The organism is Candidatus Bathyarchaeia archaeon, from assembly GCA_035283685.1.
Lineage (GTDB): Archaea > Thermoproteota > Bathyarchaeia > Bathyarchaeales > Bathyarchaeaceae > DATETJ01.
This window is the reverse complement of sequence record DATETJ010000003.1, coordinates 1-56,903: the sequence shown is the minus strand read 5'-3', so window position 1 is coordinate 56,903 and position 56,903 is coordinate 1. Positions and strand designations below refer to the sequence as shown.

General features: G+C 45.9%; 61 protein-coding genes, 3 tRNA genes and 1 rRNA gene (1 of these 65 running past the window's edge). 26 read left to right on the top strand and 39 right to left on the bottom strand.

Annotated features, from left to right (window positions below; translation table 11 throughout):
- From VJ249_03785 to VJ249_03760, 6 genes are all read right to left on the bottom strand, one after another.
- Positions 1-1,559, bottom strand: partial view of a hypothetical protein gene (locus VJ249_03785; GenBank protein HKZ93687.1) — the 5' portion only. It extends 1,195 nt beyond the left edge of the window; the window shows 1,559 of its 2,754 coding nt (coding positions 1-1,559); it begins with the start codon at positions 1,557-1,559; the stop codon falls past the left edge of the window.
- An 8-nt stretch (positions 1,560-1,567) separates the two neighbouring features.
- Complete coding sequence (locus tag VJ249_03780) at positions 1,568-2,071, bottom strand: hypothetical protein (GenBank protein HKZ93686.1); 504 nt, start codon at positions 2,069-2,071, stop codon at positions 1,568-1,570.
- A gap of 4 nt (positions 2,072-2,075) precedes the next feature.
- On the bottom strand, positions 2,076-2,327 hold the full coding sequence (locus VJ249_03775) for a hypothetical protein (protein ID HKZ93685.1): 252 nt from the start codon (positions 2,325-2,327) through the stop codon (positions 2,076-2,078).
- A gap of 136 nt (positions 2,328-2,463) precedes the next feature.
- Positions 2,464-2,817 carry a hypothetical protein gene (locus VJ249_03770; GenBank protein ID HKZ93684.1) on the bottom strand — a complete coding sequence of 118 codons (354 nt, stop codon included), beginning with the start codon at positions 2,815-2,817 and terminating at the stop codon, positions 2,464-2,466.
- Positions 2,818-3,162: 345 nt separating this feature from the next.
- Positions 3,163-4,449, bottom strand: coding sequence for an ATP-binding protein (locus VJ249_03765; protein HKZ93683.1), 1,287 nt, complete (start codon positions 4,447-4,449; stop codon positions 3,163-3,165).
- A gap of 120 nt (positions 4,450-4,569) precedes the next feature.
- On the bottom strand, positions 4,570-5,124 hold the full coding sequence (locus tag VJ249_03760) for a hypothetical protein (protein ID HKZ93682.1): 555 nt from the start codon (positions 5,122-5,124) through the stop codon (positions 4,570-4,572).
- 700 nt (positions 5,125-5,824) lie between these two features.
- On the opposite strand from VJ249_03760, the gene VJ249_03755 reads away from it, so the two are divergent.
- Together VJ249_03755 and VJ249_03750 are read left to right on the top strand one after the other, a co-directional pair.
- The gene (locus tag VJ249_03755) at positions 5,825-6,817 is read left to right on the top strand and encodes a hypothetical protein (GenBank protein ID HKZ93681.1); all 993 of its coding nucleotides are present in this window, start codon (positions 5,825-5,827) and stop codon (positions 6,815-6,817) included.
- Between the two features lie 94 nt (positions 6,818-6,911).
- On the top strand, positions 6,912-7,439 hold the full coding sequence (locus VJ249_03750; protein ID HKZ93680.1) for a hypothetical protein: 528 nt from the start codon (positions 6,912-6,914) through the stop codon (positions 7,437-7,439).
- A 200-nt stretch (positions 7,440-7,639) separates the two neighbouring features.
- On the opposite strand, the gene VJ249_03745 is transcribed toward VJ249_03750, so the two are convergent.
- From VJ249_03745 to VJ249_03720, 6 genes are all read right to left on the bottom strand, one after another.
- Positions 7,640-9,127 carry a class I SAM-dependent DNA methyltransferase gene (locus tag VJ249_03745; GenBank protein ID HKZ93679.1) on the bottom strand — a complete coding sequence of 496 codons (1,488 nt, stop codon included), beginning with the start codon at positions 9,125-9,127 and terminating at the stop codon, positions 7,640-7,642.
- 5 nt (positions 9,128-9,132) lie between these two features.
- Complete coding sequence (locus VJ249_03740; GenBank protein ID HKZ93678.1) at positions 9,133-10,323, bottom strand: restriction endonuclease subunit S; 1,191 nt, start codon at positions 10,321-10,323, stop codon at positions 9,133-9,135.
- On the bottom strand, positions 10,320-10,619 hold the full coding sequence (locus VJ249_03735) for a hypothetical protein (protein ID HKZ93677.1): 300 nt from the start codon (positions 10,617-10,619) through the stop codon (positions 10,320-10,322). Before VJ249_03735 ends, VJ249_03740 begins: the two co-directional genes overlap by 4 nt.
- Before the next feature lie 136 nt (positions 10,620-10,755).
- Positions 10,756-13,467, bottom strand: coding sequence for a DEAD/DEAH box helicase family protein (locus tag VJ249_03730; protein HKZ93676.1), 2,712 nt, complete (start codon positions 13,465-13,467; stop codon positions 10,756-10,758).
- A 588-nt stretch (positions 13,468-14,055) separates the two neighbouring features.
- On the bottom strand, positions 14,056-14,454 hold the full coding sequence (locus VJ249_03725; GenBank protein HKZ93675.1) for a hypothetical protein: 399 nt from the start codon (positions 14,452-14,454) through the stop codon (positions 14,056-14,058).
- Between the two features lie 174 nt (positions 14,455-14,628).
- Complete coding sequence (locus VJ249_03720) at positions 14,629-15,810, bottom strand: tyrosine-type recombinase/integrase (GenBank protein HKZ93674.1); 1,182 nt, start codon at positions 15,808-15,810, stop codon at positions 14,629-14,631.
- A gap of 377 nt (positions 15,811-16,187) precedes the next feature.
- Here VJ249_03720 and VJ249_03715 point away from each other — a divergent pair, with 377 nt between their 5' ends.
- The 4 genes from VJ249_03715 to VJ249_03700 all read left to right on the top strand — a co-directional run bounded on the left by VJ249_03715 (position 16,188) and on the right by VJ249_03700 (position 19,234).
- Positions 16,188-16,526: a winged helix-turn-helix domain-containing protein gene (locus VJ249_03715; GenBank protein HKZ93673.1), complete on the top strand. Its 339-nt coding sequence runs from the start codon at positions 16,188-16,190 to the stop codon at positions 16,524-16,526.
- A 224-nt stretch (positions 16,527-16,750) separates the two neighbouring features.
- The gene (locus VJ249_03710; protein ID HKZ93672.1) at positions 16,751-17,707 is read left to right on the top strand and encodes an ABC transporter ATP-binding protein; all 957 of its coding nucleotides are present in this window, start codon (positions 16,751-16,753) and stop codon (positions 17,705-17,707) included.
- A complete protein-coding gene (locus tag VJ249_03705) occupies positions 17,700-18,461 on the top strand; it encodes a hypothetical protein (protein ID HKZ93671.1) in 762 nt (253 codons plus the stop codon). The genes VJ249_03710 and VJ249_03705 overlap by 8 nt, the downstream gene beginning before the upstream one ends.
- Complete coding sequence (locus VJ249_03700) at positions 18,458-19,234, top strand: ABC transporter permease (protein ID HKZ93670.1); 777 nt, start codon at positions 18,458-18,460, stop codon at positions 19,232-19,234. The genes VJ249_03705 and VJ249_03700 overlap by 4 nt, the downstream gene beginning before the upstream one ends.
- A 108-nt stretch (positions 19,235-19,342) precedes the next feature.
- Here VJ249_03700 and VJ249_03695 read toward each other — a convergent pair whose 3' ends face one another.
- A complete protein-coding gene (locus VJ249_03695; protein ID HKZ93669.1) occupies positions 19,343-19,819 on the bottom strand; it encodes a hypothetical protein in 477 nt (158 codons plus the stop codon).
- 374 nt (positions 19,820-20,193) lie between these two features.
- Here VJ249_03695 and VJ249_03690 point away from each other — a divergent pair, with 374 nt between their 5' ends.
- Positions 20,194-20,655 (top strand): DinB family protein, encoded by a 462-nt coding sequence (locus VJ249_03690; GenBank protein ID HKZ93668.1) that lies wholly within the window; start codon positions 20,194-20,196, stop codon positions 20,653-20,655.
- A 129-nt stretch (positions 20,656-20,784) separates the two neighbouring features.
- A complete protein-coding gene (locus VJ249_03685) occupies positions 20,785-21,987 on the top strand; it encodes an MFS transporter (GenBank protein HKZ93667.1) in 1,203 nt (400 codons plus the stop codon).
- 151 nt (positions 21,988-22,138) lie between these two features.
- Here the strand turns inward: VJ249_03685 and VJ249_03680 are convergent, their stop codons facing one another.
- Genes VJ249_03680 through thpR form a run of 3 tightly spaced genes read right to left on the bottom strand, consistent with a single transcriptional unit; the run spans position 22,139 to position 24,976 of the window.
- Entirely contained in the window at positions 22,139-22,912 is a 774-nt protein-coding gene (locus VJ249_03680; protein ID HKZ93666.1) for a DNA primase, read from the bottom strand.
- Positions 22,913-22,959: 47 nt separating this feature from the next.
- Positions 22,960-24,402 carry a CCA tRNA nucleotidyltransferase gene (gene cca / locus VJ249_03675; protein ID HKZ93665.1) on the bottom strand — a complete coding sequence of 481 codons (1,443 nt, stop codon included), beginning with the start codon at positions 24,400-24,402 and terminating at the stop codon, positions 22,960-22,962.
- 10 nt (positions 24,403-24,412) lie between these two features.
- Positions 24,413-24,976, bottom strand: coding sequence for an RNA 2',3'-cyclic phosphodiesterase (gene thpR / locus VJ249_03670; protein ID HKZ93664.1), 564 nt, complete (start codon positions 24,974-24,976; stop codon positions 24,413-24,415).
- A gap of 120 nt (positions 24,977-25,096) precedes the next feature.
- Here thpR and VJ249_03665 point away from each other — a divergent pair, with 120 nt between their 5' ends.
- The 4 genes from VJ249_03665 to VJ249_03650 all read left to right on the top strand — a co-directional run bounded on the left by VJ249_03665 (position 25,097) and on the right by VJ249_03650 (position 27,324).
- Positions 25,097-25,660 (top strand): AAA family ATPase, encoded by a 564-nt coding sequence (locus VJ249_03665; protein HKZ93663.1) that lies wholly within the window; start codon positions 25,097-25,099, stop codon positions 25,658-25,660.
- Positions 25,648-26,049 carry an RNA-binding domain-containing protein gene (locus VJ249_03660; protein HKZ93662.1) on the top strand — a complete coding sequence of 134 codons (402 nt, stop codon included), beginning with the start codon at positions 25,648-25,650 and terminating at the stop codon, positions 26,047-26,049. The genes VJ249_03665 and VJ249_03660 overlap by 13 nt, the downstream gene beginning before the upstream one ends.
- 110 nt (positions 26,050-26,159) lie before the next feature.
- Positions 26,160-26,465: a hypothetical protein gene (locus VJ249_03655; GenBank protein HKZ93661.1), complete on the top strand. Its 306-nt coding sequence runs from the start codon at positions 26,160-26,162 to the stop codon at positions 26,463-26,465.
- Positions 26,466-26,595: 130 nt separating this feature from the next.
- Entirely contained in the window at positions 26,596-27,324 is a 729-nt protein-coding gene (locus tag VJ249_03650) for a sugar phosphate isomerase/epimerase (protein ID HKZ93660.1), read from the top strand.
- Between the two features lie 6 nt (positions 27,325-27,330).
- On the opposite strand, the gene VJ249_03645 is transcribed toward VJ249_03650, so the two are convergent.
- From VJ249_03645 to trpS, 7 genes are all read right to left on the bottom strand, one after another.
- Positions 27,331-27,753 carry a toprim domain-containing protein gene (locus VJ249_03645; GenBank protein HKZ93659.1) on the bottom strand — a complete coding sequence of 141 codons (423 nt, stop codon included), beginning with the start codon at positions 27,751-27,753 and terminating at the stop codon, positions 27,331-27,333.
- A gap of 7 nt (positions 27,754-27,760) precedes the next feature.
- Entirely contained in the window at positions 27,761-28,846 is a 1,086-nt protein-coding gene (locus VJ249_03640; protein ID HKZ93658.1) for a tyrosine--tRNA ligase, read from the bottom strand.
- 368 nt (positions 28,847-29,214) lie between these two features.
- Positions 29,215-30,036, bottom strand: coding sequence for a DNA-formamidopyrimidine glycosylase family protein (locus VJ249_03635; protein HKZ93657.1), 822 nt, complete (start codon positions 30,034-30,036; stop codon positions 29,215-29,217).
- A gap of 36 nt (positions 30,037-30,072) precedes the next feature.
- A complete protein-coding gene (locus VJ249_03630) occupies positions 30,073-30,849 on the bottom strand; it encodes a class I SAM-dependent methyltransferase (GenBank protein HKZ93656.1) in 777 nt (258 codons plus the stop codon).
- Positions 30,815-32,470, bottom strand: a complete 1,656-nt coding sequence (gene pheT / locus VJ249_03625; protein ID HKZ93655.1) for a phenylalanine--tRNA ligase subunit beta — start codon at positions 32,468-32,470, stop codon at positions 30,815-30,817. The genes VJ249_03630 and pheT overlap by 35 nt, the downstream gene beginning before the upstream one ends.
- Positions 32,461-33,969 (bottom strand): phenylalanine--tRNA ligase subunit alpha, encoded by a 1,509-nt coding sequence (locus VJ249_03620; GenBank protein HKZ93654.1) that lies wholly within the window; start codon positions 33,967-33,969, stop codon positions 32,461-32,463. The genes pheT and VJ249_03620 overlap by 10 nt, the downstream gene beginning before the upstream one ends.
- Positions 33,970-34,185: 216 nt before the next feature.
- Positions 34,186-35,301: a tryptophan--tRNA ligase gene (trpS, locus tag VJ249_03615; protein ID HKZ93653.1), complete on the bottom strand. Its 1,116-nt coding sequence runs from the start codon at positions 35,299-35,301 to the stop codon at positions 34,186-34,188.
- Positions 35,302-35,547: 246 nt separating this feature from the next.
- Here trpS and VJ249_03610 point away from each other — a divergent pair, with 246 nt between their 5' ends.
- Complete coding sequence (locus VJ249_03610; protein ID HKZ93652.1) at positions 35,548-36,129, top strand: flavin reductase family protein; 582 nt, start codon at positions 35,548-35,550, stop codon at positions 36,127-36,129.
- Positions 36,130-36,187: 58 nt separating this feature from the next.
- Positions 36,188-37,090, top strand: a complete 903-nt coding sequence (gene map / locus VJ249_03605) for a type II methionyl aminopeptidase (GenBank protein ID HKZ93651.1) — start codon at positions 36,188-36,190, stop codon at positions 37,088-37,090.
- On the opposite strand, the gene VJ249_03600 is transcribed toward map, so the two are convergent.
- The 3 genes from VJ249_03600 to rrf form a co-directional block, all read right to left on the bottom strand.
- Entirely contained in the window at positions 37,087-37,506 is a 420-nt protein-coding gene (locus VJ249_03600; protein HKZ93650.1) for a hypothetical protein, read from the bottom strand. The genes map and VJ249_03600 overlap by 4 nt on opposite strands.
- Before the next feature lie 13 nt (positions 37,507-37,519).
- Positions 37,520-38,647 carry a DUF1512 domain-containing protein gene (locus tag VJ249_03595; protein HKZ93649.1) on the bottom strand — a complete coding sequence of 376 codons (1,128 nt, stop codon included), beginning with the start codon at positions 38,645-38,647 and terminating at the stop codon, positions 37,520-37,522.
- Between the two features lie 148 nt (positions 38,648-38,795).
- Positions 38,796-38,915: ribosomal RNA gene (rrf, locus tag VJ249_03590) — 5S ribosomal RNA — on the bottom strand.
- Between the two features lie 775 nt (positions 38,916-39,690).
- Here rrf and VJ249_03585 point away from each other — a divergent pair.
- The 6 genes from VJ249_03585 to rpiA all read left to right on the top strand — a co-directional run bounded on the left by VJ249_03585 (position 39,691) and on the right by rpiA (position 44,216).
- Positions 39,691-39,848: transfer RNA gene (locus tag VJ249_03585), tRNA-Trp, on the top strand.
- A gap of 101 nt (positions 39,849-39,949) precedes the next feature.
- On the top strand, positions 39,950-40,681 hold the full coding sequence (locus tag VJ249_03580; protein ID HKZ93648.1) for an ABC transporter ATP-binding protein: 732 nt from the start codon (positions 39,950-39,952) through the stop codon (positions 40,679-40,681).
- A complete protein-coding gene (locus VJ249_03575) occupies positions 40,674-41,969 on the top strand; it encodes an ABC transporter permease (protein HKZ93647.1) in 1,296 nt (431 codons plus the stop codon). The genes VJ249_03580 and VJ249_03575 overlap by 8 nt, the downstream gene beginning before the upstream one ends.
- Positions 41,970-41,971: 2 nt before the next feature.
- Positions 41,972-42,733, top strand: coding sequence for a methyltransferase domain-containing protein (locus VJ249_03570; GenBank protein HKZ93646.1), 762 nt, complete (start codon positions 41,972-41,974; stop codon positions 42,731-42,733).
- A 57-nt stretch (positions 42,734-42,790) separates the two neighbouring features.
- The gene (locus VJ249_03565; GenBank protein ID HKZ93645.1) at positions 42,791-43,519 is read left to right on the top strand and encodes a hypothetical protein; all 729 of its coding nucleotides are present in this window, start codon (positions 42,791-42,793) and stop codon (positions 43,517-43,519) included.
- Positions 43,503-44,216, top strand: coding sequence for a ribose-5-phosphate isomerase RpiA (gene rpiA, locus VJ249_03560; protein HKZ93644.1), 714 nt, complete (start codon positions 43,503-43,505; stop codon positions 44,214-44,216). Before VJ249_03565 ends, rpiA begins: the two co-directional genes overlap by 17 nt.
- A gap of 3 nt (positions 44,217-44,219) precedes the next feature.
- Here rpiA and VJ249_03555 read toward each other — a convergent pair whose 3' ends face one another.
- Positions 44,220-44,684, bottom strand: a complete 465-nt coding sequence (locus VJ249_03555) for a CBS domain-containing protein (GenBank protein ID HKZ93643.1) — start codon at positions 44,682-44,684, stop codon at positions 44,220-44,222.
- Between the two features lie 153 nt (positions 44,685-44,837).
- Between VJ249_03555 and VJ249_03550 the strand changes: the two genes are divergently transcribed.
- Positions 44,838-44,943 (top strand) — tRNA-Met (locus tag VJ249_03550).
- 63 nt (positions 44,944-45,006) lie between these two features.
- A tRNA-Thr gene (locus VJ249_03545) sits at positions 45,007-45,098 on the top strand.
- Between the two features lie 3 nt (positions 45,099-45,101).
- Here VJ249_03545 and VJ249_03540 read toward each other — a convergent pair.
- The 4 genes from VJ249_03540 to VJ249_03525 form a co-directional block, all read right to left on the bottom strand.
- Positions 45,102-45,800 carry an N-acyl homoserine lactonase family protein gene (locus VJ249_03540; GenBank protein HKZ93642.1) on the bottom strand — a complete coding sequence of 233 codons (699 nt, stop codon included), beginning with the start codon at positions 45,798-45,800 and terminating at the stop codon, positions 45,102-45,104.
- A 21-nt stretch (positions 45,801-45,821) separates the two neighbouring features.
- Positions 45,822-46,517, bottom strand: coding sequence for an HAD family hydrolase (locus tag VJ249_03535; GenBank protein ID HKZ93641.1), 696 nt, complete (start codon positions 46,515-46,517; stop codon positions 45,822-45,824).
- Between the two features lie 99 nt (positions 46,518-46,616).
- Complete coding sequence (locus VJ249_03530) at positions 46,617-47,042, bottom strand: Zn-ribbon domain-containing OB-fold protein (protein HKZ93640.1); 426 nt, start codon at positions 47,040-47,042, stop codon at positions 46,617-46,619.
- Positions 47,043-47,049: 7 nt separating this feature from the next.
- Positions 47,050-48,330, bottom strand: coding sequence for a thiolase domain-containing protein (locus VJ249_03525; protein ID HKZ93639.1), 1,281 nt, complete (start codon positions 48,328-48,330; stop codon positions 47,050-47,052).
- A 45-nt stretch (positions 48,331-48,375) separates the two neighbouring features.
- Between VJ249_03525 and VJ249_03520 the strand changes: the two genes are divergently transcribed.
- Complete coding sequence (locus VJ249_03520; protein HKZ93638.1) at positions 48,376-49,515, top strand: M20/M25/M40 family metallo-hydrolase; 1,140 nt, start codon at positions 48,376-48,378, stop codon at positions 49,513-49,515.
- A 386-nt stretch (positions 49,516-49,901) separates the two neighbouring features.
- Here the strand turns inward: VJ249_03520 and VJ249_03515 are convergent, their stop codons facing one another.
- The 4 genes from VJ249_03515 to VJ249_03500 form a co-directional block, all read right to left on the bottom strand.
- Positions 49,902-50,114: a hypothetical protein gene (locus VJ249_03515; GenBank protein HKZ93637.1), complete on the bottom strand. Its 213-nt coding sequence runs from the start codon at positions 50,112-50,114 to the stop codon at positions 49,902-49,904.
- Positions 50,115-50,318: 204 nt separating this feature from the next.
- Entirely contained in the window at positions 50,319-50,534 is a 216-nt protein-coding gene (locus tag VJ249_03510; GenBank protein ID HKZ93636.1) for a DUF2283 domain-containing protein, read from the bottom strand.
- Positions 50,535-50,622: 88 nt separating this feature from the next.
- Positions 50,623-50,811 (bottom strand): type II toxin-antitoxin system HicA family toxin, encoded by a 189-nt coding sequence (locus tag VJ249_03505; protein ID HKZ93635.1) that lies wholly within the window; start codon positions 50,809-50,811, stop codon positions 50,623-50,625.
- Positions 50,812-50,842: 31 nt separating this feature from the next.
- Positions 50,843-51,067: a type II toxin-antitoxin system HicB family antitoxin gene (locus VJ249_03500; protein HKZ93634.1), complete on the bottom strand. Its 225-nt coding sequence runs from the start codon at positions 51,065-51,067 to the stop codon at positions 50,843-50,845.
- 307 nt (positions 51,068-51,374) lie between these two features.
- Here VJ249_03500 and VJ249_03495 point away from each other — a divergent pair, with 307 nt between their 5' ends.
- Complete coding sequence (locus VJ249_03495) at positions 51,375-52,382, top strand: hypothetical protein (GenBank protein HKZ93633.1); 1,008 nt, start codon at positions 51,375-51,377, stop codon at positions 52,380-52,382.
- Positions 52,383-52,467: 85 nt separating this feature from the next.
- Here VJ249_03495 and VJ249_03490 read toward each other — a convergent pair whose 3' ends face one another.
- Positions 52,468-52,623, bottom strand: coding sequence for a hypothetical protein (locus tag VJ249_03490; protein HKZ93632.1), 156 nt, complete (start codon positions 52,621-52,623; stop codon positions 52,468-52,470).
- 265 nt (positions 52,624-52,888) lie between these two features.
- Between VJ249_03490 and VJ249_03485 the strand changes: the two genes are divergently transcribed.
- A complete protein-coding gene (locus VJ249_03485) occupies positions 52,889-53,836 on the top strand; it encodes a hypothetical protein (GenBank protein HKZ93631.1) in 948 nt (315 codons plus the stop codon).
- A 947-nt stretch (positions 53,837-54,783) separates the two neighbouring features.
- On the opposite strand, the gene VJ249_03480 is transcribed toward VJ249_03485, so the two are convergent.
- Positions 54,784-55,200, bottom strand: coding sequence for a hypothetical protein (locus VJ249_03480; protein HKZ93630.1), 417 nt, complete (start codon positions 55,198-55,200; stop codon positions 54,784-54,786).
- 302 nt (positions 55,201-55,502) lie between these two features.
- Here VJ249_03480 and VJ249_03475 point away from each other — a divergent pair, with 302 nt between their 5' ends.
- Entirely contained in the window at positions 55,503-55,763 is a 261-nt protein-coding gene (locus VJ249_03475; protein HKZ93629.1) for a hypothetical protein, read from the top strand.
- A gap of 107 nt (positions 55,764-55,870) precedes the next feature.
- On the opposite strand, the gene VJ249_03470 is transcribed toward VJ249_03475, so the two are convergent.
- Together VJ249_03470 and VJ249_03465 are read right to left on the bottom strand one after the other, a co-directional pair.
- Positions 55,871-56,230: a nitroreductase/quinone reductase family protein gene (locus VJ249_03470; protein HKZ93628.1), complete on the bottom strand. Its 360-nt coding sequence runs from the start codon at positions 56,228-56,230 to the stop codon at positions 55,871-55,873.
- Positions 56,231-56,491: 261 nt separating this feature from the next.
- Positions 56,492-56,903: GNAT family protein (locus tag VJ249_03465; GenBank protein ID HKZ93627.1), on the bottom strand; the 412-nt coding region annotated here is incomplete at its 5' end.

Below are 56,903 nucleotides of genomic sequence, written 5' to 3'. Positions count from 1 at the left end.
AGGTTCTGGACAAGCTCAACATACCGCGTTGGAAGCGAGAGAAGATCGAGTTGGCTAGGGTCGATGAGGAGCCGAATGATCCGTAACGCCCACGTCTTGCCGCTGCCTTGGGGTCCGAAAAGAATTATCACCACATGCGGGATGCCTGGAATAAGATTTGTGATGACAGCCACGACATAGAGAAGCTGGTCTCCTAAATGCTTGATGTTGGCATAGTCCAAGATGCTTCCTATATGCTTCAGCGATCCGTGTATTGGAATGGGGATTGGTTGCTGGTGGCTGTAGCGGCGGAAGAGGATAGGCGGGTGATTCACGACCTCCCAGCCTGCCCTAGTGACGTGGATTGCACGCCATTGATCATCGCAGAGATCTAGCCATATGCTTCCGTCTTCTCCTGGTGCTACTCGGTTGTAAAGCTGATGCTTCTCCCCATCGTTTGCCAAAGCTTCAAGGACGTTGAGAGCTGATGATAATGCCTCGCCGCTGGGCGCTTTCTCTCTGTCTCGCCAAAGAAGGCTACTCAGCCAGGTCTTCGTCTCCTTGCTTCGAAGCCTCATGGTGACCAGCGCCTCGCCCTTTCGGATCCGGATGTAGGGCTCTCGCCTCTCATCGTGAAACAGTGAGACACTTTCGGCTTGGGCAAGTTTGATCATAGCGTCTGCTTGGCTTTCTCTGCCCTCTTCGTCGCCCTTCGTGCCACCTCCAACGCCGGGCGTCTTGGGGCATTCAGGGAGACAATAACCCCAACTCTTGATAGAAACGCATGAAGCGGTCCTGGCAGGATTCGCGCTTGCCACTTGCGTCAAGCACTTGTCCCGGTCAAAGTCAGCCTGATGTCCAAAAAGCTCAACAACATCGACCTCAGACAAACCGAGCCGCTTGTATTCGCTGGCAATGGCCAGTCGCATCAAATGAGAAATGCGGCGATCCTTCTCTAGAGCCACTTCACAGCACATGCGCGCCTTGGTTTTCCGGCGCCTTTTCCTAGGTGCTGCGGTTTTTGTAGCCTCTCGCGATTTCCCAACACCGATGTGGTACAACCCGTCGTAAAACGTGCTCTCAAGGTCCTCTAAAACGGTCGGCTCATTGTCGTTCATACGAGTATAACCATTGCTGGGAGCCATGACGATGAGCTTGTCCTTCCCTAAAAGCTCGAGAGCTAGTGAATCGTGAAAACTGCTCACTGTGCCGGGCTGCTTTCTCGAATAGAAAACCCAGTGCTCGCCACCTGAAGGCGTCTTCTCAATCCTTGTGGCTAGAAGGTCTTTCAGGAACTTCTTTCCCAACTCCTTCGCATTCTCAGAAACATTCTTGACGTCGTAATCAATGGCACCCAGGTACAGTCCGTCAATCCTCTTGGCGCCACCTATTAGAGCAAAGCCGTCAGCTTGATTCCATGGCAGATTAATGAAATCATCACTTGACTGCTGAGAAGACTGAAGCTCTGCCCACTTGATTAGAGGCGTTTTTCCTTTGACCGGCACAATGTTCAAGCCGAGTCGCCAATACTCACTGGCAACCCCCTTGATATCTCGTTCAGCCTGCCGCTCTGTGTTCATGGCAATCCTCACTGTTTTTGCGTGGTTTTCTCGCTGGCCTTTTCAAGTGCCCACAAAACGGGAGCTGTAAGTTCATCTTTCATTTTGGCATCAACTTGACCCTCAAGGACAATGGCATAAAGGAAGCCCTCCTTTGCTTCAAGGCGATAGTTTATGCCGTGCTTTTGTTTGAGCGGCTGAAGAATTCTCGGTTCTAGAAAATTCTTGATCGGTTGAACGTCGACTTTGATTTGTAATGTCTGTACAGGAAGGATGGTAAGCCTATTCGATTCTTCAACAACCCTTGCGAGCAACCTGCTACCTTTGTACAACGCATTGAGCTCCTTCTTTGCGGCTTCCGTGAAGCCCTTAGCCTCTCCTACCTTAGCGAGCAACTCATCAATCGCATTCATCCTGAACTGGGCTGTGTCTCTGTCGATAATTAACACTGAAATCTCAAAATCTGATAGCTTCGAAACGTCAACTTGAGGCGTTTTTGCGTCTTTCTTGTCACCGGCTGCGTTTCGACTCACCTCTTTACCTCCTAGCCTCGTACCGAATTTTGTGGATGAACATCGGTGGATTTCCAAATCTAATGGTCCAGCCCTCGAGCTCGAGTTTGCCACCGTTGTTTTGGACCTCTCTTTTGAGGCATGGAACCAGGTCGGCAAATGTCCAGTACGCTGCAAACGCTGTGCCAACGCCAAACCTGGGGTGACTTAAGTGAGCCTCAAAATGTTTCGGGAACCGGCGCCAATCTCCGAAATGAAGTTCGTGCAGGCTAGTCATGGTCTTCTCCTTCAGGTTAACCGAAAATCTTTTTTGGAGAAAGAACAGAGAGAAGACCGCAGACCCCTAAAAGCTCTCTTGAGAACGGGAGGGTTGTCGTCTGTTGTGGGCGCCAGCGGGCGGCCCATTTTTTCTGTCAAGTTTTAGTTAGCCCTCTCTTTTCTTTTGAAGTCTCGTTTAGAGTTAAAATCAATCGTGACAGGTCTTCCGCTTTCGCTACCATGTTATATTCGTTGAACAAGTTCCAAATCTCCCCTTCAAGCATCTTCTGTGTTTGACTTTTCCTCTTCATCAGTCGAAGATTTGCCAAAATTACCTCAATGCTTGAAATAACTTCGCCCTGTTCCAAGTCCTGAGAAAAAATCACAGCCACAGAACCATTCGTCAAACAGTTGACCTTGCAGCCAAAAGCGCGCCGGACACGCGATGGGAAGTAAATCGTGCCGACCTTCTGAACATTCAATTCGAAGAGCTTAAACTCCGATTCCATGGATTCCATGTAAATGGAATATGGTCAAACAAATTAATGACGATATGGTTAGCAACTCCATGACAAAAATTGTGCTATGAGCTTCCATTTTTTGCTTTGGTTATAACAAAAACCAAAGCCTTCAGCCAAGACGTCCATGGGGCTTACACAATTGCCGAGTTCATTTTAAAACGCCACGATTTGCTGCGTTCATTGCAAAAATGAAAGCCTCTTTGTGCTGCTTTTCGCTCCCTAGCAAGTCCCTTTTAAAGGTAGCAATGGAGCCTTTAAGCTCGCCTTGAAGCTACTTCTTGATCCTTTAAGGAACGCTTTTCTCCCGTCCTCAGCCTAGGTTTTGACCCATTTTCACCAAGACGAAGGTCGCTGTTGCTTCTTCGCGTAGACATCGTCCAACTCGGTTCTCTTAATCTGTCTGTCCGAAGCTCCTCTTCTAATGAATATTCCCCTGTTGTTCAAAACGTAGGGCTTGTTTGTACCCTCAGGAATCTCCACGATAGTGACGGGTATTTCGTGTAGAACTTCTTGGTGAATCTGCACATCGATCGAAGGATCACAACTATCAGCTATCATGTCCACAATCTTGTCTTCAGCGTCTTCCTTGAAACCGCAGATCCGGCAATTGTCATCAACTCCAAGGAAAATGGATCCACCATACGTGTTGGCAAATGCTGCTACTGTTTCCAAGAACTCTCTGGAGTCGAGTTCTTTCTTGAACTCTACGTGTTCGTTTTCTCCTCTGCTGATCATGTCAAGAAGTCGTTCCTCGCTATCCTCTATTACTACCTGTTCTTCCCTTGACGGATATCTGTAGTCGAACTTCTTGCCATCTATGCTATCTCCCTCTTGGGCTGAGAGAATGTGAGCCTCAACGAGAAAGGGTTCTTCATCTGCCGTGAATACAGCTTGTCCGTTTTCTATGGGGATGTCATCTGAAGTATAGCTTCGGTCTATGCCCTTACAGTAGAACTTTGCTCGCAAGTCGGTCTGAGCGATACTTCCAGTCTCTACTTCCAGAGTTATTTTCTTCCCGGCGAGTCGCAAATACCTTATACGCGCTCGGTAATCTGGTACTCGAAACTCGATTTCGCTTTCTATGGTGTGCCAGTCTTCTGGAAGGTTCAACTCTAGGAGTGAGTCTACTGCCTCCACACCGCTTGGAAATAAAGGTAACCCTAATTTCGACAAGGAATCAGAAGGCATTGCTCCCTTTGCACTATCATCTATGCGAGCGTAGGCATAGAGCATCGGCCATTCGCTTGAAAATCGGCCATATCGGGTACGGCTTGAAAGAAACCTCACTTCGCCCATGGAAGCTTTTAAAGGAATCTCTGGATAGTCGCCAAACTTCAGTGTTTGCTTCTCGAAGATCGAGCTAGCAAGGTCAAGAGCAGCTTGTATCTTTTCCGTCTTCCTTATGAGGACGAACTCCCCATAGTCATATTTTGTCTCGTGTATCGGAGTCTCGCCTTTTCTTTGAAAATCTATTATTCCGAAGCATACTCGCCATTCATTTTCCTTGTTTTTGGACAGAGCTAGCCCTATGATAGCACTCTCGAAAGTCTCTTTGCGCTTATCTATGGCTTCAAGTATTTCTTGGAGTTTCTTTTGAGTTCGCTCATCAACAACTGTCATGAATCCACTCGCCAACGGACGTCCGCTACGCACTAATAAGGAGTGCAGAGATTTTAAGACCATCGTCAGCAGTAACTACGGAGCTAGCCTCGTAGTAAGGGTCTTTGAGAAAAAGAGAATCTAAAGCCAGACGTCAAAGCCGCGTGCAAAGTTCTTAAATTCATCGTGCATCATGGCGTAGGTGGCTCGGGTCTTGACAGCGGTTTTCATCGAGAGATCGACGTCGTACATTCCCTGGAGTTTTTCAAAAAAGGCAAGCTGCGATCTTGAGCCCCCATTATTTCTAAGCATTGACAATTGTGCTGTGGTTTTCTCTAATGCACTGAAATTCTTCACGAAATCACTGGTCCATGGCTGAAGCCAGGTTTGAACTGTCTTGCCTTCGACAATTAACTGGGCTCCTAGAACGAGTCTACTTGTCTGTCCATAGTGAGTGAGCGCACTTTTCATGATCGCGTTTAGTCCTGCTTTTCTATCCTGAACATAGATGACTTTGGTTCGCGCTTTCAAGCCGTCTTGGTGCTTTCTCGTGCCTCGGGCGCCGTTCTTCGGCTCTATTCTGACGTCGCCCTTTATTCCCGGCATGAGTCTGACTGGCCACAGCTCTCTTGAAACCGAACCCGTTTTTCGTGAAAGACTCACCGCGAACAGCGCAGCAATATTTTTCGGTTTCACATCCAGACACCAAGGAATATTTGTTATTTTTGGAATTTAAGGCTTAAGAGTCGAACGCGGCTTAATTTTCCATTGTTGTTAAATTTTATTAACAAATATGCTTTATTTTGGTGAAATAACTCTAAAAAAGGCTTAAATGCTCAGACAACTGATTTGATTGAAGTGAGGAGGTGACAAGATCAATGAATTGTCCCAAGTGCGGGAATAGCATTCCGTACCCAAACTGCCCACCAGCATCCAAGGGCTTTTGTCCGCACTGTGGCGGAGTCATTTCCAAGACAATCGTCAATAACGCTCCAACGTCAGAACCGGATTTTGGGGTGAAAATCGTAGAAAGAGGCACGGATCAACGTGGCTCTGCTCACAGAGGATAAACGCAACGATGCACGTCGCCCGCGCCGACCGAGGCTTCCGAGGGCAGGTTCGTCAAGCGCGTACTATTGTTTCAGTTACGCGTGCTTCAGTGGACTTAGCCTACATAATGAGCCAGTAGTCACATGGAAGCTACTCAGTATTGCACTCAGGTCGCTTCTTCCATCTCTTGACAAAATGAAGAATCAATTTTCCTTCTTTGTACTTTATCATCGCAACATCAAGGTCTCAGATATGGTTTTGCTCTTTGCCCAGAGACGTATTTGCACTTCAGAAAACTCTTTTATATAGTATCCATATAAGTCAAGTAAGAATTTTGGTGGCAGCTTTGAAAATAGAACCTCAGGATGAGGCAGCTATAATTAAAATGATCCTGAGGGATATTTTGAGGATTTTACATACAAGTTCTCAGCAAGATTTTTCTCAAAATAGAGTGAAACTGCAAAAAATAATTTTCATTGTTGCTGAGGAACTTGATATACCCCTAACAAGAAGCTGGTATCTCTATGGTGGGTATGTTCATAACGCAGATACTACAATCCCAATAAATGAGATGACCTTCTCATCAGAACCAACTTGCGACCAAATTAAGAACGCAGAGAAATTATTCGCTCCCGTACAATCGAAATATTCGAGAATCATGGATGAAACTGTTAGAAAGATCTTTTATACAAAGCTCAACACCTTTCTTGAGGAATTCTACCGAACAAGAGCACCTGAAAAGTATAAGCCGCTCTACTACAACAACCTCGCAATAGAAAGAAATTTCGAGTTAGTCAAGAAATTTGAACCCAAAACAAAAGGCATTATTCAACAGACACTTCTGAAATTCAGTCTAGAAACAAATGAATTTAGCCATTACAGACACTTCGCAAAAAACCTTTCTAGGTTAGTTCTTGAAATTGCTGATTCGTCAGATTTTTCATGTTTTTATGATTATACTAATCGATATATCGATTTGTTAGAGGATTATCTGGTTAAAGTGGATCTTGAGAGAGCATGGTTTTTGAATTGCTTGAAGCTCTTGAAGGACATGTATGAAAAAGCAGTCTGGAAACCCATTGCTCTTAAGATTTCATTGAAAACCTTAACAGGCGTATGCGCAGATAAAGTAAGAAAAAAACAAGAGGCTATTCTTTCAAATGCGGATTCATGGATTAGCAATTGCTTGGATAGCTTGTATGAGACGCTCGCAAAAAATGGGTTGCTGCTAACGCCTCATGAAAGGTCGCAATTTTTCAGAACAGTCTACGGGAAAGAAGAAGACTTTTTGGGGACAATTTCGAATGTCTGGAAATCCTACAAAAAACCCTGCAAGTAGGATTTGCTTTCTTGACACATGCGTCTATATCAATTATGGTGTGCACTTTGATTTTTTTCATAATGATTGCGTTCGCATTTTCAATGCATCTCACATGAGGCACACAAGCGAAAGTGTTATTTCAGAAATTGAGAATTTCAAGAGCTTTATGTCCGAATTTGGCAGAGACTTGAACATTGTGCTAAGCAGGAACAAAATAAAAGACCTTAGAAAATTCCGTGAAGCCATGTTTCAAGGGTATAATGAAAACCAAGGGATTTTCATTAAACAGTTCCTTGAAATCGTGATAACACGAAATGAAGAAGTTATTGTAAGTGAATATCGTGCAACCAGAAGAGAAGTAGAATCCAAAATAGGTGCTGTCTTGGAGACAAAAACGCAGAAACCTCTTATACCCATATCAAAAGATCAAGGCTTTATTGACTCGCTTGTCTGCATCGAAGACGAGGACGATAGACAAATTGTTGCTGATGCAGTTTTATGGGCAACTGGGTATGATAGTACGATATTCTGCACTTCTGATTCAGTTCATATTTTGACAAGTTCTCCCGCAATAAAGTCGACCATAAATAGTTACTATCATAAAAATTGTATAGATTTTAAACATGTCAGAGATATATGATTGCTTTCAATAATCCAGGTCGAAAGACTTGACAAAATCAGCAATTCGAGAATCTTTGCCAGGAAATAGTGAAAGCTGGGGTGACTGGGCAAATCGAGCCTTCGATGAAGCCAACAGGCGTAACAGCAGGACCAAGCCACAAACAAGAAAGTGCTTATTCCTTAAATCATAAGGTCAATGGGAAATGCGCCCGAGACTGCTCAAGAAATGGTTCGTAAGGTTTCAACAATCTTGTTTTCCAGCTCTAGAATTTTCTGTTTGATTACTTCAGGGTTTTCGTAGACAACTTCTTCGTACTCAAGTTCTCTGTATCTTGAAACGCTTAGGTCATAACCATTTTCCTTTATTTCTTCAATGGGAACAAAGAAGCAGCTGGCTTTTCTATCTTCGAATCGCTCGAGATCTCTTTTGCTGAATTTACTCAATATATCGGGAATATCGCCCTTTCCGTCTAGGAAAGTTCTCTTATCATCAAGACTGTAGCCGTCAGCTTTCATATCATAGAACCACACTCTCTTAGTGGGTTCTCCTTTTGTAAAGACTAGAACCGCCGTAGATACCCCTGCATAGGGTTTGAATACGCCTGAAGGCATTGATATGACTGCATCCATGCGACATTCCTCAAGTAATTTTCCCTTAATCTTTTTGTGTGCTCTAGAATTACCGAATAACACTCCGTCTGGCACAATAACTGCACATCTTCCGCCACCTGAGAGGATGTTGTACATCAGTTCAAGGAAAAGAATCTCTGTCTTCTTAGTTGTGATTGAAAATTCTCTACTAATCTCCGATTCGTTGATACTTCCCTTGAATGGTGGATTCGCCAAAACTACGTCATAGCGATTCTTTTCTTGGTTATATCTACTGGAAAGCGTGTTCTGTTCTCTTATGTTAGGTCTTTCAATTCCATGCATCATCATGTTCATAAGTGATATTCTTAGCATTGTCGTGTCAAAATCATATCCATAGAAAGTATGTTCTAACAGCAGATTCCACTGTCTTTTTTCCAGTTTATCTCCTTTAGACCCGTATTCGTTTCCTAACTCATCTGTTTTGATGAATTCCTTTGAAGTGTTATTTCTCAGGATATGTTCATAAGCAACAATCAAGAAACCCGCAGTTCCACAAGCAGGATCGCAAATACTATCGCCGATCTCTGGATCTACTAGGGAAACCATCATCTTTATTATGTGTCTCGGTGTTCTGAACTGCCCGTTTTTTCCGGCGGTTTTCAATTCTGAAAGTAGATATTCGTATAGATCTCCTTTTGCATCCCTGTTTTGTTCCTTGATATGCATATCATTGATTATTTTCACAGCTTCAATAAGAAGGGAAGGCGTTGGGATAGTGAACACAGCATGTTTCATATATTGAGCATATAGGGAGTCTTCTCCACCAAGTGTTCTAAGGAATGGAAACACTTTGTCTCTAACATGGTCTAAGATTTGGTTAGAAGGAAGATTCGTCCATTCCGACCACCTGCAATCATCATTAACCTTGAAGACGGATTCATAATGCTCTCCGCTTAGTTGAGCATTTTGTTCCCTGCCGATATCTTCATCTTCCAGTCTCCTCATGAAAATCAGATACGACATCTGAGTAATGGCAACAAGAGGATCCGATATTCCTCCGCTCCAAAATTTATCCCATAATTGGTTTATTTTCGATTTCAGTTCTGTATCTAGCATGCTAACTAACCTCTAAACACTTTTTGCACCAAAGCATTGAATAGGTTATCAATCTGTTTTTGTGATTTTCTTTGATGAGCTCTCATTTGTTCAACTTGGTTGGCTGTGGAAGCAAACTTGTTCTGAAGCTCAACAGGGGGCAAATACATACTGAATTTCTTCAAGAGAGTTGGACTGATATTTGACTGGTTTACGGCCTTTCTACAGCGTATAGAGAATAGTTGCTTGAAGAATCGGGTATTCAGCAAGTGTGTAAAGAATACAGGGTTTATGTTCTCTCTTAGTTTCAGCTTCACAAGATAAGACGCCAGGACTGCGTCAAGATCCATATCCCAACATGCAGTTTTGCCAACTAGTTCAGTGGAATTTGTCCTATTGAAAATTACATCATCCTTGTGGAGTTTTAGTTTCTCGAATTCTTCCCTTGGTAGTTCTACATAAGAGTGATTTGAAAGATCAAGACGACCATCATATGTAATGTTGCCCATTCCAACAACTGGATAACCTCTTCCATCTGAATTAGATTTGACTGAGGTCCCATACTGGGAATATTCAATGGCATCGTTAATCTTGATAACATCCCAGTGTTTTGGATTGTTCTTTGGATCTCCAAACATCTCCAAGAAAACACTATTGGGATAATCCTCAGATAACTTATCAGATTCCTTTCTCCATTGTTTCAGTTGATCTGCCCTTTCAAGAATTGCAACCATTTTTCTCAATTGAGGATGAGGTGGAATAACAACCCTGTATCTCTTTATGTCGCTAAGTCTAATTGACGGGTAGCTATCATTTAGGGATAGTTTCGATATTTTGGCCTCTTTCAGTGAATAGTAAAGATATTTTACCAGATCTTCATCATTGCCGTTCACCTGTATTATCGCAAGATGATTGACTACATATGAGTCATATTTCAGTAGTGCAATATTGTCAGTTTTAACAGACATTCCACTCTTTGGAAATACTATAGAGTTCTTAGGATATTTTCTTAACTTGTACTGGGTAACTGCGTTATCGTTCACCCTTTTGCAGTGCTCTCCCACGTATTTACCTTCAGTTAGAGAATTCAGATCACCTGCTTTCACGAAGACTTCATTTCCAACGTACCATTCTTCGCCTTGTGGGGCTCCTTGACCTGAATCAACCCTTGCAATTTCTTGGATCTTTACCTCTTGCCCCCCGTTTGGCAGTTTCATTGTCTTTTTCTCCTTAGAATATTACTTGGAACAGGGACAGAATCTTCTCTCTTCTTTCGAAGAAAAGACGTTCTTTCTCCCATGCCGAGTGTGATAATGTCATTCAGATTTTCAACAAAAACTGGTGAAACGTTTCTCAGAACCTCGACAGTTTTTCCAGTGTCAAGTTCAACGGACCATGTAAAGGAATCTTTGTTTCTATCGTAATTGATTATGTTTCTGCCTGCGACCGCATGTGGAACTGTGATTCTCATTTCTTTCAGGATTAACTCCCTGATCAGGTAAGCTGGAGACACCCCCTTCTTTTCACAATGTGCTCTGAATAAGGTAAGTTCATTACTCGGAAGTTTAGCAGAGACTGTTCGATATTCCATGCGTAAGCCTAAGTGCAGCTCAACTTATAAGTATTTATGTAAACCAAGGTTTACATAATTATCGCATCTTGATTCGATTACATTTTTCAATAATGAGTTTCAATTCCTCTATCTTGAAAAAATCAAGAGGACGCTCATTGGATAAAGGTGGATTTGCCAGATCCGGGAGTCCGATGCGTTTTCTATTGGCAAAGACCTTTTTCAACACGGCTAGAAATGCCAATTGCTTAGAATTGTATTCTGTTTTGGCAAGGACATATTGGTCAAACTCATATTCGATTAGTTCTTTTGGATCGGATTTCTCTGTAAGACCCATTATTTTATGCAGAAACGACAGAAAATCAATATTCTGATACTTTTGAACATTATCAACTGTGAGACCAGGTCTCAATGAAGACAGCTCGAACTCCAATTCCGCCAATTCAGGTGGCGTTATTCCTTCACCATCACGAATCTTCCTGATAATAGGATTTACGTTCAGGAATTTCTTCAACTCTTCATCTTCCTTGATTTCCATTAGGTATTTTTCTCTGAGCAAGACAATGTCAGGAGCATCCACCTGGACGATTTTCGTTGGCTCTGGTTCATAATATTTCATTAATGGTGCGATTTGTACCACTAAGAACTCAACGTCATTGAATGTTAGGTCTTCCCAGAAATCCTCTTGCAGTACACGTATTATAATGTCTCTGTTTTTCCTTATTTCCGTTAGATTATCTTTTCGGAGAATATTCTCGCACATCTCCTGAACATAGTGTCTGACGTTTTCTATCAGGTCTTTCTTTCTGTCTAAAACATAGCCAAACAGTTTTTCTGTCTGAAGTATGAAAGAGGAAATATTCGCATTCCTGCCCTGATTAAAGATCATTAGAGGTGCTATCTCTCTCATTAGTTCATTGACATAATTCTGGAGATTAAATGATTCTCCTTTTATTTTTTCAAGTGTTGGCAGTTTCTCCCGCAGAATGAAGGATTCTTTATCCAACTCGTCTATAGATGCTATAATCTTGTTTGAGATGATTTTCTTTTGATCTTCATCAAGGGATTTTTGTAAGAGTTTCACTCTGTTTTCGAATATCCGAGTAATAACATCTTTAGCAGCGGATTTTTCTTTTGTTTCTTCGAACTGATGATAATAGACATTAGAATGCCCTCCTATCTTGAAATCAAGAATTAGAAAATCATTCTTCTCTCTATTCGGCAACCAAATAGGATGCTTACAGGCTTCTCGGTTTCTTGTTCCTCTTCCTACCATTTGCCAGAACCGGATATGGGAAAAAACTGGCTTAACGAAGACTAGGTTGCACACTTCTGGAACATCTATGCCCGTATCTAGCATGCCAACAGACAAAGCAATCCTTGGCTCAGATGTTAAGCCAAACCGTTTTACCTCATCGTCTGCCCGATACATTTCAGACGTAATAACCTGAACGTCATTGCTGAGATTCGGAACAATGATTCCAAAGATTCTTTTCATGTGTTGGGCGTGTCTCTGACTCGCACAAAAGAATATAGATTTACAAGGCTTGCCTTCATCAGATTTGTAACAACTATTCATAAATTCTCTAATTATCACTTCATTGGTCTTGTCGTCCATGAACACCCGATCAAAATCTGAACCAGCATATTCGGCTTGCTCTGGATTGACTTCCTGCCGTCTGAGTTGATCCTTCAAAGCTTCCGTCAATGTCGAGCCTTTGATGCCGAGAGACAATCTCTCAGTGTCTATTATTTCCGCTTTGTACGGAACTAGAATCTTGTCGATAATGGCTTCATCATAGGAATACTCTACTGTTGGCTTACCTTGCTCACACCCAAATAGGTCGTAAGTGTTTTTTGTTTCGTGTTCTCTAGGTGTGGCAGTAAGTCCTATTTTGATGGCATCGAAATATTCGTCAATGAAATTATTCTTGTCATAATAGGATCTATGAGCTTCATCAAAAACAATTATGTCAAAAAAACCAGGACTAAACTGTTCAGCTAGCCTTGGCTTGCCACTCATCAGTGTTTGCACTGTGGAAACATACAATCTCCCAGTAGTAGAAAAACCCTTACGAAGATCTACAACTGGCTCGGTAAAAAACTGTTGAAATCCGCTTGATTCTGCCTGGTTCACAAGAGCAGTTCGATCGGCAATGAACAAAGCGTTTCGAACCATATTGGAATTTATAAGGCGATCAATAATCGCCATCGCAACTCTTGTTTTCCCAGTGCCCGTGGCCATCTCAACAAGAGCTTTTCTATGTCCTTCTGAGAAGTGTTCACTTAACTTCTGAACCAAGTATCTGTTCTTAGATCGATCAATTATCCGTGATTCAAATTTTGCGTCAGATGGATTTCTCTTTTTGCCATAGAGATCTCCTCTTCGCCTGAGATCCTCTTGACTAAAGACACCACTGACCTTGCGCTCTATTCCATCTTCATCAATGAAACGCCAGATTTTGCCATTCGTAAGAAAAATAGGCACTTTCTTAGTGGTTTGTTTTTCAATGTCTTTTGCGTATGTTCTAGCTTGAATTCGTCCCTTTTCCTCATTTTTGGAAAAATCTTTTGCTTCGATGATGGCTAAAACCGAATAATCTTCATCGAGCAATACATAGTCTATGAATCTGTCAACACCTTTCTCAGGGTGGCCATCATAGAACACAAGTTTTTTGTCGACAAAATCGGACTTGACGGAATTGACTTCTTCTTCAACGTATTTTGGAATCCATTTTCTCTTCGATATCTCAGGATCAATGTATTTTTCTCTGGTGCGTTTTTCGCCCATTGAACCTGAGAATTCCTCGTTTGACATTAAGTAAACGATAGAACTCTTATGATCTTATAAGTTGTGCTAAGCGCGAGCTAATCCACCCCTGAGCCCGCACCATCTCTAATGGACCTCTTTACCGCCTCCTTTCTTGCGAAGCTGATTATCTGGGCAACTGTAGCATTTCAGACCTTGAATCCACGTGCCTCCGTGTTTGCGACAGTAGACTTGACCTTCATTCGTAACTCCGGCTAGATGACTCCAGCAGAGAACCGCATGCACGAGCGCTAGCATTAACATAGCTAGCTAAGAAGAGCTTTGTTCATCTCCCAGAATTCAGAATCTTAGGAGAAACGCTACAATCACGTTCAAATGAAGAGCCCAATACATCTCATTTCTGAATCGTCGCCGATAGCACCACATAGGGCAGAATAGGCCTGCGATTCTTTCATATTCTGGTCCGCAATTCCCACAAAGCAATTTGTCCAAAACTCTATCTAGTGAATCTCTGAAATTCATGCAGCTTCATCTTCCTGTACGTTGTGGCGATGGCTTCGCCACTCCCATCTCAATACCATGCATGTCCCTAACCGTCATCTCGTTCGTCTATGATATTGAAATTATCCTGCATTTTCTTGTTTTGACGAAGCCGACGATGACTGCAAGCGATGGGTATGGAGACCGCGCATAGTATTTTTCTATCGCAACCCGCCTGCACTCATTTATCATGGCCCATGTGCCTTTTGTGTCAGATGGCAAAGCCGCGTTCATAGCAAAGACCAGATCAAAGCATTCGTCTTTGAACGGTAGCATACACGGGCTGCCCAAGACTATATTATCGTAGACTTGGAGTTGCTTAATCTGGTTGATGCGCTCTTTTGTGGCGCCAAAACTGGTGAGTGTCAGCTGGTAGCAGTCTTTGACTAGGCCGCCCCATTCCACATTTGAATAGCGCATATCCAAGTCTAAGACGCTGGCACCCTTTTCCGACCATTCGCAAGTCATCTCAAGCGTCACGTTTCCAATCACTCCCACTCCAGATACTGCAGTTTGAAGGGATTTTCGAGTTCTCTTTTAGCTCGACCATCGTCGCTATTGCTAGCGGCGATAAAGCTTGCCATCAAATATTCTGTACTCTTCTATCAGGACTATTCGTAGCCGTGCTTCATATTGGCAAAATCACTCTTGCACTTTCTCCACAAGTTTCTGGTCAAGCCTTTCTTTTGCCTCATGCAGCATTCGGAGCGTTGTTTCATCACCAAGTCGTTCAGCAAGCACCAAAATCAGAGTTGCGAATTCTCTTACAACTGAATCAAAGGTCTCTTCGTATTCCTTTATTTGCTCCACAATTGCCTCGATACGTTTCCGGAGGCTCGATATTTCTTTCTCTTGTTGAACTATCAAGTCTTGCAGTGGTTTTCTCTCTTCGACTGTACCCGTTACGTTGAGGTATTTGCTGAGTTTTGTGAATACCTTATCCAGCCTAGCTTTCGCAATGTATGTTTCGTCACTTTTTTCAACAGCTTTTCCAACCATCAATTTGGCCGCTGTTAAGCCAACGCCTGTTTCGATAGCGGCCCGCATGAGCAAACGTCTGAAACAGTGAAAAGTCAACTTCTGATTACCGGTCTTGATTCCAGCCTTTTCAGCCAAATTCTTCAGCCATACTCCAAAGCTGTCCTCATCAAGCGGGTGTTTTCCATTCGACGGCCAAAGAAACGGGGAAGGCTTCTTTCTCTTCCGTAGTGTCTCGAGATAGGTTTTTAGAGCTTGAACGGTCTCTGCGGACAAGAAGCCCTTCGTCTGAACATGCTCTTTACCCGTTTCGATGCTGAACGGAATTGGCGGTTCAGAGTCCAAGTTCGGCAGCTGTTCAACCTTGATCATTTTGAAGTCGCTAAGGCGCTGTCCCAGATCTTTTGCCATAAGCAGAATGGTTCTGCCCCGAAGGTCAGCAACTTTATGCATCGCCCTGAGGTCTTCAACCGTAAGCGGATAATCTTTCTCTGAGATCATGGTTTTCTTTACCTCGCTCGGGATAACAGCTGTGTTCAGGTCTAGATCAAAGAACTTGAAAAACTGTGTTACAGCAACGTAGCGGTTTCTTGCGGAGTTGATGCTGGCCCCGCTGTTGAGCTGTGTTCTGTGCCATTCCTCGACTAGCCTTTCGAATCTTCGTTTTTCTTGGGGACCCTTGCCCTGCATTGAGTCTTTTCTCTCTTGCAGAATCTCATTTAGCTGCTCAACCGAGTACGTGCCTTTATACCACTCTGCAAATTTTCTGACAGCATTCCGATAGGACTTGTTAGTGTTCTTGGCCTTGCTTTTCGCAATGTAATCCAGAAACTCTTGAGCACTCATCTCTTAATCGGCTAACTCTTTAGTTCCCTCTGAATATAAAAGGATATCTGCATCCGAAAGAAATTCGGGATAGCGGGAGATATCTTCGCCTGCCTAGGCTGATCTCAGCGACCTCATGGCGTTCTGGGCGTCTATCAGATTACTCAATCACTTTGATTTTTCATCGAGCAGCTTCATCGAGTGAGAGAGAAATAACGCCTGCCGAACCGGCACTCTCATGATAGACTTTGCCCACGCCAATGTCAGCGGCTGGCAAGGTTCTATAAAACCTTGATGATGGAATTCTCTATAGACGAATCATGCATAGGCGCTTTCGCGATGAGCAGTTATCGAAAGAATTATTTTCCTAGTGCTACAGATATAGGAAAGCGATAGGTATGTACGCCTGCTCAACTTTTAACTGGCTCTTTGGAAAGATGCTTCTCTCAGGCTTCAAGTATCGGGATAGAACCAGCATTATCAGCGATATTTTTGATTCGATAAACAGTGACCCTAAAGGAAAAACTAAAACCCGCATCATGCGAGACGCCAACCTAAGCCTTGACCAAGTAAACAAGTATCTGCACCATTTGGTGGTTTCTGGTGCCATTAGAGCCACAAGCCCCGTGGAGAGCCAAGAGTTGGCGAGATACAGGCTGACGTCGAGAGGGTTCTTGATGGCTAGGGATGCTGCAAAGTGGCGTTACGCTCTGGCTCATCCGCCCCGAAGAATGTAACTTGCATAGTGTGCGGGTCGGGTAGGGTGAAATTGTGAGAGGAAGTCAATGGATAAGCATTGAGTCTTGCTTCAGCCCGCACACTTGGTTCTGAACACATCTTCTATAATAAGCTAATGTAACAATTCTCTATAGTACGCCCCATCCACGAGGATTCTGTCTTACGGTTTTTATATTAGTCTGCATACCTATGGAGACTGCATCTTGAACTGGAGCCTCAACTAATGCTTGCAGTAGAGACAGAGAACCTCGTGAAAAAGTACGGCAAAGCAACGGCACTCAAAGGGTTAGACTTCACTGTCGACGAAAAAGAAATCATGGTTCTGCTAGGTCCAAACGGTTCAGGAAAGACCACTCTTCTTCTCATTCTAGCCACGGTGCTCAAGCCAACGTCAGGCGTGGCACGCGTCAAGGGCTTGGACGTTATAACGCAGCCAACTCGTGTCCGCCAAATCCTAGGCATCTCTTTTCAAGAGGCTCGTGGTTTTTGGCGCCACAAACCACCAGAAATACTGCGATTTCACGCCACCATATGCGGAGTTCCAAAGAGCAAACGAGAACCCATGATCGAACAAATTCTGAAGGAATTGGAACTATGGGATGCGCGAAACAAGCTTTTCATGCATTTGTCAGGTGGACAAGGAAAACGATTGGAAGTTGCCAAAGTGTTGATTCAACGTCCGCCATTCGCCATTTTCGATGAACCAAGCAGCCAAGTCGACCTCCGTGGCAAGCGCACAATATGGGAGCACATACGAAAACTAAGGGAAGAAGGCACAACCATACTCGTAGCCACAAACGAAGTCCGCGAAGCAGAATACCTAGCCGACCGAGTCACAGTTCTGGATCAGGGAAAAAGCGTTGTATGCGACACCGTACGTAGCTTGAAAGACAAGATTGCCGGGGGCGACATAGTTGAACTGCAAGTTGAAGCCTCAGACAAAACTGGCTTGCTAGAAGCGCTGGAGAAAATAGAAGGCACGGTGAAAGTTGCGTCCACCGAAGAGAATCAGTTTCGCGCCTACGTGTCAATGGCAGAGTCGTGGGTCCCAAAAATGACCAGACTATGCTACAAAAAGAACGTACGCGTAGTGTCGGTAAGAGTGACCGAACCATCCCTAGACGACGTCTTTCTGCACTTCACAGGTCGCGCTCTGGAGGCAACACCAACAGTTGGGTAACGTCACACGTATAATCTGGTTCGACTTGAAACATGAGTTGAATCCTCCCGTATGGATAATTATCGAGTGGTTGCTCTTCGGCTTGCAGCTTGCCGTGTACGGCGCGTTAATCTCGAGGCTAGTCACTGGAATAACTAACTATCTCCAGTTCTACGCCGTTGGCTTTGTGGTCATGATGACATTTGAAATCGGATCACACACTGGTCGCCACTTTGTCGAGCACGCTCATGAGGGACGATTGCCCTACTTGCTCAGTCTCCCCATCCCGCGCCGCACGTTATTTCTAGCAATAACTTTTCAAGGCGGAGTGGAACTAGCCCTGTTGCTGTCGGTTCCCCTTTTAGTGACTTTGTTGCTAATTGGAAACTTTACAGCGATTTCAGCGGTAGCCGTTGTGGCAACATTGTTTTGGCTAGGCTTCGGCGTGGCAGGACTAATGCTCGCTCTGTCCTTCATAGCTTTTCGCTCAGCCGACATCTATGCTGCAATCACAGCTGCGGTAGGTGCCCTAATAATTCGTTTCAGCACCGTGCTGTATCCCCTCATCTTTCTGCCCCCGCAATATGCCACCGCCGCCCTGCTAAGTCCGCTCACCTACGGAGCCGACTTGGTGCGGCTTTTCCTAGGATTCGACCCCAGTCTACTGCTAAACCCAGTGTACGCGGCAGCCGTGCTCACAGCTCTAGCAGTCAGCACTCTCGGCTTAGGTGCATTTCTACTTCAACGACTTGTTGAGGGCGTCAAAAGCGGATGAGCGAAATCCAACGCATACTGCAGGTTGCGCGCAACGACTTCTCCTACTTCTTCAGAACAAAATGGCTGATGGCTATACTGCTAAGCCTTAACTTATCAGACATGCTCGTTGTAGCTCTGGTTTACCGAAGATTAATGGACTTCAACTATTTCGAATTCTTCGTTCCAGCAGTCGTCGTTATGGGACTGTTCGCCGCTTCCCTAGACACGGGCAGACGCATATGGTTAGCCATGAGAGAAAACGTAATCCAATACTACCTGTCTCTGCCCATAAGCACCCAAGGACTAGTCATAGCTTACCTACTTGCAGGAGGACTCGCCGCTCTAGTCTACTCCAGCTCACTCCTCATAATCGCCCTTCTTGTCCTTCCAGCACAAGCAGTGTCAACCATATTCATTCTGCTACCGTTTCTCTTTGTCCTTGCCATGGGACTCGCCGGCATTGCAGCTACACTAGCAGCTTTTGCATCCACTCATGGAGAATACTTCTTCGCCTTCCAACAAATCGTTCAAGCATCGCTACTGACTTTCAGCACTGTTTTCTACCCAATCGACGTGATCCAGAATTACTTGCCACCCGTGCTTGTGAGCTTAGCCGCTGCAAATCCGCTCAGCCTAGCAGCAGAAGCCATCCGTCAATTCGCTTTTGGCGGTTTACCTGTGCAACCTTGGTTCTTGGCAAATATGTTGCTTGCAAGCATCCCCTTTGCCCTATTGGGCGCCTTCGCATACTTCATGGCTTTGCGCACCATGCAAGCCAAAGGTAAACTCTGACAAAAGAGAAATCAGCAGACATCAGCCGGTCTCACAGAGCAGAGAAGATTAACTTTAGGGCGGTTTTCCAGTTTGGCTGCAAGTGCATTGAGTGATCCGTTTCGTCATTTACGGCCGTGTTGAGCCACTGGCATTAGCTTCAACTGGGGATCGATGTTGAAAGAAAAACAGCAGGGCAGTGAGTCCTGAGCCTAACAAGCCACCGTAGAATCCGGCTCCAAACCACCATTCGGAAGGTTCGCTTTCTAGGATGCTCACTACAAACGTAATGGCTCCTACCAAGACGATTACAAACGCAAGTGAAGAAGCTATTAAGCCAGATCTAATTGTTCGCTTGTTGATCTCTCCCTTTAACTGCAATCCTTTAACCGAGATAAAGGAAGTGTAAAGCAAAGCTAGAACAACGACAAGTATTAATGCAACGGCTAATGGCGTGTCAATACTCAGACCGATCCAACCCCAACTTTCCGCGTAGTATCCATAGTTATACCAACCCGCAAAATCTTCAAGAACCAGCAGAAAAGCGCCCACAAGACTAGTTATCAATGACCCGACAAAGAAACTCGAAGAATTGCTTTTTGACATTCTCTCTCCTCTCTCTTGGGATATCTCGAAGATTCTGCGCCATCCTGTTTATACGACTTTCGGAACTAGTCGCCAAAACCCCAAACCGCTGCGACACCACCACAAAATCGTTCACAACCAAAGCGAGCACAAAACGGGATAGGCTCTGGCGCAACTCTAATGAACTCACATCGAAGTAAAGAAAAGGCACACACTTACAGACACGCGGAGATTGCTGCCAAAGCCACTTGCAGCGACAATAGCAGAAGCCAGCGTCGATGCTTTTTGAACGGCATCTCTTTCTCATTAGATCATGCTAAGACTGCCCGCTTGAGAAAGCGCTTTTTAACACCCGCCCATCCTAATCCATAGTTGGGGTGTATATAGTGGTTGACATGAGAAAACTTTTCGAATACAATGAGAGCGTGAGACACAGATATTTTGAGACGTTAACTAGGCTGTCTTGGAAAGAGTTCACCATGAACAGAGAAGCGAGCTTTCACTCAATCAGAAATATTTTCATCCATACTTTGGGCGCGATAGACTACTGGCTAGATTGCCTGCAGAAAAAATCCCTTCATTCCAAGAAGAAGTTCAGCGAATATAGGTCCTTTGAGGAAGTCAGAGCTTACATGGAATTTGTGGAAAAACGAGTTGCGGATTACTTTTACTCACTGCCGGATGACGGGCTCAACAAGAAGTACACGCTCAAAGGCGACGACGGAACAGTCAAGGTGACAGCGGAAGACATTCTAATTCACGTATTCGAAGAGGAAGTTCATCACAGAGGCGAATTGATAGCGCTCCTTTGGCAGATGGGCATTGAACCACCCTCCATGGGCTGGAAAGGACTTTAGCTGCGAATTCAAAGAACCCAAAAAAACTGCTTCGAAAACATGAACCAAGAAGGAGATCAGCAGACCGCTCTCCAGGCTAGAGACACTTAACTATAAGTTGCCTTTCTAGTTTAGCCGCAAGTGCATTGAATGATTCGATCCATCGTCTACAGCCTCGCTTTGCCGTCAGGAACGCTTAGTCGAGACCTAAAACTGATCTTTGTCTCAAACTTTGTAGGCGCCGTCGGCGACGGCCTATACGCTTACATTCTGCCCATTTATATCCGAGGCTTAGGCGCTTCTTCAACCGATGTTGGCTTTCTTTTCTCAATTTTCATCCTGAGCACTGCATTGACCATAATCCCAGGAGGCATTCTAGCAGACCGCTACGACCGAAAAAAAGTCATGTTTCTAGGCTGGCTCCTCTGGGTACCAGTCCCACTAATGTTCTCAGCCGCAACCCACTGGACTCAACTTATCCCAGTCATGGGATTGTACGGCTTCTTCCTCAGCGGACCCGCAACAAGCGCCTACGTCATGACCTCTGCAAGAAAAGACAGAGTGACACTCACATACACTTTGATGAGCGCATCATGGTCGACAGGCTTTATCTTCTCTCCAGGACTAGGCGGATACCTTTCGACAACCGTGGGAATCTCAACTGTGCTAACCCTGTCTTTCGCTCTCTACGCTGCCGCAACAATAATCCTTCTCTTCATCCGCAGCCAACGCGCAGAACGATCCTCAACTCAGCAGGAACAGATCAACTTCGGCTCTTCTCACGCCCGAAGAATAACTCTCTTGTCGATGTTCTTTGGACTCGTTTTTTTCTTTCTAAACCTAGTCAGACCTCTTGTGGTGCAATTTTTTCAAGATGTTTATGCTCTTGAAAGCTTTGAAATAGGAGTGATGGGCTCCGTTGCGTTCCTAGGTTCAGCTCTCTTCTCAATTCTTCTAGGTAAAGCCGGCGACAAGCTGGGCAAGATGGTGGCCGCCGCAGTCGCACTGCTCATTGGAGGCTTCTCATTCGGCTTATTCATATATTTCACCAATTTTTTCGCTTTAGCATTTGCATCTTTCCTAAACGGTGCATCATACATGCTCTGGTCGCTCATGGGCGCATCCGTGGGCTCAATTGCACCTCAGGCTTCCAGAGGCAGATGGATCTCGCTAGCTCAAATGTCAGCTACACTCTCCGCAGCAATTGCCCCATACATCGGCGGCGTGCTATATGAGCAGTCACTAGTTGTACCATTCTACGTGATCATTGTAGCTTCACCTCTCCTTTCCCTCGCAGCCTTGACAAAACCATTCAAAGAAAAACGCCCAAAAGCCGAAATCTTGGCTGGATAGCAAGTTTCTTATCCACTCGATTTCAGAAATAGAGCAATCAGAGTGAAAACCATGGCAGAACAGAAAAAGAAGAAATACTATTACTACAAAAAGAAGGAGAAAACAGCTAAGGAAGTAAAGAAAAAAGCAGCCAAAAAGAAAAAGTGAACAGCTACCCGAGAAACTTGGGCAGACATCGTTGATCGCTGACCGGGTTAAATCCGCTCAACTCGTCAACGTCAACGGGAATCACAATCCTAGAAACCATGCCATGCAGGCTGTAAGGTAACCGTATCAACCGCATGCCACCAGTGGTAACCCACTCGTCAATCAAGAACCCCTTTTCCTTAAGTCTCAAGGCCAAAGCTCGTCTCCGACGACGCGTCCATGTGAAGGTTTCAACGTCAAACACGTGTATGTGGAATCCTCTGCCCGAATAAATCATGCGCATCTGCGAGAACTGCTTTGCCAATTCTTCGTACAGCTTGATTGCCTCTTCCTTCACCATATTCAACTCGATTTCGCAGAAGGCTAAACCTTGACGCCTCTTCATTTTCTCAGCTAAGGTTCCATGAACCGGACAGGTGAGGTTTTCTGGATCCAGATCGAACGCTAGTTCCTGTCCCATGATGCGCTTCGTCTTGCCATAGACATTTCTGTCATAATAGGCAGATTCGGGAAGAAACTCCAAAATCTGCTTTTTGACATCTGCTAGGTCCCTGTATTCGTCGATAATTATCGTTGTGGAAGCATCTTCCTCGAATTCCTTGGGAAAAATGCGCGTATGCCTTCCAATAATCACTGCAAACTCAACACTGTCTTCAGGACTCCATGTCTTAAACCATCCACTTAACTTGACAACGTCGAACTCGTTTTGATAGAACATCTTTCTTTCGTGTAATGTGGCATATCGCATGCCTTCGGGAAGATTGTACCGCGTTTTCACCTATCCAACTCCTTGACAAGAGAGCAAAACTTGGCATTATGCAATATCTACTGATTCTTTCCAGCTTCAACGAGCCATCCAGGTTTTCCATCAACATGCTGAGTCAGGAACTCAGCGAAGTCGCCGTTCCTTCTGTACGTGTCTACGATTTCTTGATTCACGAAGATGTTGACTTTTTTCGCAACTGCCTTTGAAACCAGTTCTGCCACTCCCACATGCCTTCCACCTTGTCTCAGTTCCGTTTCCAACAGTTTGACGATGTCAGTGTGCTTTCGTTTGATCTCGACAACCCATCGCTCATCTTCTAAACGGGGTCCAGAAACTGTTGTCGACCGTCCAAGATGTTTTTGCAGAAAACGTTCGCATTCAACTCTCTTCTCCACTGGCGGTCCCAAATGCTTCCTCGTCAGCGGCAGAAAGCGATGTTCCACCTCAAACAGCAGAACGCTCAAGCTGGCTTCGTTGCTCCAAACTGCATCGTTGATCACGTGGAAATCGTTCTGTTCAAGCATTTTGCGAAGTGATCGTTGCGTCTTGTAGAGCTGACCCCACAGAATGTCTGGAACCGCTCCGACCTCGCCAATTCCCACGAACACAAGTGCCGTGGCGCTTTGTTTCATCCTTGCGACAAGCTGCTTTTCACCCAGAGGTTTCATGGGTTTTGGGAGGAAAAACTCCCTAGTAGGATGCTGAAGAAACTGTCGACTAGCCGTAACAAACTCGATTAGTCGCTCGAGGCGAACTGCAGATGCAACGTTTCTCCCCTTATCAACGGGGTCGACAACAATCAACGGCTCCATGAAGATCTTTGGAAGATCCTCTTCCTTTCCCTTGTAGTAACTTTGGTAATCGACTACCCATGGCTTTCTCCAATTTGCCGCAGTTTTCAAGACGTTGGCAAAGGTGCTGTAATGAAGTGTTAGAAGCTCGCATAAATAGCCGCTGAAACCTCCAACCTTGATTTCTGCACCGTAGGCGCCGACGCCCTTCATAAACCGCTTCACTAAACGGATTTCACGCCGCAACTCGTTATTCAACCGAGGTTTCACAAAATCGGTGTGATAAGGCGTGCGATCGGTTGCGCTCAGCCATTCGCCGGGTTTTGCTTCATAGCAGGGAACTATGTTTACACGGATTGAATCAACGAAGGCTTCAAGGTAGGGATGCTCGGCAAAACGTTCAACCTGCTTCGAGCCTTTTGTTGCCTCTTTGGCGATGTTTAAACACACTGTTCCAAGAGCCTTCCGAGGCGTCGAGGTGGGCAGTTGCATGAAAATGTCGATGTCAGGCTCATCTCTAAGCCAAGTGTCCTTCGCAACTGAGCCTTCAATTCTCACACGGGCTTCAACCTTTGCCTTATCAGCCGCTGTCTTAACGCGTCTTACAAGAGTATCCGCTAAGGACAAAACTTTTCTTCTCTCGTTCTCCGAAGGTGTTATCCTCTTCGCTATGTCAGCTAGGACTCTTTCAATGATTGAAGCTGAAGCCATTTCCAACCCTTTAGTGGCAGACATCGCGCAATGTTGAATAAATCGGACCTCTAGGCGTGAGAACACTCTTCTTCAACTTTAGGCAATCTGCTCTTACTACGCCGAAATCAAAGTCCGTCAGCTCCTGTACACTTCGGGCGAGTTCATTCTTGTTGCGTCCGGTTTTCACTCTTGCCAGTGTCAAGTGAGGGCTGAACCCTTTCGGATCCGGTCTGAATCCCAAACTTCGAAGCTTCGATTCCAGTTGACTTGTCACGCTTCTGAGTTCATCTGATCCTTTTCCCATTCCTGCCCAGACGACACGCGCGTGATGCATGTTTGGAAAGGCGCCTAAGCCGTGGATGTCACAGTCGAAGGCTGAGAAAGTAATTTGTTTCATACCTTCATGAACCTGGTCAACCATGTCTCCGTGGATGTCGCCTAGAAAACGAACCGTTATGTGAACGTTCTGAGGTTCAACAAGCTTCAAATCGGCACCCGTTTTGGCAAGTAGGTCTTGAACTTCGGTGAACTTCGTTAGCACTGATGGATTGTTGATGTCGAAAGCTATAAAGCAGCGAATCATTTCCGACATGAAATTGTAGCCCTCTTTCCCTTTTACTTTCCCACTGCTTTTAAACGTGTCTCAGTCTTGAACCTCACAAGTGGCTTTAAAAATCTCATTGGCGATATGGGTCTACGAGTCTTGGTGCAAATGGATAAGAAACACATCATTGGGGTAGTGGGAATGCCAGGCGCGGGGAAGGCTACCGTCAGAAACATCGCAGAGAGCAAGGCATACGCAGTTGTGATAATGGGCGACGAGATAAGGGAAGAAACCAAGAAGCGCGGCTTGGAACCCACACCCGAAAACATTGGCCAAATCATGCTCAAAATGCGAGAAGAAGAAGGCCCGACAGCAGTTGCGAAAAGATGCATTGCCAAAATCCAAAACGCCAAGACCCGAATCGTGTTTGTTGATGGCGTGCGTAGCCTCGATGAAGTCAACGAGTTTAAGAAACATTTTGCGAGCGTCAATCTCATTGCAGTTCATTCTTCGCCTGAAACAAGGTTTCAACGTCTCTCAAGAAGAAAACGAAGCGACGATCCCAAAGGCTGGGATGTCTTCTGCGAGCGTGACCTGCGCGAATTAAGCGTGGGTCAAGGCGACGTTATCGCTTTAGCCGATTGGATGATTGTGAATGAGCGAACCTATGAGGAATTCAAAGCCAAAGTTGGCGAGGTTGTGGAGGCAGCATTTCAAAAATGGAGAAAATAGAAGTCCAAATCGAAGTGGAAGTTAACCCAACTGAAGACGAAGCTAAAGTGAAACGAGCAGTAGAGAACATGTTCAGCAATGTGCAGTTTGCTTTGAAGCCTCTAAAGCGTGGGAGTCTGTTAACCGCTGGAACAAGTGGCACCGATGGGTTGACTAAACTCCACAACGTGCTAAAGCGAGAACGAATTCGAGCAGCAGCAAGAGTTGTACTGTTCAAAGGGTCAAGTGAGCGTTCAATCGTGTTCTACCTGAATAAACAGGTTGCCTACGCTGGTCATGTTTCGTTTTCACAGCCCTTCGGCGAGTCTCCTCTTGGCCCCATCAAAGTAGAGATTCAATGTGAAGATCCAGTGCAGGTCATCAATTGGCTGGCTCCCAAGATGATCTAAGGGCTGCTGCATGAATTGATGTATTTGTGTTGAACGTTGACACGTAGGGGTTTATTAAATCGTAATACACTCGGTTTTCTTTGAGTATCCCCACTCACGAGCGATAACGCATGGTTCACCGCCAACTTGGTCAAGGCACAAGCAACGAAAGGCGAAACATAATCATAGACAACGTGCTCATTCGAATGCTCGGACGCGAAGCCACCAAGACTATCTACCACCATCTAGAGAACACGCACGCAGTTCAAAAACAACAAATTGCGCAGGAGATGGATTCTTTCAATGTTGCCTTGCGGGAGTGCTTGGGTTCAGGTGCCATGATTATAGAGCAAACAATCCGCAAGAATATGGAGCTTGACGAGCTAGAAGACGAAACTAGCCTTCCAGGCAAGACAAGAATACTGAAACTGATATGAGCCTCATGCTCCATGCAGCCAGCGAGTCAAAAAAATAAAAGCAAGCACTGCATTCTCACTTATTCCGGAGTGCCCTTGCTTGGACATTGGCTTGTCAATGCTCTTTTGTTTAGGCGAACCATTTTCCACAATGCTTACGCATTTGACAGAATTTGATGTGCGATGCGTAGAGCTAGTTGACGAGGGCCTTCACTCCCTTAATCAGAAACGAGTTAACGCGTTGAACAGGATTCAACGAGACACAGGTCTCGAGTTTGCGGTTCACGCGCCTTTCGTTGACATCAACATTGCCTCTCCCAGTCCAGTGCTTCGCCGCGTAATGCTCAAAAGACTTGAGAAGTCGTTAGGCCATGCTCGCCAGTTGAAGTGTAAACAATGGGTTTTTCATTCTGGCTGGAAGTCAGGTGTAAGCGAGTTTTATCCTGATCTTGATTGGCAACTCAACCTTCGCTCAGTAAGAAGTCTAATGGCAGTTAGCAAGAAGCTTGGCGTCGACATAGCCATGGAGAACACGCCGGAGCCTTTCCATTTCCTAGTTAAGCGCATGCGGGATGTTGCATTGTTCTACAGCGAATTGGGCGGGGACACTGATCTGGGCATAGCTTTTGATGTGGGCCACGCCAACACAACTAAGGAAATCTTCGGCTTCATAGATCAATTCGGAGCCAGAATAGTCCACGTGCACGTAAGTGACAACGAAGGAAAATACGATCAACATAAAGGCGTAGGCTACGGCAAAATCGATTGGGAGGCTGTGGCGAAAGCCCTCAAACGCATCAACTACAAGGGCGTTGTCATATGCGAATCAGTGAGTCACGTGCTTGAAAGCATCGAAACCATGAGACGCGTTTTCACCTAGAGACTCTCACCGTTTCTGGCTTCCTTTCTTGTTTTCGAGCGTACCCAAGTAAGCAGGTAAGCCTTCAATGTCCTTTAGGTCGCGTCCCACGAGCCCATAAAGCTGGTTCCAGAAGTTTAGGTTAGGTTTGATTCTCGTTTTCTCCAAATGCTGCTTCAAGCGATGCGTCCACTCGACCCCACGTCTGTCAAAGTCCAACAGAAGAACAACTTCTTTGACTTTGAGGTTCTCAATTTCGGTCAGTATGTCCAGGAAGGATTTACCTGATGTCTTTGAAGAGACAATCTTACCTTCAATGTTCAGTTGTCGCAGTGCGCCGACGTCTTTTTGTCCCTCTACGATTATGGGCACGCCTTTAGTTGATTCGACTGCAAGTTTCTGTATGAGTTCGGTGAGCATCTCTGCTTTTCTTTCTAAAGCGGTTGGCAAGCTTTTTCTACCTTGAGACTTCTATCTGCCTCATTCTTTCGAGATTCTTGGGGTGTTTTCGGAAGTATTCTCTAACCGGGCTGAGAATTTCTACTAGTGAATCCGCGACTCCTTTCTTGAGGTCAAGAGGGTGCACTTTTCTTTCAACGTAGGCTTTCTCCAAGTTTTCATAGCTGTTGAAAGTCTCCGAACCGCCATATTTTGATGGACGAGTTACTGTTAGGCTTCCCTTTTCCGGGAATATGGTGAGTTTTGCGATTTCCATAACCGGATTGCCTTCCGCCTGCTTCGGCGGACAAAACGCTGCCTTGAGTTTTGTCTCGATTTCTTCGGGCGAATCGTGCACGAAAATGCAGCCCTCGGGAACGCTTTTGGACATTTTTGAGCCGATCCTAACGTTGATCTCAGCGCTCTCATCAAACTGCTTATCTGTTTTCTGCAGGCCCTGCAAGCTTACGAGGAGTGGCGTGTGCACACATACGGGTTTTCTCCACCCGAGCTTTTCTGCTGCGTCTCGAGCCAGCATGTGGGCTTTGCGTTGGTCGATGCTTGCGCAGGCAACGTGGAGTTCCATCTGAAAGATGTCTGCTGCTTGTAGGCAGGGGTAAAACAACCAAGCGGTTTCCATGTCAGTTAGGCTTGTCTCACGACCCATGATAGGGAGGGCGCGCCAAGTTCTCTGCAAGGATGCGCTCTTAGCTATTCTTACCACTTTTTCCCAGTATTCAATGTTTTTGGCCAAGTCTGAAGTCCATGTGTAACGTACACTTTCGGGTTTAATGCCTAAAGCTGTGAAGCATTCTTTGAAGTATTCGCCGCAAAGGCGTATGTTGTCCATGTTGCCGCCCAGTTTGTTGTTTATCCACGAGTGCCAGTCAGCCAAGAAAATCGTGAAGTCGAAGCCTGCCTTCACCATCTCTTTGATCTTGGAGCCGCAGACCAAGCCCATGCCAATGTGCATGAGTCCACTTGCTTCGTAACCCCAGTAGGCTCTCGGCTTAGCCTCACTCTTAAGCAGTTCGCGTAGCTCTTCCAGGGTAACAACTTCCTGAGTGTTCCCTGCCACAAGATCCATTCGTTTCTCCAAGTCCAAGGTGAAACGCCTGCCTTCCTACAGTTGCATTGGGGCTAACTATAAAAGTTCTCTTTTCTGTCGCGGGCGTTGTTTCCCGTGAAACTAACACTCAACTTCATTGTTGGAGCGATGCGCCCCTCTCTGCTGAGCTCTCTCTGACACGGGAATTTTCGCGCCCGCGCCCACCGTGTCTCATGTCTGGGTAAGCCCTTCGTCACGAGCAAAGGATAGCTTTGTGGGACTATCCGGCTTCGGTTGGGTCCGTTTGCATGAGTCCTCGCATCGAGGTGGCGGTGGGATAGCTCACCAGAAGGTCATCGCTGGAAAAACAAGAGCGAAAACCGGGAAATAAGATTTTTGAAGGCTGAGTGCACATTGCCCTTATGTTACTTGCCTAAAGGTTGGCATTTTGGACAAATGAAAGTGCTGGTTGAACCCGTCTTTATCTTCTGAATCGTCGTGTGGCAAACAGGGCACGGCTTCCCTGATTTGTATGCAATTTTGAACTGATCTGCGCCGTAACGGCCTTTTTTGCCGTAAAAGTCTTTTTCATAGGCTAATCCGCCCATTCTGATGCTCCCGTTAAGCTCAGATCTCATTGACTTGTACAAGGCCTCTGTCTCTTTGCTGGTCAGTGACGAAGTCTTTCGTTGAGGATGTAGCCTTGCTTCGAAAAGCATGTCTTGAACGTAGACGTTTCCGATGCCCGCAATATTCTTTTGGTCGAGCAGGAAAGTCTTGATATTGCCACCTTTCTTCGCCAGTAATTGTTTGAAATAGTCTAGTGTGAAACTCTTGTCAAGAGGGTTCACGCCCAGTTTTCCAGCCAGTTTGTGTTCACCGAGCTTATCCTCGCGCATAAGGTGCAGGTAACAGAACCACCAGACACGTATGGTAAAGCCTGTCTTGTCAATCAACACGAGTTTTATCTGATATTTCTCAGGCAACTTGTCGGCTGGCTTAAAGTGAATCACGTCTGCACCCATTCCAGGGTTAAACAGGAGAACGTGATCAGCGCTAAGTTTGATGAAAAGCCACTTGCCTCTACTCTCAACCGATTTAATGACTTTCCCAACTACAGTTTTCTTAAACTGCTCTAAGGGCATGTTCAAGCACTTGGGATTCGCTATCTCGACTTCTGCAATTCGTCTTCCCACGGTTTCTTTTGCCATTTGCAGGCTCAGAACAGTTAATTCAGGGAGCTCCATTGACAACGCCTCTTTTGACGATTCTTATGATTTGGGCTATTTTTTCTTCACTTTTTCGATTATAGCAATATACGGGTTGCCTGAATCGATGAACCACTTAATCGTCCATCCAGTGTCGCTGAGTATTTCTTCCATCTCCTTCTTGGAGTTGTGCAGTAGGTCAAACCATTTCGTCACAAAATTGTGGAATCTTATACGTATTCTCCATTGTCCTGGCAGTTTCCCCCTCCTCTTGTTCAAAGCATAATACTTCAGTTGTGCAGGATTGTCTGTGACATATGGGTCGACGGCTTCAGCAATGATTACAGCATCGTCAGAAGTCATCCGATGAAGCTTCCTGAGTACTCTGAGCGCTTTTTTGGGATTGCCCAACAGGGCGAAGTTGCCTCCCAGCATAAGAACCGTTTCAAAAGCGTTGGGCTTGAATTCTATATCTTCAAGCGCCATGACCTTTGCTTTTTTCACACCTCTAAGCTGGCTGACCTTTATAGCCAAGGGCGACCTGTCGATTGCGACCACGTTTAGACCCTTGCTTTGAAGGTGCAGTGAGTGCCTGCCAGCCCCGCAGCCGATGTCAAGCACTCTGCCTCTAACCCAGTTCATTGCTTTCTTTTCATGTTCCGCCCAGTGTTCAAAATCCTCGAAATACATTCTTGTGTTGGTTACTTCAAAGTAACCGTCCTCTCTTTCTATGACCTCGAAGCTTTTTCTCTTCTCATAGAAGGCTAGCATCGCTTGACCGACGGCATCTTCTTCAGGTTTTACGTTTGACCCTTCTTTAGAACAGTGCTTCAAGGTCGATTTCGAAGGCATTTGTTGGTTTCTCCAGTTCGAAGTTGTTTAACACCGCGGGGTGTATCTCGCCCAGTATGCCCATCGCCCTACGTTTTAGCTGGATGATGGCTGTTCTGCCCTCTATGAAGCTGGGGTGGTTTGTCGGCTTGATTTCCCAGCGCTTCACTCCCATATTGTGTAGCAGGGCTTCAACCGTGGACTTGATTTCCGTGAAGTTGGCCGTTGAATGCGATGAAACTCCAGCAATGTGGAGCCTTCTCTCAACTCTGGTTTCTGCACGTTGGTTTATCTGTCCAACGTCTGAGACTTCGAACAGACGCTGAGGGAAGCTCTCATGCTTATTATCCATGAGATTTTTCATCAAGTTGGGCAGTAGGCTCTGGCGCAATATCGTGCATTCCAGCGAAACTGGATTGGCAAGTTTAATCACATTGCCGGCTTCTAGGCGCATTTTCTCATAATGAACCACTTCATTCGTCAAAGTGAAATTCATAACTTCCGTGAATCCCAAACCAATCATGATCTGCCGCACAATACCTGCGGTTCGATGGACCGGATGCTGCTCGCCAATAGTCAATCTTTCCGGAATTGTTGGCTTCAGTCTGTAGTAACCATACCCGATGGCCACTTCCTCAACCAAGTCCACTTCATGCAACACGTCGATTCGATACGCTGGGACAGCGACTTCCACGACCCCTTTGCCTGCGACTCTAGCATCCAACCTGCATTTTCTTAAACTCTCGATAACCTCTGCCTCAGACAATGCAAGTCCTAGAAGCTGGTTTGCATAATCCACTCTGAGCTTCATTCGTTGAGGAGCTAAGCTAGGTGAAACAATGGTGCGGTCTGGACACTTTACGTGAACCTTTTCCAAGGTTCCGCCCATGTCTGACAAGGCAGTGGCTAGGATGTTTAGGCTACGTTCTACAGCGGCGTAGTCCGTGCCAGTCACATCTAGGAACAGATTTGTTGTCTTGTTCGTAACGCGTGTTAGCTCACCGTTGATTACCGGCGGCATGGATAGAACCTTTCCTTCCTTATCGATAAGCAGGGGATACTTGGGCGCCCAGTCGACAAGATGCTTATAGGCCATGCCCTTCTCATGTTTCTCCAAGATGTCTCTCAAAGCCATCTCTTCTCTGTGATCCAGAGGCACGAACTTCGCCTTGTCCGGTTTGACAGCTGTATACTTGAAGGGTGGGTTGACAACGTCCAAGTTGTGCACGCCAATTGAGGCTTTTTTACGATTTCTGCCAATGCCCCAATGCAAGTCTTCCTGCATTTCCATAAGATCGACGACAGCTTCCTCATCAAGTCGTATGTTGCGAACAACCGCAGCCAACATGTAAGGTCGAACTTTGCCCACAGCTTTGGAAACTGTCAACTTGATCTTTCCGTCGAGAATCTTGTATTTGGGCAGACCAGTTTCCCATCCCATCAGGCCTTTGAAGGCTCGGGCAACTCCAGCGTAACTGCAGAGATCGATCCTGTTAGGGTTGAACTCAACTTTCACGTATTCTGAGCCCACGTCTTCCAAGTCAAAGCCAACCCAAGGTAACCATTCAGTCATTTTTTCAACTGTGACGTCTCGTCCAACGAATTTGCTGAACCTTTCACGCTGCAATGTAATCACTGGCATAACGGTGTCCTCCTAATCCAACTGAGATTATTGCCATATAGTTGCCGTATGTCTTCGATGCCTAACTCAAGCATTGCGAGTCGTTCCAAGCCGCCTCCCCAAGCCAACACAGGGTATTTAATGCCCATTGGCGCCAGCACTTCAGGGCGGAACATGCCCATGCCGCAAAGCTCGATCCAGCGCTTCAGTTTTGGAACGAAAACCGTTGCCTCTGCTGAAGGTTCTGTGTATGGAAAGTAACAAGGCCAGAACCTGACTTTCTTCAAGCCGAATCTGGAGTAGAACGTTTTCAAGGTGCCCATCAGGTCGCGTAAGGTCACGCCTTTATCGACCACTATGCCCTCGATCTGGTGGAATTCAGCCGTGTTCTTGAAGGTCAGTTGTTCGTTACGGTAGACTCTGTCTACTGAGAAGACTTTGATAGGCGGTTTCTTGTGCTTCGAGAGATACTTAATTGTCTCAGCTGTCGTATGCGTCCTCATCACTAGTCGCTTTGCCTCTTCTGGACTCCACTTGTAGCCCCAGCCTTTCGATCCTGTCGTCCAACCGTTTTCATGAGTTCTAGCGACTGCGTTAACGACGCTTTTCTTCGGTAACGCGCCTGCTTTGGGGTTTGCCAAATAGAATGTGTCCATCATCTCGCGGGCTGGATGATCTTGCGGCTGGAACAAGGCGTCGAAGTTCCAGAATGCCGTCTCCACAAGCGGTCCACGGATTTCAGTGAAACCCAGTTCAAGAAAGATCTCCCGCGCTTTCTGAATTACCTGTTGTAGCGGATGAGCCTTGGCTGGATAGAGTTCGGGTCCAGCTGCCGAAACATCGAACTTTCTAAGTTTGACTTCTCGCCACTTTTGGCTAATGATGAGTTCAGGCGTGAGTTGGCTAACCTCCGAAATCAGCTCCACTCCTTTTCTGACCAGTTGCCGCCCAGCGTTGGTGAGTTCGAGTTGCCGCACGGTTGTTTCAGGAACTTCCAGCAGCTTCCGTCCCTTCAAGACGGAGACAGCGTCTTGCATGTCCCTATGCAGTTCGTCAACTGTCACCGAGGTTTTGTCTCTTAGCATGGAAAGAAGCTTTTCATCAGCTTCTCGGGGGATGTCCTTCTTCTGTGTTTTCAGGGTTTGTTTTCCTTCGACAGTTGCCCAGCCTTTTCGATGCAGCCATCCAAGCGCTATTGGCACTAGTTTCTCGTCAAGCTGCGCCTTCTGGGCAATATTCCCGATCGGCGCCGTTCCGTTTGATTCGATTATCGCGTTGATTATGCGGCGTTCGGGCAGTCCATATTGCGCATGTTGTTTTCCTTCTTCTGTAAGTTCAACGACCTTCTGCTTCTGTTCATGCACTTTAACAAGTTTCTTTTCGCTGAGAGTTAGCGCGGCTCGCATTACGGCGGCGTGGGCTAACCCGCTGACCTCTATTGTGCGATCAACGCTTGCTTTTCCATTCAGCTTCTGTAAAGCCAGCAATGTCTTTTGCTCATTTTCTCTAAGCTCAACCATCGCTTGTTTCGCTCCATAATCTTGATCTGTCTACTGTGGACGTTGAAATGTGATAACGCAGTATAGTGATGTGACGACATCGTATAGAAGTTTCTACCGCTGAGGGATGCCCCAAGCTAACCAGAACAGAATTTACACGGGAAATTGGCAGGGCATCACTGTCACATCAGATCAGTAACGTAGCCAGCTTATTTATTCTTACCCATTCGGCAATACTTATTCAACATTCAAGATTTCTCTAGCCTTGTCTATGTACTGTCGCCTCTTGCGTTGGTGCTCTTTTACGAAGTCAGTGATCAACTTCATGAGTCGCTGCTTGTTCTCGCCGCACAGAATCTTGCCACCTTTGCACTCTTGATTGTAGAGTCTGGCAACATCCTCGTCGCGTTCAAAAAAGTGAAACAGGTACAAGTCGTATATGGGGCAGATGTCAGGGTTTGCACCCAGCCGCCTTTGTTCCTCGGCAGTTGGTCGTCCACCTGTAAACGACATTGAAATCTTCCTTGATATGACTTCTAGACTTTCCTCCAAGGTAAAATACGTCATAGGGCTGCGCTTGCTCATCTTGGGTGAACCGTCTAACGCCTTGATCAACTTGTGATAGGTTGAAGATGGCATGACGAAGTTGTGTCTGCGACGGAATTTGAAGGCTAGGTCTCGAGTCAAACGTAAATGTGGATCTTGATCAACGCCCACGGGCACAACTGTGGGTTTAGGTCCGCCGAAATCCTTCAACTGGGGCAGCAAGATGTCGCCAGCTTGGATAAGCGCGGAGAGATACAGACCCATATGGCGTTCGCCGTAGATTGCCTTCATAGTGGCCAGAGTGACGCCTCTTCCGAAGGTTATGGCAAGATCCTTTACGCGTTGCTCCTTAGACTGCTGGTAGATGAATCCTTTTTTCGGGTCGAAACCAAGAGCCAGCAGGTCGGCTACATTGCCCACGGCGTATTTTTGGCTGCGTTCAAACGGTATGCGGTTGTCCTCGTAGGCTTCAATGTCTGCAATGCAGTAGAAAGCCTTGGCGCCGTGCTGCTGAAAATATATGACTTCACGCGCGGTCTGCAATGTGCCCAAGTGAAATTCGCCCGTGGGTTTTATGCCGCTCATAACCGCAAATTCTTGACCATTCCTCATCGCGTCCAAAATGCGTTCGAAATCTCTGTGTCCAAAGATTACGCCTCTGCGCATTCCAGCGCTTGGATCCTGAATTTGGTTCAATAATGGCTTGAGCGGTTTGATGCCGAATTCTTCGTAGAGTCGCTCGTAATCTTCGATTACAGTTGTGCCAAAAGGATCAATTATGGTCTTGGCTAATGGATCAGGTGCCATATTTTCATTCTGCCTCCAAATCGGTTGAAGTTGATATAAGGGTTGAGTTGAAAAAACTATCCTTGTTGAGTGAATAAACGCTGACGGCGACTGCTGCCAGAGCGTTGCGAATTCCTGCCGTAACTAACGCCAGTCCAGGGCAGTCACCATGCAAATCCATGACGATGGCTTGTACTTAAATTTTGTTTACGGCGAATCTTAAATACTGAAGTCAGGAAACCTAAAGCTTCCTCATGGTGAGGTAACATGCCTGAACCCAGAAAAGTTGAAGTTGATTTTGATTATGCATGTCGGCTTCTGCATCCGCGGCACACGGTACTTGTGACGTGTTCGAACAAAGCGGGAAAAGCAAACATTATAACCTTGGCTTGGTCCACGCCTACCTCTTTCAAGCCGCCCATGGTGGTCATCAGCATTGCGCCACGGCGTTTCTCGCATAAAATGATCGAGGAGACGGGAGAGTTTGTGGTTAATGTGCCCACCATGGACATTGTGAAAGAAACCTTGTTCTGCGGACGCATCTCTGGAAGCGCTTGTGACAAATTCAAAGAGGCGCCACTGACGCCCCTCCCAGCCAAGAGGGTGCGATCACCAATAATCAAGGAATGCGTGGCACACTTGGAATGCAAGGTAGTTGAAAAAATCAAGACAGGAGACCACACCTTATTCGTGGGCGAAGTCATATCCGCATACGTCAACAAGGGAATTTTCACCGAAACATTCGATGTCGAAAAAGTCAAACCTGTCTTTCACATGGGCGGAGACGACTTCGCAACTGTTGCTTCGGAAATTGTTTCTCCGCCGCGTCCCAAAAAGCCAGAAACTTGAGGCGAAAGTGCAAGTTTTTTATCTCAAGCTAAGCTTATGATGCATGCGTCGTGAAGTCATGAGTCTCTCAGCAGAGGTAATAGCGAAATACCGTCAAGCTGGGAAAATCGCCGCAGAAGTCCGAGAACTCATGAGACACGCGGTCAGGGAAGGCATGCCCATCATTAGCATATGCGAGAAAACTGAAGCTTCTATACGAGAAAAAGGTGGAAAACCAGCTTTCCCATGCAACGTTTCCATAAACGAACTCGCAGCTCATTACACATCTCCCCCAAATGACAAGCGAACCGTGCCGCTAGGCTCGTTGGTAAAAGTTGACATAGGCGTCCACGTGGACGGCTACATCGCAGACACAGCGGTAACAGTGTGCTTCAACCGCGAATTCGACAATCTTGTATCAGCTGCTGAAGACGCGTTAGACACGGGTGTCAAAACAATTCGCCCCGGACTGTTTACTTCGCAGTTTGGGAGCGCAATCCAGAGGAACATAGAATCCCATGGACTCAAGCCAATTGCCAACTTGACTGGGCATCAAGTGGCGCGGTATCTGATACATGCTGGGCGGTCATTGCCTAATGTCACTCATATTTCAACAAGCCGAATCGCATCTAACGAAGTCTACGCCATTGAACCATTCGTCACCGTGAAAAGCGCGGCTGGAAGAGTTGAAACCGGCAAGGAAGCCCACATATTTCGCTTTGTGAAGCAGAAAAAACTCAAGAGTGAATTTGCCAAGAAGCTCTGCGACTTTATTCTAGAGAATTTTCGCACCCTGCCTTTTGCTGAGCGTTGGCTCCAGAGCGTAGTGCCGCTGGACAAGCACAAGTCGGCTTTCTCCGAGCTTTTGGCCTCGAAAACGCTGATGGCCTATCCAGTGTTCATTGAAGTTAGCGGAAAACCAGTGGCTCAAGCAGAGCACACTGTTCTAGTTACAAAGAACGGATGCGAGGTTTTGACTTAATAGCTTGATTCCTTGGCTTTTTCCTTGTCCTTAACTTCGCGGTAAATCGAAGAGATCTTCATCTTCGTTTCGTCTTTGGGGCATTTTTCTTCGGTTTCCTTGAACACGAAGTCGCCTCGCTGAAACTCGCGCACGTTTTTGAAACCGCATTTTTGACACTGCACGGTGGAGGATAGAGGCTGCATTTCCAAGCTGATGAGTCTAATCATGCGTCTTCGAGTCTGGTACAGCATGTAAGTGCTTAGTGCCAATGTCACCATTCCAATGCTCATGTAGAAGCTGGCTGTGCTCGAATCGCCAACCAAATACTCATTTAATCCTAGGTAAATTGACACCAGTGACAGCAGTAGCGCGATCATGACGACTGCAATCAGAGCAGGCGAAAGCCTTCTTGTCGGAGAAACTGCTTGATTCATGATTCCTTCCTCATTATTGACCGATACCGATTGTGTTGCCAATTCCAGCAATTATAACTGAGTCACCGGGTTTCGTTCGCTCCAACAGAAGCCGTTTTACACGTTCAATGGCGCCATCAATAGCGTCAACGATTTCCTTTCTCATAGGGGAAACCGCATCACCTATATCTTCCCTGATTATTATTGCGTTCACTGGCACCTTGTGCTTCAGCGCTGCTTCTTCCACCTTGTATTTGTCAACTTCTGGACCACCGATAGCCGCGCCGATTCCTTCAGCGACCTCGCCTGTTTTTTCGCCTTCAAGCTTCAAGCCTGCGTCGATGAGGATGGCTAGGCTGATCTTGCCCTCGTTCTGCTCGATCACTTGTTTAATTGCTTCGCCTGGTTTGCCTACGTTTCCGCCTGGGCCTTCAGCCTTTAGCACATAGGCGTTTCGTCCTTCAATCGGCACTTGAGCTAGTATCATGTCTTTTTCCACTTTGGTCTTTTCGTAGCCTTGCATGAGCTTGGCGGCGACTAGGGCGCCTGCACCGTCACCTATTGGCTGTCCGAGCATGAAGGCTTTTTGAGCGGCGGCGTAGGCTTCTGCTTCGCGCATGATAAGTGGTAGAACCATTTGGAGCTGCATTATGACGTAGAGGCTTAGTGTTTTCTTGCCCAGCAGATAGAAGTGGCGAATTACTCGGTAGATGATGTTCAAGGCGAGTGCAGCTTCAAGCATCATTTCAAGGTTGTTGATCTCCGTTTCAACAGCTTTTGGCGCCATTAGTTTCACGTCGTCTTTGAAACGAACGTCTCGGACGTCGAGCATGTGTTCAAGCCGCCAAATGACGCCTGAAGGATCAAGGTCTACTGGCGGGATGGCGAAGTATTCGAGGAATCTGTCAATCTGCCCGGTTGGATCTCCTTCAAGTTTGCCTATCTCTTTGATGTTGGTTATGGCGGTTTTTCGAGCTTCGTCTCGCATGAATTTAAGTTTGAAAAGTGAGCCTTCGACCTCGCGCACCATGATCATCATTTGGATGCGCTGTCCATAGAACATGAAGACTACGAATATGGCCATGAATACGAATTGAAAAATCCAGCCAGCGAGATCCTGAGGAAGCCCCAATTGGAGGGCTAATGATGGAAGCGATATCAATCAGGTTTCACTCCTTTTGAACTGCACGTTCTTTGTAATAAATCTTGAGGATTTTCCCTCAGTCTTTTTGATGTTAGATGCTGAAAAGACGGTGAAGAGCAATTAAAATGTTTCGTGATTCCACGGAGGCCTAGCCTAGATTGAGTGGGGCAGCCAGCTTTCTCGGCTTCGCATGGCCGAAGACCACACTAGAACCGAAAACGGAGCGCGGTTTAACTGCCGAGTTCGGAAAGGGATCGGGTGGGTCCCACGCCCTATGGCCGGCAACCCCACCTAAGCAGCTTGGAATAAGCAAATATACTTTTCGCTAAACCGAAAGAGAAGCTTCCACTTTGCGAAATCCTCGAACGAAAACATCGGTGGCCCAAGTCCCACCCCTCCCCCGCACCACCTATGGAAAAACCCTCGTTAGGTTCATCGTTAGATCACCACAAACAACACGGAAACCAACATGGAAAAGTGCGTTAAGATATGTTGAAAAGTGCGCTAACCAACATGAAACTCCAAGCTAGACAACACATAACAGAACCCAAAACACAACGCCCACATACATTATTATTAACTGCTCTAACAGGAAGTTAATAACATCTGAAACAGAAACCAGCTCCACAACGCCACCGTTGACGAAGCCATACCTAAACCTGACGCAAAACAAGGATCGAACAGAGCCAAGACCACCATACAAAAACCCAAACAGACCCATAGAAACAACGCTCAAACCTTGTTGATGTCACCCGGAACACTCTGACGACGATGTCCACACAGCTTCAGCCGCACCCCCACCAAAGACTATACATCAACAACATCGCTAACTTCACGCTAACTATGTTGCAACTCCACGCTAACCAACATAGAAACACACGCTAAACCACGAAAAACAGAGCACAAGACACCAACTGAAAACAAAACCCAGCCCAAAACACAAACAGAACAGGCTCAACCCTAACCTCAAAAATTTTTTCTCCAGCTCATACTAATAGACCAGCAGAGAACAATGGTTATATTTTGATCATGCCTTGTCTTGAAGGTGGCTAGCCAATGGTGGGGTCGTAGTCTAGCCAGGGATGACGACGGGCTCCAGAAAGCAAGCCACAAGAATACGGGTTTGCGGACTCACGACCGTGAGAATGAAGAAGTTCTGGAGCGGTCAAAAAAAGGAGAAACCCGTAGGTCGCAGGTTCAACTCCTGCCGGCCCCACCACACGCGAAGAGCAACTCAGCCCTAAATAGACTAACATCATGCCTGTTTGGCAAAATCCTATAAGCCTCGAGGAGTTTCTTTCGAGAAAAGTGGAATAAGACATGACTAACGCTGTCGAAGCCTCCGGCTTGACAAAACGCCTCGGAGACATCCTCGCACTAGACAGTTTGACATTCCGGGTTGAAGAAGGCAGAATATACGGGTTGATTGGACCAAACGGCGCAGGAAAAACAACTGCGCTCAGGATTATTTCGACGCTGATTTTGCCAACTCACGGCTCAGCACGAGTCTTTGGTCGAGACGTTGTTCACGAAGCTTCTGAAGTTCGAAAGCTCATTACTTATTTGCCTGAGGAGGCTGGTGCTTACAAGAACCTTTCAGGTTACGAGTACCTGCAGTTCATGGGCAAATTCAACAGTCAGAGCAATGATGATCTGACGCGAATGGTTGAAGATGCAGCTAAGATCTCAGGTCTCGGAGACAGGTTAAAGGATAGAGTGAAAACTTACAGCAAAGGCATGAAGCGACGACTACTCGTAGCACGTGCATTAATGAACAAACCCAAACTTGCCATGTTGGATGAGCCGACCGGCGGCTTGGACGTGTTACACGCTTACCACGTTCGAGAAATAATCAAACGATACTCCAAGGAGCACAAGGTCACAGTTCTGCTTTCCAGCCACAACATGCTCGAGGTTGAACAGCTCTGCGATCAAGTGGCACTGGTGAACAAGGGCAAAATCATTGTCGAAGGTTCGCCATCGGAGCTCAAATCTAAGCATAAGGCGGCGAATTTGGAGGAAGTGTTTGTGGAGGTGGCAGGTCTTGCCTAGCGCATTGGTCAACATAATCTTGAAAGAAGTCAAAGAGATGGTGCGCGACCCACGAATACTGCTAGGCATGGTTTTGGCTCCTCTTCTCATCTTCCCACTAATGGGGTTTATGCTGCGCACCTCAACCGAAGCCATGCAAGAAAGCATACGAACTGTGCCAATCGCAGTTGCAGACTTCGACGAAGGGCCTGTAGCCCGGAATTTGACAGACTTCTTGAGATCGATACCAAACGTGAAAGTTGAGTCTATTGAAGCGCGAAACATGGACGAGATTGCCGAAGCGGCTCAAGCATCGAATGTAACCTCAGTGCTGATCATCCCGGACGGCTTTAGCAAAAACATCACTGAAGGCGAGCAAGGCTTTTTGAGAGTCTACGGGGTCTTCAGAGGAGGCGGAATCACCGAGTCGCTCACTCTCACGATTACCCAGAGCTTGGTAGACTCATTTGAACAGAAACTGATACACGAAATTGTTCAGAAAGAGTTCTCCAACCCACAGACTGTCCTGGACCCCATCAATGTATCAGAAAACTCCATTATCAAAGGAAAACCAGCCGACGTGAACCCATCAGCTCTGTTCGCATTTGCTCAATCGCAGTCATTAGGATTGCCTCTAGCTCTGTTCATGTTAATCATCTTGGCCATGCAGTTGGCAGCAACATCGGTGGCAACCGAGAAAGAAGAAAAAACCTTGGAAACGCTGATGAGTTTGCCCCTGAGTCGCTTCACGTTGCTGATGGGGAAGCTTGCAGGATCAACGGTTGTTGCAGCAATCGGCGCTGTAACCACAGTTCTGGGCGTAATTTATTACATGGGTTCATTCACTTTCGGAGCAGTAGCACAGCAGCCCATCGACCTCGCCGCAGTTGGCATGGCACCTAGTCTTCTAAGCTATATTATTCTTGGGCTCTCGGTTTTCGTTGCACTGCTCGCAGCGCTGGCATTAGCTGTTGTGGTTTCAGTCTTCGCCGAAGATGTGCGTGGAGCTCAATCCTTGCTTGGCTTCGTGTACACCCCGCTGCTCATTCCCATGCTAGTGCTAATGTTTGCCGACATCAACACACTTCCTCTAGGATTCAGAATATTTCTGCTAGCGTTACCGTTCACGCACCCAATGTTGGCAGCTCGAGCAACCATAACAGGTGATTATTTCACTGCTGCCTTAGGCATTGGATACGTGGCTATATTCACAGTCGTGATACTCTTCGTAGCCGCTAGGCTGTTTGCCACAGAGAAGATATTGACCGCCAAGATTCGACTGGGCAGAAAGAAACCTAGAGAGGAGTAACCATGCCTCAGCTCACTCTTGAACAATACCTACACACAGCTAAACTGACTGATCTGTTGCGTGAACTAAATGCCGAAAACGTCAGCATTCTTGTTCAAGAGATCGGCCATTTTACCGAGAAAGAGGCTGAAAGAAGAGACAAAATCGTTCTAGGATACTTCGGCAAGGAAGGGATTGAAAGGATAGTGGACTCCATCGTAACTCGCCTAAACTCCACTCCAAAACTCAAGCCAACCGCCCAGATTCTGGACATGGGAGCTGGCTCAGGCTTCTTCACAGTAAAATTGGCTTCAAAAGTCAGGAAGCTTATGCCTCATGCCTCGTTCTACGCCATGGACCCCACACCTGCCATGCTATTGGCTCTAAAAAAGAAAAAAGAGCATATCATCCCATTTTTTGGAATAGCTGAAAACATCCAAGGAAGCACGGACATGGCTCGGAAATACGCGACAATTCCAAAGCGATTCGACGCTGTGTTCTCGACCCTTATGCTGCACCACTGCCCAGACATAAACAAGGTTTTCAAGAGTGTTCGGCAAGTCCTGAACAAGGCTGGAAAAGCTGTGATAGTTGACCTATGCACTCACACTTTCGCCGAATTCAGAGACGAGATGGGCGACGTCCACCTAGGTTTTGACTCTAAACAGATTGAGCAAGCAACCAAGAAAGCGTTTTCAAAAGTTAAGGTTGAGCACTTGCCTGGAATCTGCTGCTCGAGTTCAGGTCGCTCTGCTGAGTTGTTTGTCGCCACGTTGAAAGCGTGATATCAATTTTATATACCACCTACGATGAAAAACGTTGATGTCAGTTGAGGGAACCTCGTGGCAGATTCCGAGTGGCTATTTTATGCTCTAGCAGTGGGTGGAGCAGTTGCAACCGCTCTCGTCGTGTTTTATGCCACGAGAATGGGAAAAGCCAAAAAGAAAGTTGCGCCTGAGCCAGCAGCTGTTTCCCCGACAGAAGCGTGGACAAAGCGATTTTCACTAACGTCGCAGCACACAGTCACAACAGAGGAAGCTAAAGAGGCTAAGGAAAAGCTCAAGATGCTTGACCTTGAGCGAGAGATATTGAGCTTTGCCATTCGACGTTTGTATGAAGCCCAAGCTGAAGGCAAGATAACGGAGGAAGAAAGGGAGAAAATCGGCGAACACTACAAAGATCGAATGCTTACTATTCGGGACAGCATTTCAAAGAGCGAATCTGTTGTGGCATTGCATGAACTTGAATCGATGCAGGACGACTTGGTTAAGCTGTTCAGCGAGCGCTTCGATGAGCTAGGTCAGAAGGTGGATGAACTTAGAACGCGGTTGGAAATAAAGGCGGCTGAGGAAGAGGCTGCAACTACCAAAGTTGAACTGCCAACGCGTGGCTTGGAATCGATGGAAGAACCCGAGAAAGAAAAGGAGAAAGATAAGAAGAAGCCTCGCAAAAAGCCTACACTAGCGCCAACGCCTAGGAGCGACGCTCAAAAACGAATTGAAGAGATTAGGGCTGAAGTTGAGAAGGTTCTTGAAAGACTAGGACAGATGGAAGTTGAAGGCGAAAGCTAGCAGCACAGGTTGGGTTGAAGATGCCAAGAAGCGCGCTGCCAGAGAAGCCGTTAAACACGTCAAGAATAATCAGGTCATTGGACTTGGCAGCGGAAGCACTGCAGCCTATGCTATACATGAAATAGGCAAGCTTGTTCGTCAAAGGAAATGGTGCATTCTCGGAGTGCCAACGTCGCATCAAGCATTCTCACTGGCTGTGGACTGCGGCATACAAGTAACAACTTTGGATGAGCATCCGCAACTTGATCTAACGATAGATGGAGCTGACCAAGTTGACCCAGACTTGAACATGATAAAAGGTATGGGCGGCGCTTTGGCGAGAGAGAAAATAGTCGCCTTGGCTTCCAAGCAGAAGGTGATAGTTATTGATGAAACCAAGCTTGTCAAGCGTCTTGGAGTTAATCATCCTGTGCCGGTTGAAGTCTTACCATTCGCCGTAGCTACGGTCATGTCAAAGATTCGCGAGTTTAGAGGTAAACCTGTTCTCCGCATGGGAACGGGCAAAGTCGGACCCGTTGTGACTGACAATGGGAATTTTCTTTTGGATGTGTGGATGAAGAAAATCGAGGATCCAAAGGAGCTTGACACTAGGCTTAAGTGTGTTTCTGGCGTAGTTGAAACTGGATTGTTCATAGGCCTTGCTGACGTGGTGTACGTTGGAACACGTGACACAGTTAAACGGCTTGAAAAACACTGATTCTTAAACTACATAGAAGTCTAATACTTTTTTCATGTGCTTGGGTGGCAGCCAACCTGACTTTTGAAGTTCTTTGATGACGCCTACCATTTGAGGTTCAATGCGCGCTGTCCGCGCGATGTCAGTCAGTGTTATCAAACCGATTATCGTGCCCTCTTCGACGATGGGCAGTTTCTTGATTTTCTTCTGCAGCATCAGTCTAACGGCGTCTGCAATCTCCATATGCGGTGCGCCTACGACTAGGCGTTTGGACATTATCTGGTGAACCTTAGTTTTTTGTGGGTTCAAGCCTTGTTCCACAATTCTCTTCAGCAAGTCTCTTTCAGTCATTATGCCCAAGGCTTTTCCCTTCTTGATCGCTATAAGGCACCCAATTTCATGCTTGTTCATGAGTTTGGCAGCATCTCTAATAGTGGCGTTTGGATCTATCGTAACCACTTTGTTTATCATTATGTCTTCTATTTCCATGTTCGAATCACCATTCTGATGCGTCTTTCTTCTGTCGCTGATAATAAGCGTGTGTGAATGAAGACAAACTACACGCAGTCCAAAACCAAAATATAACCTAGGCGGCATTAGAAAGCCTCAAATTAACGCTCGCGCTAGAGCTATGGCACGTTTGCCGGGGTAGCCTAGCTTGGTTTGGGCGCCAGACTCATAATCTGGAGAACAAAGGGGCAAACGCCCAGTCCAGAAGTCGCGGGCTCGAATCCCGCCCCCGGCACCAAGAACTTGTTTTTTTCTCGTCACCAAATTTTAAAATATTAGGTTGCTTGTTGTTGATGAGTGTGCCTCGGTAGCTCAGCCGGTAGAGCAATAGCCTTGTATACATAGGCTCAAGAAAGCTGTAGGTCGCGGGTTCGAATCCCGCCCGGGGCTCCATTTCTAAAGCATTAGTTGTTCGTTGTCGTGAGAGTAAATGTACATTGAATTGCTTATTGCCTTCAAGCGGTCAATTGACATGAGGGCTTCATGGGAAGAGTAGAGCACGCCGGGTATGTTCCTCTTCTCCAGACTTTCTTTAACGGGCGCGGCGTCGCCGCAGAAAACATAGTTCCTTTCACCCGACTTGACGACAACTGACTGGTGTCCAATAGAATGACCTGGAGTTGGAAGCAAGAAGACGTCCTCTGTGACATTAAGCCCGCCTTGAACGAGTCTGTAATGGGCTTTGATGTTGAAAAGCTCTTTGATGTAAGCTGCTTCTTGAAATCTCTCCGGCTGTTGAGCATACCTGAATTCGTCGGCTTGAACAATGAATTTGGCGTTCGGAAAAAGGGCGTTATTGCCGCAATGGTCAAAATGAAGATGCGTGTTTATCACAATGCCTATGTCTTCAGGTTTCATCTTTTGCTGGGCTAGTTGGGCTTTCAGGTTGTGCTCAGGCTCCCTTTTTACTGCATAGAATTTTCGGTACTTTTCTGGCGGCTCGCCTATTCCAGTGTCAACTAGTATGTTTTCACTTTCAGCCATAATAAGGAGGGATTTTATGGCTGCCTCGTAAGGCTGTGCCATGTACTTCATGTAAACTAGGAAACTCTTGTCTAAAGTGACGAATCCATCACAGAGCAGGTACAGCTTCAAAATCCATCACTAGGTATGGAGTCAGTCTGTTGCTGATTCAGTTTGGTCGAGTTTTTCCACAAGAGGGATGATATCTAGCGGCGATGAGATCAGGCAGTTGGCTCCTGCCCGGGTCAGTTGCTCTGGCGTAGCAAAGCCTGTTGACGTACCAACGGCGAAAACATCGAGTCCTTGTGCTGCCTTCATGTCGAGTACACTGTCGCCTATAACTATGGTTTCTTCTGGCTTGACTTTCAATGCTTTCAAGACAGTCTCTAAGTGAATCGGGTTAGGCTTCACAAAGTCCACTGAATCTCGGGTTACAACTGTTCGGAAGAAAGGCTTCAACCGAAACGTTGACAAAATGTGTTCAGTTGCTCTCTGGCTGTTTACAGTGAAGAGCCCCAGCTTAAGCCTCATTTTTTTCAAAGCCTGAAGCGTTTCAATTATCCCAGGCAACAGCTGTGTGGATTTGGCGCTTTCCATCTCGTACTTTTCCATGATACTCCAAACGTCTTTTTTAAGCTTCGAAAGGTCCTTAGCGCCTACACGGTGGTTCTGCAAGTAGATTTCGGCTTTCTTCAGCATTTCAAACACGCTTTCGTTCATCGAGAAAATTGACTGCGGAAATCCCTGGCTAGTGAAGAATTGTATTACGTCTGCGCGTGCTGATTTGTAGTCTAAGTTGAAGCTGACGATTGTGCCGTCAAGGTCAAACACCACGGCTTTTACGTTCACTGCATTTCACCGCTTTTCAGACGCGAAGCATTTCTGCGGCACAGAGGAATGCCAACAGCATAATATAGTTTGTGGTGTTTCTCCGAATGCCACTGTTGTTTACGCTGGTTTGAAAAAGTACCTTGGCCATTGTGGCCATTGCGGTTGTGTTTGTGCAGGGGCTGAGGGCGATGTCGAAGTCTTTTCGAAGTCCACTTTGAGTGTCATGCCGATTTGAATCTTGTTCGGTTCGATGTCTCGAATCATGCCTAGGAGCTGACTTCCGTCATCGAACTTGACGATGCCGAGGGCATAGGGAACCTTTGATTCGAATTCTTTGGGCGACACGTGAATCATGGTGTATGTTAACAGTTTGCACTCTTCGTCCACGGGAATCCATTTCAAATTTTGGGACAAGCATTTTGAGCATGCGGGTCGGGGCGGCAGAGTCACGGCTCCGCAATTGATGCATTTGGCTGCCATCAGTTTGCCTTCGCCCACAAACTTGTAGAAGCTCTCTATCGTGAAAGGTCGAACTTCAGACATCTGCTTTTCATCCCCTCTTGTAAACGTTAACTACTCCCGTTGCGCCCAAGCCTCCGATGTTGTGGGTTAAGCCGATTTCAGCTCCTTTCACCTGTCGTTTCCCCGCTTGCTCGGTTAATTGTAGGTAGATTTCGTAGGCTTGCGCCGTGCCCGTTGCGCCCACAGGATGCCCTTTAGCTTTTAGTCCACCGCTCGTGTTAACTGCAACCTTGCCATCTAACCCTGTTTGTCCGTCCTCGACTAGGCATCCGCCTTTGCCGCGCGGGCAGAAGCCTAGGTCTTCGTACGCGACGATCTCAGCGATTGTGAAGCAGTCGTGAACTTCGGCTACGTCAATGTCTTCGGGCTTGATGCCTGCCATTTTGTAGGCTTCCTCTCCAGCTAGTCGACCGGCGTCAAGGTTTGTTAGGTTCTCGCGTTCATACAAGCCAATCGTGTCGCTGGCGTGTCCTGAGCCGATTATGTGAACTGGCGTGTCAGTGAATCTCTTCGCTATTTCAGGCTTGGTCAAGACTAGGCAGCTGGCTCCGTCGGTTATGAGTGAACAGTCGTACAGTTTCAGAGGCCAAGCCACAACCCTTGAAGACAATGCGTCTTCCAGGCAGATTTCTTTTTGCATGTGTGCTTTTGGGTTCATTGCGCCGTGGCGATGATTCTTAACGGCGACTAACGCCATCTGCTTTTCAGTTGTGCCATACTTGTGCATGTGCGCTTGGCCAACCATAGCGAATAAACCTGGAAAAGTTGCGCCTTGCCACTGCTCAAATGGGAAGTCGCAAGCCATGGCGAGATACTCAGTGACATCTGAGGTTTTCCTGTGGGTCATTTTTTCGACGCCGCCTACCATCACCACGTCGTAAAGGCCTGACATGACTGCCATGACTCCTGCTCGTATGGCAACTGCAGATGAACTGCAGGCAGCTTCAGTTCTCATTGTGGGGATCGGCGTCAACCCAATCCAGTCTGCCACAGTTGGACCCGTGTGCCCTTGATGCTCAAAAGATTCGCCCATTTGGCCCACAATCAACGCTTTGATGTCTCTTTTTGGATCGAGATTTGGACATTTTTCATAGGCGTCCTTCGCCGCTTCAACAAAGAGTTCTCTGCCGTAAACGCCGTCGAATCGCCCAAACTTGGACATGCCCGCTGTAACAATTGAGACTAGAGGTTTTCCAGACATGAATGTGCATGCTCCCATGAATTTGGAAGCAGATGATATGGCTGATCCCATATTAAAATCATTCCAGACGGGTTCGGCATCCCATTGCAAGATTTTATCTGCACTCAACAGGATACCTCTGAAGTTCAAAGCCACGAGTAGGTTGCCAAGAATATGAACGCTGTTGAAATTTTGAAGCAACTGATCGAGTTTCCCACATATCAAGTCACGTTGGACAAAGTTGAAAAGGGCATGCAAGACTGCGCCCATTTCCTGTCTGCACAGCTTGAGGCGCTGGGCTTTCAGGTTACGCTTGACGATCTTTTCAACGTTACAGCTGAAAGAACGTTCAATGGAGATAAAGTCTTCCTCTTGAACACGCATTTTGACACTGTGCCGCCCTCGATTGAATGGGGTGACGCGTTGGTGCCCAAGCGGAAAGGCACTCGGCTGATTGGGCTTGGAGCCTCTGATGCGAAGGGAGGGATTGCTGCTACTTTGGCTGCGCTTTCGTGTTTGGACAGTTCGCGGTTTGCCAAGTTGATTGTTCAGTTCGTGAACTACGAGGATAATGGAATCCAACTAGGTGGAAAGAGACTGCTGGGTATGCCGTATTTTCTCTCTAATAATCGTGGGTTTACTGCTGACTATGGCGTAAACATTGAGCCCACAGTTCGGAACGACAAGTGGACAGTGAGCCTCGGATGCACTGGGCGAGTCTCTTTCACAGTTACGACGATTGGAAAAGAAGCGCATTCGTCGACGCCGCATCAAGGAAAGAACGCCATTTACGACATGGTCAATGTAATAGCGGCGTTGAGGCAGATTCCGTTGGGCAAATTTAAGATGGGTGATTTTGTGGGAGAAATGCCTGTTAACGTGGCTCTGATCGAAGGCGGCAGAGCCATAAACATTGTTCCAAGCGAGTGCAGGATAACTTGTGAGAGAAGGATTCTGCCAAATGAGGATCCTCAGGCGATAATTCAGACGATTCGGTCCGCGCTTGAGAACTTGCAGGATGTCAAAGTGAAATGTGAGTTCAGTTCAAATGTGCAGTTGCCTTACCTCGTTGATAAAGAGGAAGACGTGGTTAAGCTGGCTGTGAAGTCGTGTGAACGCGTTGTTGGGTATCAACCTCAACTGCGTATTGGTTTGGGAAGAACTGATTCCATGTACCTGTATCATATGGCTGGCATCAAGACTGTGATTATGGGTCCTGGGCATGTGGGTCACGTGATAGGTGAGAATATTAGCATAGACCGTTTGGATGAGTTCGCGGTTATGTTGGGGCATCTGCTTAAGCGTGAGGCGTAGGCGGATTCATGGCGTCAGGGTTGGGGTCTATTAGTATGAGTGCTGAAAATTTTTTTCAGCGTGAAAGTTCCACTTTTCAGTTTGCTTTTTAGGCCCTGTTCATGGTTCTGTATGGTGTTTCTGGCACTGTTGGCTCGTGTTTTAGCGTGACGTTCAATGTTGGCATGCGTGACGTTTAATGTTGGTATGCGTGGCTTTGAGTATGTTGAGCGCTGCGGCTGTGAAGACTGTGTCGAAGAAGAAGGTGACATACCCTTAAGGCCTTCTTCTGCCAGTGTTGTGATTGTGTGCGTGATGAAGTTGACTTTCGCTATGGTTTCATCATCATCACGTATGGGTGTGGCTGAAGCTGTACGGACGTCATCATCAGTGTGTTCCGGGTGACATCAACGCCTCCCAATGTCATGTGTTAAGGGCTGTGGCTGTTTTGAAGTTGTTGTTGACGTTGAAGGGTTTGCCACAACAACTTCTTCGATGTCGGAGGTGGGTTTCTTTTCAGATGTTATTAACTTCCGCTTAGAATCAGTAATAACACCGAGGTGGGTTTCTGCTTTAGAAGTAGTAGTCTGCGCCGCGTGTACGTTGACTACTACTTCCATGTTGTAGGCGGCTGGCTGTGTGGGCGTTGATGCCCAACTGCTCTTAGTGTCATCAACAAAGTTTGAGCGCTTTTCTCTGGTGGTCTGTTTGGGTTCTTTTATGGTCTATGGTTTTGATGATTTCCTCAAGTAGACTGCTTATTTCTTGAAGTAGGGTTCGTTCCTTATTGGTTAGGAGAAGGTTGCTTGGAGACGTGGTTTCGTTTACTGCGCTGTTTGGTGTTCTGAGGGTAGTCTTTTTGAGAAGCTTATGACTGTGAGGCCTATGACTTTTCCGTGTTTGTATCTTACTACTATGTCGTTTTGGGTTAGTTTGGATTCGTCGGCTTCTGTTGGTTTGCCGAAGCTTATGTAGAGTATGTCTCGTTCTTTGTCGTATGTTACGTCGAGTTTTTCTATGTTTTCTACTGTTGCCTCCACAGGATTTCCCTCTTGAGTATTCTATCCAAGTCGGATGTTATGAATCCAATCTTTCAATATTACGGGAGAGGTCAGTTTTCTTTTTGGTTCACTTTTTTCTCAAAAGTTTCAGAAATTCTTCTTTTGTTAGTCCTGCTTGAGCCATTATCGAAAGAAGGGTACCTTTCTTTACTGCTTCATGTCGTGGAACTGTGACCTTGTGCTTACCATCCGTCAGAAATATGTGGCTGCCTCTTTGATGAACGACCTTGAAATCAGCTTTGTTGAGTGCCTTGATTATTTTTCGCCAAGAAAGGGTTGGTAGCTTCTCAGACAGTTATTTGCACCAACTCTCTCTTTCGCTTGAGATGTTCCAGCTCTTCTGGGAATGCTTCCAAGTAGCCTTCTATGGCTTCTCGGATGTTGGTGAGGGTTTCTTTTCTTGTTTCTCCCTGGCTGATGGCTCCTGGGAGCTCCAGGCACTGGGCTGAGTAACCTCCCTCTTCTTCTTTCCTTAAGACAACTGTGAGTTTCAGATTCTTGACTTCGACCATTGCTTGAACCTAAATGCAGTTTATGCTTCAACTGAAATAAAGTTTTCCAGAAAGAAACAGGCGCTGTTTTGTGTTTTTCAGCGGTGTTGACTGGTGTAGTGCTTTGTTACAGCAACTTCTTGGATGTTGGAATGCGGGTCTGAGTGTTTCAGATGTTATTAACTTTCGCTTAGGTCAGGTGATTACACTGAAGTGGTTTCTGTTTGGAAGCAGTGGTTTGCGCCTCATGTTTGAGGGCGTCCGAAGGAGTAATGTTCATCAAACTAAATATGCTGGCGTGGATTAATGAGGGCTTGGAGATGCGGTTTTGGCTGACTGGGTCGTTGAAAGGATAGTTCACTTCGGAGCAGGGGACTTCTTGAAGGATGGGTTGCCGCATTTCGGTTTTCATGACAGGGCTGGAAATCACTATGCAATTTTTCATCAAAAGCACTTCCTAGGTCTCATAGGAGAAGATGATCGACTCGAGTGGACAGTGGCGGCGCGTCAAGTTTTTGAGGGCACGCCTAACATCGTTGCAGAACTGAATTATCCCATGTACATAGACAATCTGCCCGATGGCACCCTTACAGTCTCAAACTTCGGCGACGCCCGCCTTTATCGCATTGATGTTGAAAGAAAGAAAGCCGAATTGTTCGTTGATGGTTCCAGATTAGGGATGAAAGATGCTGGCAACTGTGTGGTGGACGATGAATGCTTAGTGTGGGTGAACGAGGTCAAAGGTTGCAAGATTTGGAGGTTTGACGGCACAGGTAAGCCTGTGTTAACCCTTGGTGATGGCACATCTGGTTTCCAGTCTGGCGCAGTAGATTTTGGTGAAGCAAAATTCAGCTGGATCTACGACATAAGGAGAGGACCTGGTGGTAACATCTACGTTCTGGATAGCAGGAATTTCGCGGTTAGGTTGATTGACCTGAAACGTCGTGTGGTCAATACCTTAGCAGGAACCGGAAAGGCAGGTTATGAAGGAGACGATGGAGACGCCCTGAAAGCTACCTTTGGCAGTGATCCAGCGGCGCGATTCGACGGACCAATATCCCTGTCGCTTGACGAGGAAGGAAATATCTTCGTGGGGGACCGGATGAATCACGTCGTGAGAATGATTTACAGGAAGTCAGGCACGATAAGAACGATTGCTGGAAACTACCATAGCGTTAAGGGCGTCAGCAACAAGCCTGAAGAGAAAGATCCGTTTAGGCTCAATTTACCTGAAATAAGCAGCATGGATTACTACAATGGGCACTTGTTTGTTCCCACCGACCTTTCACCTGAGGAGGGCGACTTAGCAGTGCTGAGAAGAGCCGCGATAGCGTGAAAGCCGACATGGTTGTGTTGCTGGCTGTGCTTGGACCGTTGTAGTTGAACTTGCAGGCGCAGACTGTTTATAGCGATCTGAATTTTTACGAGTCGTTAGCTTCTGCATAGAAATTGTAGTAATGCCGAGGTGCTTCAGGTTTAGAAGTAGTAGTCTGCGCCGCGTGTACGTTGACTACTACTTCCATGTTTGCGGACTCCTGACTGTATGGATGCTGATGCCCAACTACTCTAGGTGTCAACAACAAGCTTCCGGCATTATGCATAGGTCTGTTTGGGGAATTGTATGATGACTCGTGGAAAACCTTATGTTGACACAAAGAACAGGCAGGTAGTATTCAATCGAGATTCGTTTTGGGTTCAGGAGCTGGAACGAATCCGATAGTCTAAGCTAATACGCTTATAGCCTGAGGGAAAAATGAATTGGATGTGTTCACCCGTCTAAGAAAAAACCTTCTCAATAACGTAAACGCTTACCTCGCCTTGTTTTCAGTAGCGTTCATTGTAGTGAATGTTTTGCTGATTTTTAGATTTGACCTACTGTTCATTTCTATTGCCATTACTGTCTGCATGATGTTGATAGGGCAAATGCTGTTAACTACTACATTGAGCATCACATATGTCTTCTACATGTTTTCGTGTTTTTCTGTCCAAGCAATATCATTGTTGTATTGGGTAGCTCGACATGTGCCTATTACTGATGTTTACCTTGCAGTGTATGGGTTGGGTGCTGCTTCCTTGGTTTCCATACCTTTAGTGGTTCACTTATTCACAAGAAAAAGACTTGGAGACTTTCCAATGATTCCAACTTTCTCGATCTTTTTCGTTGGCTTGCTTTTGACATTGGGATTGTCGCAAACGGTAGAGGGACGTACTTCAGACATGTTTTTCGGATTAACGATGCTCCTCTTCAGTATCACATCAATAATTGGCTCAAACATGTCATGGAGGACTCTAATTCTACACAGAGAACTCGGAATAAGTGATAGAGGAAAATTCATACGAAATATCAAGGATGAATTTCTAAAGAGGATTTCGGATGAAAATACCCGCAACGATGTTGACTTGCTTATGCATTATCTTCGTTTATCTCTTGATTCTTTTGTCGAGGGCAATTTCGATGACAGCTTTATGAATGCCTACAAAATCGCTTTTGATTTGAATGGCAAAGCATTCGAAGCAATTTTCGTGCTTCCAGAAAACAAAGACCGACAAAAGCGCTTTTCGGAAATAAGACATCGTTTGTCTCATGCACGCATCAGCGAGAAGAAAACGAAAGAACCGAAAGAAACAAAAGAAGAGAAAAAAGACCTTCAAAAACTCAAGGATGCCCAAAAGAGACTCTTTCAAGATAACTTGGATATTCTGGGAATAGTAAAGTCAGAATTTATTGAGGCTGCATTGCGAAAAGAAACTATCAACTCTCTTTCTGAGATACAAAAGCATAAAGACTAATCTCTCTCAGTTGAATCCGACAGATAATCCTCAGTTTACCTAGCGCGCTCTAAAAGAATAAATCTACAAACAATGTGATTGCAATCGTGAAAAAGAATAATCTGAAATTGAGAGTGAGCATTCAGGCATTTTCGAGAACTGTTTTTGATTTCAGAAGAATTCTCTCAGCGTGTATTTTTCTCCTAGTCTCCAGTATAGCACTTTACATAAGCTTTTCAATTTATCCTCCTACAAATTCCATTCTCGAGTTGTCCCGAGCAACACCTTGGGGCATCGTGACTTCTATTTTTGTTCATTCGAGTCCGATACATCTTGCTTATAACATGGTCGGGCTTTTCGCATATACGCTTCTGTTCGCGGTCTGCAACAGCAGTCTGACATCCGAAACTAAAAGAAGAATCCAGTCATTTTTCTTGGTCTGCGCTTTTGGGTCAGCAGTTGCATCAAATATCTTTTGGGTCTTCTTGACTTCTCAACCATCACTTGGAGCTTCTGGGGTTGTTTATGCTGTTCAGGGAGTCTTATTGGGGTTCTCACTTATCAATGGTCTAAGTATTTTGAATTGGGAAAAATTCAAAACCCAAGAAAAATCCACGAAACTCATGGTCCTATTCAATCTTTTAGTTTTGATTTCGCTACTTGTTCAGATTTTTCTTTCACCTGAAATATTCTTGAGCGTTGGCGTTGGAGTCAACGTTGTTGCTCATGGATTTTCTTTCTACCTGAGTCTCGTAATAACATTTGTCTGGAACAATTATGTCAAAAAAGTATCTATTTTGGTCTGACTTCTCACACACGCCATGGGGAAGTTAGGTCTTCACACCTAAAGAACTCATAACTTGCCTTTCCACTTCCCGAAATCAACCTCTGCCTGCTTCGATTTTGTCTTTTTCTGTGGCGCTCCACATTAAGACAAAAATTCTGGGTTGAGAAAAAAGTCGAAGTTCTCAGGTAGGCGGGGGAGCATTGACTCTTTCCCTACTCAGTCGTATCCTTCTAAGTTCGATGACAAAGGTTGTCCAAAAGAGGGCAAGACCAATAAAAAAGAAAACTAAATTGGAACGAGTCCAACCCTCAACGGAGAACGCTGCATATATCCCAACAACGTGACCAGTATATATAACAAAAACAGACCAATTTCTCACGGAATTAGGTGCAAATATTGAAAATGCAAAAAGAATTATCAGACAGAAAAATGCAAGCCCAACACAGACAGCCTGATACCACTCTCCAAACACGTTGAAAGAAGCTGGGAATTTTGAAAAACTTATTTTGTCAACAAGGAGAGAAATCAGCCAATTACCATAGAGGGCAAAAACCACCGCTTCAAATAGATTAAGTCTGTTTAACCTATCTTCAGCCAATTTGCTTCACTTGGTCTATTTCCTAGAGTTCGGCTCTAAACAGCTTTCTTCATCTGTTGCTCATATATTTTTGTCTATCTTGCGTGTGTCTCTCTCTGTGTGTCACTCTCTACGTGACTCAGAGAGAGTGTCAGTCAGATAGTCAGTCAAACTGTGTGTGTGCATAGAATTTCGATCACACACACAGGGGAAACGACGACGAGACGACGACGACGCAAAATAACGACGACGGAGACACAAAAAAAGCTAGCTAGCGTTAGTTTTATTGCTGGTGCGTTATGAATTCATAGGTGTGAAGAAAAATGAGTAGAATAGATTTAGGAGATATAAGAGAGGAAATTAAACAGGAAAAATCGGGTTATATTGAAAGAATAATACAGCAGTTCATCATGCAAAACTATGCGCAAGCTAAGACGCCGGATGGAACTTTTGATCTTGAAACGTGTGATAAACCTGTATTGAAAAAAATCGTAAGTGAGCTAATTAGATTATTAAGCGAGACCCTGTTGAGAGAAGAGGAAATTTCCGAGTCAGATAAGGTTACCAAACAGCGCAAAATTTGACCAGGTCTTTCTATTTTTAGCTAACTAGCGAAAACTTTGCAAGCGCGCGCCTTCTGTTTGGGTTTGGGATAGAAATTCTAGTAGGGGATTCGTAGTGAATCTCACCTTTACAGCATATCAATCGTTGAAATCTCAATTATTGTTGACTCTGAGAACCAGTCGTTAATTGTGTCTTCGTCTGCATTGCCATAATATTTAAGGTAGAGAGCATGTTTTCCCAATTCAAAAGCCTCCCCACCTTTAGCAATTCGAGCGTTGCCCTTAAACTGGATCTTTCCGATCTTAAACTCGACTCGACCATCCTCAAGAATGTTTTTCATCCAGTCAGTGTACGCTCCTTCATGGCTAAGATAAATTTTCTTTCCAGCTATTGCAAACCACAACTCAACTGTGTGTGGATTTCCAGTCTTCCTACCTCTAGTCGTTAAATAGATGTACTTCTCATCGGCGACTCTGCTAACATCCATGTGACTCAACACTCACTCCCGTAAAGTTGTTTATATCGGTCAGATTACCTTTACGCGCGATTCAGCCTTCTTCAACAGTGAAGAAAACGCTAGGAACCTTGCGCACGCTATTTGTTCTGGTCACTGCTTGTCTATCTGTACGCGTTTGTTTGTATTTGGCAGAGTGTGTAGCGCGCACGGATAGAGTTTCTATGCATACACACACAGAAACGACGAATGGGTTGGTTGGATAGAATTTCTATGCACACACACAAATCTGAGCTATCTTGAAGTTGTTTTTGTCAGTATTTTTGGTTCTTTCCATTCTTCGCGTATGATGCTGTATATGCAGTCATCTCTCCACTTTCCACGGCAGTAGAAAGTTCTTCTGAGAATGCCTTCTCGTTTGAACCCAGCCTTCTCAAGCGCTTTCCATGATTGAACATTTTCTGTGTCAGCCTTTGCCTGAATTCTCATTATGTCTTTGGATAGAAATAGATAGTCGATTATTACCTGAATCGCTTCGTTGGCATAGCCCTTGTTTCGCTCGTTGGGCACGATGTTATAGCCTATCTCCGTTTCGCCCGCTGACAGAAAATGGGAAATAAAACCGATTTTTGTTCCATCCTTCTTCTCAATGAAAAACCATTGTGCATCTTTAATATTGTCGTAGAGTCTTTCCAAGTCCACCATC

Excerpts from the sequence above, each read along its gene's own strand:
- VJ249_03775 (HKZ93685.1), bottom strand. The coding sequence starts at position 2,327 with ATGACTAGCCTGCACGAACTTCATTTCGGAGATTGGCGCCGGTTCCCG.
- VJ249_03770 (HKZ93684.1), bottom strand. The coding sequence starts at position 2,817 with ATGGAATCGGAGTTTAAGCTCTTCGAATTGAATGTTCAGAAGGTCGGC.
- VJ249_03765 (HKZ93683.1), bottom strand. The coding sequence starts at position 4,449 with ATGACAGTTGTTGATGAGCGAACTCAAAAGAAACTCCAAGAAATACTT.
- VJ249_03750 (HKZ93680.1), top strand. The coding sequence starts at position 6,912 with ATGAGGCACACAAGCGAAAGTGTTATTTCAGAAATTGAGAATTTCAAG.
- VJ249_03745 (HKZ93679.1), bottom strand. The coding sequence starts at position 9,127 with ATGCTAGATACAGAACTGAAATCGAAAATAAACCAATTATGGGATAAA.
- VJ249_03740 (HKZ93678.1), bottom strand. The coding sequence starts at position 10,323 with ATGAAACTGCCAAACGGGGGGCAAGAGGTAAAGATCCAAGAAATTGCA.
- VJ249_03730 (HKZ93676.1), bottom strand. The coding sequence starts at position 13,467 with ATGGGCGAAAAACGCACCAGAGAAAAATACATTGATCCTGAGATATCG.
- VJ249_03725 (HKZ93675.1), bottom strand. The coding sequence starts at position 14,454 with ATGACTTGCGAATGGTCGGAAAAGGGTGCCAGCGTCTTAGACTTGGAT.
- VJ249_03720 (HKZ93674.1), bottom strand. The coding sequence starts at position 15,810 with ATGAGTGCTCAAGAGTTTCTGGATTACATTGCGAAAAGCAAGGCCAAG.
- VJ249_03715 (HKZ93673.1), top strand. The coding sequence starts at position 16,188 with ATGTACGCCTGCTCAACTTTTAACTGGCTCTTTGGAAAGATGCTTCTC.
- VJ249_03710 (HKZ93672.1), top strand. The coding sequence starts at position 16,751 with ATGCTTGCAGTAGAGACAGAGAACCTCGTGAAAAAGTACGGCAAAGCA.
- VJ249_03700 (HKZ93670.1), top strand. The coding sequence starts at position 18,458 with ATGAGCGAAATCCAACGCATACTGCAGGTTGCGCGCAACGACTTCTCC.
- VJ249_03695 (HKZ93669.1), bottom strand. The coding sequence starts at position 19,819 with ATGTCAAAAAGCAATTCTTCGAGTTTCTTTGTCGGGTCATTGATAACT.
- VJ249_03690 (HKZ93668.1), top strand. The coding sequence starts at position 20,194 with ATGAGAAAACTTTTCGAATACAATGAGAGCGTGAGACACAGATATTTT.
- VJ249_03685 (HKZ93667.1), top strand. The coding sequence starts at position 20,785 with ATGATTCGATCCATCGTCTACAGCCTCGCTTTGCCGTCAGGAACGCTT.
- cca (HKZ93665.1), bottom strand. The coding sequence starts at position 24,402 with ATGGCTTCAGCTTCAATCATTGAAAGAGTCCTAGCTGACATAGCGAAG.
- thpR (HKZ93664.1), bottom strand. The coding sequence starts at position 24,976 with ATGTCGGAAATGATTCGCTGCTTTATAGCTTTCGACATCAACAATCCA.
- VJ249_03665 (HKZ93663.1), top strand. The coding sequence starts at position 25,097 with ATGGATAAGAAACACATCATTGGGGTAGTGGGAATGCCAGGCGCGGGG.
- VJ249_03660 (HKZ93662.1), top strand. The coding sequence starts at position 25,648 with ATGGAGAAAATAGAAGTCCAAATCGAAGTGGAAGTTAACCCAACTGAA.
- VJ249_03655 (HKZ93661.1), top strand. The coding sequence starts at position 26,160 with ATGGTTCACCGCCAACTTGGTCAAGGCACAAGCAACGAAAGGCGAAAC.
- VJ249_03650 (HKZ93660.1), top strand. The coding sequence starts at position 26,596 with ATGCTTACGCATTTGACAGAATTTGATGTGCGATGCGTAGAGCTAGTT.
- VJ249_03635 (HKZ93657.1), bottom strand. The coding sequence starts at position 30,036 with ATGGAGCTCCCTGAATTAACTGTTCTGAGCCTGCAAATGGCAAAAGAA.
- VJ249_03630 (HKZ93656.1), bottom strand. The coding sequence starts at position 30,849 with ATGCCTTCGAAATCGACCTTGAAGCACTGTTCTAAAGAAGGGTCAAAC.
- pheT (HKZ93655.1), bottom strand. The coding sequence starts at position 32,470 with ATGCCAGTGATTACATTGCAGCGTGAAAGGTTCAGCAAATTCGTTGGA.
- VJ249_03620 (HKZ93654.1), bottom strand. The coding sequence starts at position 33,969 with ATGGTTGAGCTTAGAGAAAATGAGCAAAAGACATTGCTGGCTTTACAG.
- trpS (HKZ93653.1), bottom strand. The coding sequence starts at position 35,301 with ATGGCACCTGATCCATTAGCCAAGACCATAATTGATCCTTTTGGCACA.
- VJ249_03610 (HKZ93652.1), top strand. The coding sequence starts at position 35,548 with ATGCCTGAACCCAGAAAAGTTGAAGTTGATTTTGATTATGCATGTCGG.
- map (HKZ93651.1), top strand. The coding sequence starts at position 36,188 with ATGAGTCTCTCAGCAGAGGTAATAGCGAAATACCGTCAAGCTGGGAAA.
- VJ249_03600 (HKZ93650.1), bottom strand. The coding sequence starts at position 37,506 with ATGAATCAAGCAGTTTCTCCGACAAGAAGGCTTTCGCCTGCTCTGATT.
- VJ249_03580 (HKZ93648.1), top strand. The coding sequence starts at position 39,950 with ATGACTAACGCTGTCGAAGCCTCCGGCTTGACAAAACGCCTCGGAGAC.
- VJ249_03570 (HKZ93646.1), top strand. The coding sequence starts at position 41,972 with ATGCCTCAGCTCACTCTTGAACAATACCTACACACAGCTAAACTGACT.
- VJ249_03555 (HKZ93643.1), bottom strand. The coding sequence starts at position 44,684 with ATGGAAATAGAAGACATAATGATAAACAAAGTGGTTACGATAGATCCA.
- VJ249_03530 (HKZ93640.1), bottom strand. The coding sequence starts at position 47,042 with ATGTCTGAAGTTCGACCTTTCACGATAGAGAGCTTCTACAAGTTTGTG.
- VJ249_03520 (HKZ93638.1), top strand. The coding sequence starts at position 48,376 with ATGAACGCTGTTGAAATTTTGAAGCAACTGATCGAGTTTCCCACATAT.
- VJ249_03515 (HKZ93637.1), bottom strand. The coding sequence starts at position 50,114 with ATGGAAGTAGTAGTCAACGTACACGCGGCGCAGACTACTACTTCTAAA.
- VJ249_03500 (HKZ93634.1), bottom strand. The coding sequence starts at position 51,067 with ATGGTCGAAGTCAAGAATCTGAAACTCACAGTTGTCTTAAGGAAAGAA.
- VJ249_03475 (HKZ93629.1), top strand. The coding sequence starts at position 55,503 with ATGAGTAGAATAGATTTAGGAGATATAAGAGAGGAAATTAAACAGGAA.
- VJ249_03470 (HKZ93628.1), bottom strand. The coding sequence starts at position 56,230 with ATGGATGTTAGCAGAGTCGCCGATGAGAAGTACATCTATTTAACGACT.